The sequence below is a fragment of the Kitasatospora sp. NPDC015121 genome (assembly GCF_055562955.1).
Genome location: NZ_JBVHEH010000014.1, coordinates 169,503 through 225,500, shown reverse-complemented (window position 1 = coordinate 225,500; position 55,998 = coordinate 169,503). Strand labels below are relative to the sequence as shown.

Sequence of the window (55,998 nt, the reverse complement as noted above, 5' to 3'; positions counted from 1 at the left end):
CCTGGCAGGCGCTGGTCGACACCGCACGGGTGCGGGCCGGGGACCGGGTGCTGGTGCACGCCGCCGCCGGCGGGGTCGGGCACCTGGCGGTGCAGATCGCCAAGGCCCGCGGCGCGTACGTGATCGGCACCGCCAGCGCGGGCAAGCACGAGTTCCTGCGCCGGATCGGGGTGGACGAGCCGGTCGACTACCGGGCGGTGGACTTCGCCGAGACCGTCCGCGACGTCGACGTCGTGCTGGACGCCATCGGCGGCGACTACCAGCTGCGCTCGCTGCGCACCCTGCGCCGGGGCGGCCTGCTGGTGTCGATCCGGCCGGTCCCGGTCGATGGCCTGGCCGAGGAGGCGGAGCGGCTCGGCGTGCGGACGGCGCTGCTGCTGGTGGAGGCCGACCAGGAGGGCATGCGGGGCGTCGCCGACCTGGCCGAACGCGGGCTGCTGCGGGCCGAGATCGCCGGGACGTTCGCGCTGGCCGACGCCGCGAAGGCGCACGAGGTGGGCGACGGCGGCCGGGTGACCGGCAAGCTGGTGCTGCTCGCCGACTGATCCCGGCCGGGTCCCCCGGTCGGGAGGCACCGCCGTCCACCGTCCGGCGAGGAGCGGTCCGCACGGTTCCCGCCTCTGGAGTTGGTGCGTTGTTGATCCCCCGTTCGCCCTCGGAGCGTGCTGGACATGTCACTGTAGGTGGGGAGTTCTCTGACGACCTGTCAGAAGACCTGTCGGCCGGCGGGAGGTATGCCGATGGAGTACGGAGCGGCGCGGTTCTGGAGCGGCGTGGTCGGTGTGCTGGCCGCGCTGGCCGTCATAGCCGGGTACCTGCTGGGCGGGGCCCGGCTGGTCTGGGGCGTCTCGGCGGTCGAGGTGCTGGCCGTGATGGTCTGGGTCGGGTACCGGTTCCGCGGCCGGACGCACCGGCGGACGGCGGGCGAAGGGCCCGACGCGGCGCACTGCGAGCGCTGCCGTCGGGCCCGGGAGCGGCTGGAGGTCAAGGCCCAGCCGGTTCGCCACTAGCGAGGGGGAGGGGGTCAGGCGGCGACGGTGTACGCCACCAGCGAGACCCCCACGTACTGCACGATGAACGCGCCCAGGGTGAGGGCGTGGAACACCTCGTGGAAGCCGAACCAGCGCGGTGACGGGTTCGGTCGCTTGAGGCCGTAGACCACGCCGCCGACCGTGTAGAGCACGCCGCCGACGACGATCAGGGTCAGTACGGCCGGCCCGCCCTTGTGCAGGAAGTCCGGCAGGAAGAACACCGCCGCCCAGCCGAGGGCCACGTAGCACGGGGTGTAGAGCCAGCGCGGCGCGCCGACCCAGAACACCCGGAACGCGATCCCGGCCAGCGCGCCGCCCCACACCAGCCACAGCAGCACCTGCTGCCGCGCGCCGTCCAGCAGCAGGATGGTGAACGGGGTGTACGTCCCGGCGATGATCAGGAAGATGTTGGCGTGGTCGAGCCGGCGCAGCACCGCCTCGCCGCGCGGGCCCCAGGTGAAGCGGTGGTAGACCGCGCTCACCCCGAACAGCATCCAGGCGCTCGCCGAGTAGACGACGCAGGCGACCCGTGCCGCCGTCGACTCGGCCAGGCAGATCAACACGATTCCGGCGGCCAGGGCGGCCGGGAACATCCCGGCATGCAGCCAGCCGCGCCACTTGGGCTTCACGAGCTCCAGCACTTCCGCGGTCATGGGCAGCATCTTACGGAACCGTAGGTTACTGGCGCGTAATGAAGTGGCCACTCTCACTTCTGTACGCAATGGACAAGTCGATCTGCGTGATCAAGGTCTCCCCGGGGCATGCGGGGTGCAGCGCGGGGCCACCGAATCAGACATTGCGTAGTAAAAATCTCGTCAATGACGCCATTGTGACGAAGAAGCGGTGCTGACCCGGGGCTACCGTGTAACCACCCTCAACCCCCGCGAAGCCGTCTCCTGGCCGAGATGGTGTGAAACGGAGCGATCGTGTCGCCTCAGATCTCTGCGCTCGCCGAGTCCGCGCCCACCCGCCACCAGCGCCTGGTGGACTGGGTCAACGAGATTGCCGACCTCACCCAGCCGGACCGCGTCGTGTGGTGCGACGGCTCGGAGGAGGAGTACCACCGGCTCGCCGAGCAGCTCGTCGCCCAGGGCACCTTCACCAAGCTCGACGAGAGCAAGCGACCCAACTCCTACTACGCGGCGTCCGACCCGTCCGACGTCGCCCGGGTCGAGGACCGCACCTTCATCTGCTCCGAACGCGAGCAGGACGCCGGCCCGACCAACCACTGGAAGGCCCCCGCCGAGATGCGGGAGATCTTCTCGGGCGAGGACGGCCTGTTCCGCGGCGCGATGCGCGGCCGCACCATGTACGTGGTGCCGTTCTCGATGGGCCCGGTCGGCTCCCCGCTGGCCGCGTACGGCGTCGAGATCACCGACTCCGCGTACGTCGCCGTCTCGATGCGCGTGATGACCCGGATGGGCCGGGCGGTGCTCGACCAGCTCGGCGAGGACGGCGACTTCGTCAAGGCCGTGCACACCGTCGGCGCCCCGCTGGCCGAGGGCGAGGCGGACGTCGCCTGGCCGTGCAACAGCACCAAGTACATCTCGCACTTCCCGGAGACCCGGGAGATCTGGTCCTTCGGCTCCGGCTACGGCGGCAACGCCCTGCTCGGCAAGAAGTGCTACGCGCTGCGGATCGCCTCCACCATGGCCCGCGACGAGGGCTGGCTGGCCGAGCACATGCTGATCCTCAAGCTCACCCCGCCGTCCGGTGAGGTGAAGTACGTCGCCGCCGCGTTCCCGTCCGCCTGCGGCAAGACCAACCTGGCGATGCTCCAGCCGACCGTCCCGGGCTGGAAGGTCGAGACGATCGGCGACGACATCGCCTGGATGCGCTTCGGCGCCGACGGCCGGCTCTACGCGATCAACCCCGAGGCCGGGTTCTTCGGCGTCGCCCCCGGCACCGGCGAGGACACCAACGCCAACGCGATCAAGACCCTCTGGGGCAACACCGTCTTCACCAACGTCGCGCTCACCGACGACGGCGACGTGTGGTGGGAGGGCCTCACCGAGGAGCCGCCCGCGCACCTCACCGACTGGCGCGGCGACGACTGGACGCCCGCGTCCGGCACCCCGGCCGCCCACCCCAACGCGCGGTTCGCCGTCCCCGCCGCGCAGTGCCCGACCATCGCCCCCGAGTGGGAGGACCCGGCCGGCGTCCCGATCTCGGCGATCCTGTTCGGCGGCCGCCGGGCCACCGCCGTCCCGCTGGTCACCGAGTCCTTCGACTGGCAGCACGGCGTCTTCCTCGGCGCCAACATCGCCTCCGAGAAGACCGCCGCCGCCGAGGGCACCGTCGGCGAGCTGCGCCGCGACCCGTTCGCCATGCTGCCGTTCTGCGGCTACAACATGGGCGACTACTTCGCGCACTGGCTGAAGGTCGGCGCCGGGGCGGACGCCGCCAAGCTGCCGAAGATCTACTACGTCAACTGGTTCCGGAAGAACGCCGACGGGCAGTTCGTCTGGCCGGGCTACGGCGAGAACAGCCGCGTCCTGAAGTGGATCGTCGAGCGCCTGGAGGGCACCGCGGCCGGCGTCGAGACGCCGATCGGCGTGCTGCCCGAGGTCGACGGCTTCGACCTGGACGGGCTGGAGCTCTCCGCCGCCGACCGCGAGCTGCTGTTCACGGTCGACAGGGAGATCTGGAAGCAGGAGGCCGCGCTCGTCCCGGCCCACCTGGAGCTGTTCGGCGAGCACACGCCGGCCGAGCTGTGGGAGGAGTACCGGGCGCTGGTGAAGCGCCTCGGCGACTGACCCGCCCGGCGGCGAAACGTTCGCCCCGCGTCCCGGAAGGGGCGCGGGGCGTCGCCGTTCCCACCGGCGGCTACGGCTGCGCGTAGCCGGACAGGAAGTCGCCGATCCGGGTGACCGCGTCCGTGATGTCCTCCGGGCGGGGCAGCGTGACCAGCCGGAAGTGGTCGGGGTCGGGCCAGTTGAAGCCGGTGCCCTGGACGATCAGGATCCGCTGGGAGCGCAGCAGGTCGAGGACCATCTGCGCGTCGTCCTTGATCTTGTAGACCTGCGGGTCGAGCCGCGGGAAGGCGTACAGCGCGCCCTTCGGCTTGACGCAGGAGACACCGGGGATCTCGTTCAGCAGCTTGTACGCGGCGTCCCGGGAGGCGAGCAGCCGGCCGCCGGGCAGGATCAGCTCGCGGATCGACTGCCGGCCGCCGAGCGCCGCCGCGACCGCGTGCTGGGCGGGCATGTTGGCGCACAGCCGCATCGAGGCCAGCACGTTGAGGCCCTCGATGTAGGAGCGGGCCCGGTGCCGGTCCCCGGAGAGCACCATCCAGCCGGAGCGGAAGCCCGCCACCCGGTAGGACTTGGACATGCCGTTGAAGGTGACGCAGAACAGGTCCGGCGCCAGGGTGGCCAGCGGGGTGTGCTCCACGCCGTCGTAGAGGATCTTGTCGTAGATCTCGTCCGCGTAGATCACCAGCCGGTGCCGGCGGGCGAGTTCGGCGATCCCCTCCAGCAGCTCGCGCGGGTAGACCGCGCCGGTGGGGTTGTTGGGGTTGATCACCACGATCGCCCGGGTCCGGTCGGTGATCTTCGCGGCGATGTCGGCGAGGTCCGGGTACCACTCGGCCTGCTCGTCGCAGCGGTAATGCACCGCGGTGCCGCCGGCCAGCGAGACCGAGGCCGTCCACAGCGGGTAGTCCGGCGCCGGGACGAGCACCTCGTCGCCGTCGTCGAGCAGCGCGGTCATCGCGAGCTGGATCAACTCGGAGACGCCGTTGCCGAGGTAGACGTCCTCGACGCCCAGGCCGTGCAGGCCGCGCTCCTCGTAGTGCATGACCACCGCCCGGCGGGCCGACAGCAGGCCCTTCGAATCGCCGTAGCCGTGCGCGGAGTTGAGGTTGCGGAGGATGTCCTGGAGGATCTCGGGCGGCGCCTCGAAGCCGAACGCGGCGGGGTTGCCGGTGTTCAGCTTCAGGATGCGGTGGCCCTGGTCCTCCAGCCGCATCGCCTCGTCGAGCACCGGACCGCGGATGTCGTAGCAGACATTGGCGAGCTTGCTGGACTGGATGACCTGCATACCCGCCTACTTTACGGCCGCGTAACGCCGATCACCGAGTGCTGTTCGCCACCTGGACACGGACGGGCGAACCGCCCCGGGCGGTAGGGTCGCGGCGGACCGACAGCGCAGGACCGACGGCGCGCAGGACCGACCGGGGGAGGGCCGGATGTTCGGGGCAGTGCTCGGAGCCGTACTCGGACTGCTCGCGGGGGTGCCGCTGCGGGCGGCGGTGACGCGCTACGCGGTGCCGCCCGGCGAACCGTGGAGCCGCTGCCTGCCCACCCCGCTCGGCCGCTGCGTCCGGCACGGCGAACGGGTCGGCCCGCCGCCGCTGGCCGTCGAGGCCGTCGCCGCCGCCACCGGCGCCGCGCTGGGCGCCTGGGCCCCCGGCCGCTGGCTGCCGCCGCTGGTCTGGCTGGCGCTGCTGGGCACCGTGCTGGCCTTCGTCGACGCGGCGGTCAAACGGCTCCCGGACGCGCTGACCCTGCCGCTGTTCCTCGGCACCGCCGTGCTCGTCCCGTTCGCCGACCCCGACCCCCGGGTCTGGCTGCGCTGCGCGCTGGCCGCCGCGGCCCTCGGACTGCTCTTCCTGCTGCTGGCGCTCCTCGCCCCGATGGGCCTGGGCGACGCCAAGCTCGCCCCCAGCCTGGGCGCCGTCCTGGCGCTCGGCGGCTGGCGCGCGGTGTACGGGGGCCTCTTCTACGTCTGGGTGCTGGCCGCGCTCTGGGCGGTGGCCCTGCTCGTCACGCGCCGGGCGGGCCGCCGCACCGAGCTGGCCTTCGGCCCGGCGATGCTGCTCGGCACCCTGGCGGCCCTGCTGGCGGCCGCCCACCGCTGACCCCCGGCCCCCGCGGGGGGAACGGACGGGGCCCGCCGTACCCCAGCGGTACGACGGGCCCCTGGTGCGTGCGCCCACCCCACCCTCAAGGAGCGGCGCACTGGTTCCGGGTTACTGCATGTTGTGCGCGAAGGCGCCGACGTTGTTGGAGAAGTCGTTGCCGTTGTTGGCGTCCCAGTTGGTCGACCAGGTCATCGCGCCGCGGATGGTCGGCCACTTGGCCGGCGGGACGAAGCTGCCGCAGTGGTTGCCGGTGGCCAGGCAGTCCAGCGCGTTGTTCACCACGGTGGAGTTGACGTAGCCGCCGCCCGCCGCCTTGGTGGAGGCCGGGACGCCGATGCCGACCTGGTCCGGACGCAGACCGCCCTGGATGTGGGTGCAGACCTGCGCGGTGATGAAGTCGATGGTGCCCTGGGTGTACACCTTGCCGTCGCAGCCGTTCATGCCGCCCGAGTTGTAGAACTGGGTGTTGACGACGGTCAGGATGTCCTTGGTGGCCAGCGCGAGCTGGAAGTACGCACCGGCGGTGGAGTACATGCCGATGGTCTCGGGCGCCATGGTCAGGATGAAGCCGGAGCCGACCTTGGCCTGCAGGGTGTGCAGCGCCTGCGACATGTAGGTCGCGTTGACGCCGTTCTCCAGGTCGACGTCGATGCCGTCGAAGCCGTACTGCTGGATCAGCTTGTAGGCCGAGTCGGAGAACGCGGTCGCGGCGGCGGAGCTGGCGACCGAGATGGCGCCGTTCTGGCCGCCGATGGAGAGGACGACCTTCTTGCCGGCCGCGTGCTTGGCGGCGATGTCGGCCTTGAAGTCGGCGTCGGTGTAGCCGCCGAGCTTGGTGGCCAGCGCCGGGTCCAGGGTGAAGGAGATCCCGCCCTGGGTGGTGGTCGCGTCGGCGAAGGAGACCGCGATGATGTCGTACGCGGACTGCACGTCGCGCAGCTTCTGCACGGTCGAGCCGTTGTCGAAGTTCTGCCAGTAGCCGGTCAGCACGTGCTTCGGCAGGCCGGTGTTGGGCTGCGGGTTGGTGGCCGTGGCGGACGGCGACGGCGAGGAGGACGCCGAGGCGGAGGCCGACGGGGAGGCGCTCTTGGTCGGCGAGGCCGACGCGGAGGGCGAGGCGCTCTTGGTCGGCGAGGCGGAGGCCGACGGCGAGGCCGAGGTGGCGGAGGCCGACGGGGTCGGGGAGGCGGTGCCGCCCGGGCCGATCAGCTGGATGTCGTCCGCGTAGTACGTGGGCTGGCCGTACCAGCCGTGGACGTACAGGGTGACGCTGGTGGTGTTCGCGCCGGTGGTGAAGCTGGTGTTCAGCTGGTTCCAGGCGCTCTGCGCCGACCAGGTGGACGGGTCGGTGCCGCCGGTGCCGCGGGCGCCCAGGTAGACGTACTGGCCCTGGACCCAGCCGTTCAGGGTGTAGGCGGTGTTGGGGAGCACCGAGACGGTCTGGGTGCACTCGGCGGTGTCGCCCGCGCCGGGGGTGGCGGCGAGGGCGCCGGTGCCGGAGTGGACCGGGGTGGAGACCGTGCTGGTGGTGCCCACGCAGTTCCAGCCGGACAGGCCGGAGTCGAAGCCGCCGTTGTTGACCAGGTTGCCGACGGCGGCGTTCGCGCCGCCCGCGGTCAGCGCCAGGCCGGTGCCGGCCAGGGCGATCGCGGTGGCGGTGGCGAGCACCGCGGGCATCTTGTTGCGGCGCCGGTGGGACGGCTGCTGCAGGGTACGGGCCATGACGGGCTCCAGTGCAGGAGTGGGGGTGTGGGAGGCACGCTGGGAAACGTCGGGGAGGAGCCGCCGCGGTGGGGGTCGCGGCGGCTCCGCTGTGGGGGAGGGTCCGCTGTGGTGCTGAGCACACGCTGGACTAGACCATTGGCAAGCGTCAAGACCCGGAATCCGGTTTAGGGGGCGTTTAAGGAATCGGATACCGTTCCGTAGCTTGTCCCGTGCGCGCACTGTGACAAGACCGGTACCTGCGGTTTTGCCCCCGCCAAACCCGGGCGGAGTAGGCTGCCGCAGGGATTTCGCACCCGGAGCAATCAGCACGGAGGGGCCGTTCACGATGGGTCTGCGCGATGTGGTGGAACGGACGCCGGGGCTGCGCACCCTGCTGGACCGGGCCTACCGCCTCTACGGGCGCCGGGTCGAGGTGCACCTGGCCAACACCCCGCACCACATCGGCGTGATCCTGGACGGCAACCGGCGCTGGGCCAAGGCCACCGGCGGCACCACCGCGTACGGCCACCAGCGCGGCGCCGACAAGATCAGCGAGTTCCTGGGCTGGTGCGCGGAGACCGACGTCCAGGTGGTCACCCTGTGGATGCTCTCCACCGACAACCTGGCCCGCCCCGCCGAGGAGCTCGTCCCGCTCCTCGGCATCATCGAGGACACCGTGCGCGGCCTGGCCGAGGCCGGCCGCTGGAAGGTCCACCCGGTCGGCGCGCTCGACCTGCTGCCGGCCAGGACCGCCGGGGTGCTGAAGACCGCCGCCCAGGAGACCGAGCACGTCGACGGGCTGACCGTCAACGTTGCGATCGGGTACGGCGGCCGCCAGGAGATCGCCGACGCCGTCCGCTCGCTGCTCCAGGAGCACGCCGGGCGCGGCACCTCGATCGAGGAGCTGGCCGAGGTCCTGGACGTCGAGCACATCGCCGAGCACCTCTACACCAAGGGCCAGCCCGACCCGGACCTGGTGATCCGCACCTCCGGCGAGCAGCGGCTGTCCGGCTTCCTGCTCTGGCAGTCCGCGCACAGCGAGTTCTACTTCTGCGAGGCCTACTGGCCGGCCTTCCGGAAGGTCGACTTCCTCCGGGCGCTGCGCGACTACCAGCTCCGCAACCGGCGGATGGGGCGCTGACCCCCGGTCAGTCACCTGTACCCCCGGCGCCGGTGGGAAAACGTTCGACCGTGGTGATCCCACTGTTCGCTCCGGCGCGAATGCGGGGCCCCTCGCCTGGGAATACACCCCTCAGACCGTCCCCCCCGGCCAGCGGGGCCGCGGGGACCGGTGGGCCGCGGGTGACGTCGGGTCACCCGCTCTGGAGGGCTAGTGGTCAGTACCAAGAGCCGCCGGACACCTGACCGGCGCACGTACGTCCTCGACACCAGCGTGCTCCTGGCCGACCCCCTGGCCATGACGCGCTTCGAGGAGCACGAAGTGGTCCTCCCGGTCGTCGTGGTGACCGAGTTGGAGGCCAAGCGGCACCACCCGGAGCTGGGCTACTTCGCCCGTCAGGCGCTGCGGCTGCTGGACGACTACCGGGTGCGGCACGGGCGGCTGGACGAGCCGATCCCGGTCGGCGAACTCGGCGGCACGATCCGGGTCGAGCTGAACCACTCCGACACCTCGATCCTCCCGGCCGGCTACCGGGTCGGCGGCGGCGAGGCGGACACCAGGATCCTCGCGGTGGCCCGCAACCTGCAGGCCGAGGGCTACGACGTCACCGTGGTCTCCAAGGACCTGCCGCTGCGGATCAAGGCGAGCTCGGTCGGCCTGCTGGCCGAGGAGTACCGGGCCGAGCTGGCGGTCACCTCCGGCTGGACGGGCATGACCGAACTGCACGTCCCCGCCGACCAGGTCGACGAGCTCTTCGCCGGTCAGGACCACGCGCTGCAGGTCGAGGGGGCCGAGCAGCTCCCCGTCCACACCGGCCTGGTGCTGCACTCCGAACGCGGCCGCGCGCTCGGCCGGGTGGCCCCCGACGGCCGGGTGCGGCTGGTCCGCGGCGACCGCGAGGCGTTCGGCCTGCGCGGCCGCAGCGCCGAGCAGCGGATCGCCCTCGACCTGCTGCTCGACCCGGAGATCGGCATCATCTCGATGGGCGGCCGGGCCGGCACCGGCAAGTCCGCGCTCGCCCTGTGCGCCGGCCTGGAGGCCGTCCTGGAGCGCCGCCAGCACCGCAAGGTGATGGTCTTCCGCCCGCTGTACGCCGTCGGCGGCCAGGAGCTCGGCTACCTGCCCGGCAGCGAGGCCGAGAAGATGGGCCCCTGGGCGCAGGCGGTCTTCGACACCCTCTCCGCCGTCACCACGCCCGACGTGATCGAGGAGGTCATCTCCCGCGGCATGCTGGAGGTGCTGCCGCTCACCCACATCCGCGGCCGCTCGCTGCACGACGCCTTCGTGATCGTGGACGAGGCCCAGTCGCTGGAGCGCAACGTGCTGCTGACGGTGCTCTCCCGGATCGGCCAGAACTCCCGCGTGGTGCTCACCCACGACGTCGCCCAGCGCGACAACCTGCGGGTCGGCCGGTACGACGGGGTGGTCGCCGTGGTCGAGAAGCTGAAGGGCCACCCGCTGTTCGCCCACGTCACGCTCACGCGTTCGGAGCGCTCGCCGATCGCCGCACTGGTGACCGAGATGCTGGAGGACATCCAGCCCTAGGCATAAGCGGACACACCGGGGCAAAGGGGTCTGGCGCATAGCGTCAGGCCCCTTCGCTGTCAGTCGAACTGACGCCGCCTCGACCGTTCGTGCACCGAACCCGCAGGTCGAAAACTTTGTGAGATCCGCCACGGCACAGGGAATTGCGTAGACACGCCCGGGTGCGGCATGGTGTGGGTTCTGTCAGGCCCCGCGCACGGCGATGCACGCCCGCCACCCCAGGTCGGCGAGCGCACAACTGAACACCGCATAGCCGTACGCCGCTCGATCAAACCGCTCCTCCCGGTCCGTCCGGGGGCCGGCCGAGCCCGCGCCTCCCGTGACCAGCGTTCGACGGAGGCCAGTGCCAGGGGCAGATACGCGCCCGTACGGTCACAGGACGGGCGACGCTGGAAGGAAACCATGTGACTCGGATCTCGGTCCGGGGAGTCGCCGTCGTCTCCGCCACCGCGGTGACCGCCGTCGGCGCCGTCGTGGGCGCGGCCTCCGGTAGCGAGGGCAAGGCCGTCCAGACGGTCGACCTCGCGAGCGCCACGCTGCTCGCCGACGCGCCCACCGGTGCGCAGGCCCAGAACGTCAGCGACGGCATCGGCCGCCAGGCCGACGCCCAGCAGGTCTCCGCCGACGCCGCCGCCAAGAAGGCCGCCGAAGAGGCCGCCCGGCAGAAGGCCGCGGCCGACGCCCAGGCCAAGGCCGACGCCGAGAAGGCCGCCAAGGAGGCCGAGGCCAAGCGCGCCAAGGAGGAGGCCAACCGCGCCGCCGCCCGCAGCGTGCTGGCCACCGTCAGCCCCGGCTCCGTCCAGGACATGGCGCTGCAGATCGTCGGCGACGCCAACCAGTTCCAGTGCTTCAGCCAGATCGTGAAGCGCGAGAGCGGCTGGGACTACACCGCCACCAACGCCTCCTCCGGTGCCTACGGCCTGGTCCAGGCGCTGCCCGGCTCGAAGATGGCCTCGGCCGGCGCGGACTGGCGCACCAACCCCGCCACCCAGATCAAGTGGGGCCTGAACTACATGAACAGCCGCTACGGCAGCCCCTGCGGCGCCTGGTCGTTCTGGCAGTCCCACCACTGGTACTAGGCCGCCGCGACGTCGAAGGGCCCCGGTTCCCGCCCAGGGAACCGGGGCCCTTCGCGCTGCCCGGCGGGAGAGCGCGGGCCGCCCCGCCCGGGCGGCGCTGACCAGTGCGCCGCGGGCGGCGGCGGCTCGGTGCGGACGCGGGGGAACGGAGCGGGTCCTGGTTGTCTCCGCTCCCGGCCGGTCCGCCGGCGGAAGGTCCGTTCTGCTCGGACCCCTTCCCCGGTCCGGCCGGGCGAAACCTCCCGATAACCGGTGATTTGCCGGAATCCGCCACCGGGCGGTCCGGGAACCCCCGAGACCCGGCCCCCCGGCGGCGGGTAGCGTTCCTCACCGACGGCCGCGCGACCCGCGGCCGCCAGGGACCGACCACGGGGGAGACCGGGAAGTGACGGAAGAGACGGGCGGTGGCCGCTGGCGCGGCCTCGCCAAGATGGGGGCGGTCGCGGCCGGCCTGTTCGCGGCCGCCGAACGCCGCCGCCGGGCGGCCATCTCCGCCGAGGCGCACGCGCTCGCCACCGAGCAGGCCGTCGAACTCGCCGCCGAACGGGCCGCCCTGCTCACCGCCGAGCAGACCGCCCGCCAACTCGCCGGACACACCGGCGGACCGGCCGACGACCGGGCCGCCCCGCCCGCACCACCGGAAGGAGGGGCCGTGCCCGCCGACGACACCGTCCCCGCCCCGCGCGCCCCGCACGCCTCCGAGCACCAGCTCGGCGGCGTGCCGCTCGGCCGTCCCGCCAACCCGGTCGACGCCGTGCCCTGGAGCCTGCGGGTCGCCGCCGAGTCCACCTGGCGGCTGCTGCTGCTCGGCGTCGCCCTCTACGTGCTCTTCCGGGTCATCGACACGCTCAAGCTGGTCGCCTTCTCCGCGGTCGCCGCGCTGCTCATCTCCGCGCTGCTCGAACCCACCGTCTCCTGGCTGCGCCGGCACGGCGTCCCCCGCTCGCTGGCCGCCATCGTCACCTTCCTGGCCGGCCTGGCCAGCATCGGCCTGGTCGGCTGGTTCGTGTTCTGGCAGGTCTCCAGCAACCTCGACTCGGTCACCACCCAGGTCCAGCGGGGCGTCCGGCAGCTGCGCGACTGGCTGCTCAACGGCCCCTTCCACCTCACCCCGGACCAGCTCAACAACTTCACCAACCAGATCACCACCGCCATCGGCAAGAACTCCGAGGCGCTCACCTCGGCCGGCTTCACCGGCGTCACCATCGCCGTCGAACTGCTCACCGGCGTGGTGCTCACCGCGTTCACCACCTTCTTCCTGCTCTACGACGGCGCCCGGATCTGGAGCTGGGTGCTGCGCGGACTGCCCCGGCACTCCCGCTACGCGATGGCCGGCGCCGGCCCCAAGGCCTGGGCCACCCTCACCGCGTACGTGCGCGGCACCGTCGCCGTCGCCTTCATCGACGCGCTCTGCATCGGCATCGGGATCAGCATGGTCGGCGTGCCGATGGCGATGCCGCTCGCGGTGATCATCTTCCTGGGCGCGTTCGTGCCGCTGGTCGGGGCCCTGGTCACCGGCACCATCGCGGTGCTGATCGCCCTGGTCACCACCGGGGGCGTGGGCAAGGCGCTGGCGGTGCTGGTCATCCTGATCGGCGTCCAGCAGCTGGAGGGCCACATCCTGCAGCCCCTCATCCTCGGCCGGGCCGTCCGGGTCCACCCGCTCGGCGTGGTCCTCGGCGTCGCCGCGGGCTCCATCATCGGCGGCATCCCCGGCGCGATCGTCGCCGTCCCGCTGATCGCCGTCACCAACACCGTCACCGGCCACCTCCGCCAGCGCAACGCGGCCGGCCAACAGGTCTTCCAGGCCATCGAGGCCGCCCGCAAGCAGTGACCCCTCGGGGGCGCGGACGGCGAAAGGTCCGCCCGGGGGACACCTCCTCCCCGGGCGGACCTCCCGCCGTGCGCCGTCGCCTCAGCGAAGCAGCTGCGCCTCCGCGTCCAGCACCGCCGCGACGGCCTGGACGGTCGCCGCGATCTTGATCGCGGCCTGGACGACCTCGCGGTCGACGCCCGCCTTGCGCAGCACGCCCTCGTGCGAGTCGAGGCACTGGCCGCAGCCGTTGATCGCCGAGACGGCGAAGGACCACAGCTCGAAGTCGACCTTGTCGACGCCCGGGTTGCCGATGATGTTCATCCGCAGGCCGGCCCGCATCGTCCCGTACTCCTTGTCGGAGAGCAGGTGCAGCGTCCGGTAGTAGACGTTGTTCATCGCCATGATCGCGGCCGCGCCCTTGGCGGCCTCGTAGGCCTCGGGCTTCAGGTTGGCCTTGGCCTCGGGCTCCAGCTCGCGCAGCACGCTCGCCGAGCCGGTGGCCATCGCGCAGGCCAGGACGGTGCCCCAGAGCTGCTGCCCGGGGAGGTCGGAGTTGCCGATCACCGAGCCGAGGTTGAGCTTGAGGTCCTTGGCGTAGTCCGGCAGGGCGGCCTTGAGTTCGTCGAGCGCCATCGGGTCAGCCGGCCAGCAGGGACTGGGCGTCGAGGGTGTCCTCGCCCTTGTTCCAGTTGCACGGGCACAGCTCGTCGGTCTGCAGGGCGTCGAGGACCCGCAGCACCTCCTTGGGGTTGCGGCCGACGGAGCCGGCGGTCACCATGACGAACTGGATCTCGTTGTTCGGGTCGACGATGAACACCGCGCGCTGGGCGGTGCCGTCCGCGCCCTCGACGCCGCAGGCCCGCATCAGGTCGTGCTTGACGTCGGCCAGCATCGGGAAGGGCAGGTCGCGCAGGTCCTTGTGGTCCTTGCGCCAGGCGTGGTGGACGTACTCCGAGTCGCCGGAGACGCCGAGGATCTGCGCGTCGCGGTCGGCGAACTCCTCGTTCAGCTTGCCGAACGCGGCGATCTCGGTCGGACAGACGAAGGTGAAGTCCATCGGCCAGAAGAACACCACGCGCCACTTGCCCTCGTAGGACTTGTGGTTGACCTCGGCGAAGGCGTTCGCGGCGTCGAGGTCCACGCAGGCGTTGAGTTCGTACTCGGGGAACTTGTCGCCGATCGTCAGCACGTGGCATCTCCAGGGTTGGGACGAGGGGTGTCCGGATTGCGGACACCTCCCAGCCTCGCACATGGTTACTGATCAGTGAAATCGGTTCTGCCGCGCCCCGCGATAGGCAAGTCCGATCAGTGCGGCAGACTGGACGGAGAGCAACCGCACCGGCAGGAAGCACCACCGTGAAGCCCAGCACGCCCCGCACCCCCACCGTCTCCCAGCTGCGGGCCTTCGCCGCGGTCGCCGAGCACCGGCACTTCCGGGAGGCCGCGTCCGCGATCGGCACCAGCCAGTCCGCGCTGTCCGGCGCGGTCGCCGCGCTGGAGGAGTCGCTCGGCGCGCAGCTGGTCGAGCGGACCACCCGCAAGGTCGTGATCACCCCGCTCGGGGAGCGGATCGCCGAGCACTCCCGCCGGGTGCTCAGCGCGCTGCACGCGCTCACCGAGGAGGCCGAGGCCGCCCGCCGCCCGTTCACCGGGCCGCTGCACCTGGGGGTGATCCCGACCGTCGCACCGTACCTGCTGCCCACCGTGCTGCGCCTGGTCCGCGGCTCCTACCCCGACCTCGAACTGCACGTCCACGAGGAGCGCACCCCCTCGCTGCTCGGCGGCCTGGCCGACGGGCGGCTCGACCTGCTGCTGCTCGCCCTGCCCGCCGGCGGGGCGCTGCCGGTGGCCGAGATCCCGCTCTTCGACGAGGACTTCGTGCTGGTGGTGCCGCCCGAGCACCCGCTCTCCGGCCGGGCCGACGTCCCCCGCGACGCGCTGCTCGACCTGGACGTGCTGCTGCTGGAGGAGGGCCACTGCCTGCGCGACCAGGCACTGGAGATCTGCCGCGAGGCCGGCGCCGAACCGGCCGGCGGCAGCACCCGGGCCGCCGGACTCGCCACCCTGGTGCAGCTGGTGGCCGGCGGCCTCGGCGTCACCCTGCTGCCCGCCACCGCGCTCGACGTCGAGACCGGCCGCACCGACCGGCTGTCCGCCGTCCGCTTCGCCCGGCCCGCCCCCGGCCGCCGGATCGGCCTCGCCCACCGCCCCGGCTCCGCCCGCACCGGCGAGTACGCCCGGTTCGCGGCCGCCCTCCGCGAGGCCCTGCGCGACCTGCCGGTCCGACTCGCCGCCCCGCCCGCCGCCCCGGCCTCCGTCCCGCCCGTCGTCCCGGCCACCGGACTCACCGGAATGGGTGAGACCGCCACCTCCCGGCCGAGTTGACGCCGCCTCACGTGCACCCGCCGGCCGGGCGTGTGCGGGCCGGGGCGTGGGCATAAACCCGTCCGAGGGGGTGGTGCCGGTGTACGTGTCGCGGATCAGGGTGTCCGGGGTGAAGTGCTTCGACGGCGCGCGCGAGGTCGACCTGGCGATCCCGCCCGGCCCGGGCTGGACGGTCTTCGCCGGCCCGAACGGCAGCGGCAAGTCCACCCTGCTCCTGGCCCTGGCGATGGCGCTCGGCGCCCTGCCCTCCGGCCCGGCCGCCCGCTGGGGCGCCCGCGGCTGGGTGCGCGCCGACCCCGCGCCGCACTGGCGGGTCGGCGACCCGCAGGGCCCCGCCCGCGCCCGGTACCCGCTGCGCGCCCTCGGCCGCCGCGTCCCGCTGGCCGCCGACCTGCTCACCGAGGTGCTCCCCGCCGGCTGGCGGGTCAGCGACCCGGAACAGCAGCGCGTCACCCGCGCCGGAGTCGACCTCCCGCTCGACGAACTCGGCTCCGGAACCGCCGAGTTGGCCCGCCTGGTCAGCCAGCTCGCGGCCACCCCCGAGACCCCCGGCCCGGTCCTGCTCGACGACGTCGACCTGCACCTGCACCCGCGCTGGCAGCAGCGGATCGGCCCCTGGCTGACCGAGCACTTCCCGCACACCCAGTTCCTGGTCGCCACCCACAGCCCGTACGTCTGCCAGGCCGCCGACCCCGGCGCGCTGGTCCGACTGCCCGGCCCCGAGGAGGACCGCGCCCCCTACCGGCTCGACGAGGAGATCCGGCAGCGGGTGCTCTACGGCAGCGGCGAGGACACCGCGCTCTCCGAACTCTTCGCGCTGCCCAGCGCCTACTCGCCCGCCGCCGAGGCCGAACGCCGGCTGCTGGTCCGGCTGGAGCGCAAGATGTACGCCGGGCAGGCCACCGACGCCGAACTCGCCGCGTACCGCGAACTCGGCGCCAAGCTCAACAGCTCACTGACCGCCCGGGTCGACGAGGTCACCGCCCGGCTGCTCGGCAGGGACGGGTGATCCCGCTCCAGCGGCCGCCCCTGCAAGCCCGGCTGGCCGCCGAACTCGCCCGCGCCACCGATCGGATCCGCACCGAGGGCCCCACCACCGCCACCGGACGCGCCGCCTGGCGCCGCGCCGTCCGCCCCAAGGCCCAACTCCGCCTGATGCTCCGGCAGATGGCCCCCGGCCTGGAACGCTGCATGTACTGCGGCGACAACCTCGGCACCGACATCGACCACTTCGAGCCGATCGCCCAGGCCCCGCTGCGCACCTTCGACTGGCAGAACCACCTGCTGGCCTGCGCGCACTGCAACAGCAACCGCAAGCGCGACCTCTTCCCGCGCGACCCCGCCACCGGCGACGGCCTGCTGGTCGACCCCTGCCGCGAGGACCCGGCCGACCACCTCCGGCTCTACCTGGACTCCGGCGCGTACGACCCGCTGACCGCCCGCGGCCGGGCCACCATCGAGGTGTTCGGCCTCAACCAGCGGCCCGAACTCGTCCGCGGCCGCCGGATGATGTTCGCCGTGGTGAAGGCCCTGCTGCTGGCCCGGCAGGCCGCCGCCACCCCGGCCGAGGCCGCCGAGTACACCGCCGCGCTGCGCGAGATCCACCACGCCGACGTGCTGCGCACCGTCCTCGGCCTGCGCCACCGCCGCCCGCTGGCGCTCGCCGTGCTCGGACCCGAGGTGCTCGGGGCGCTCGACGCGCTCGTCGGCGCCGCCCCCGACGCGGCGGCCTGAGGAGGCGCCCCGGCGCCGCGGCCCCGGCGCCGTCCGGCCGTCCCGCGGCTGCCTAGCGGTCGCGCTCCAGCCGCTGCTCGAACCAGACCACCTTGCCCGCGCCCAGCCGGGTCGCGCCCCAGCGGTCCGCGCACCGGGAGACTATGTGCAGCCCTCGCCCGCGCTCCTCCTCCGGCCCGGCCCGGCGGCTGCGCGGCAGCGCCGGGGAGTCGTCGCCGACCTCGCAGCGCAGCAGCGAGGTCCGCACCAGGCGCAGCGTCACCGGCCGGGTGGCGTGCTGGATCGCGTTGGTGACCAGCTCGCTGACCATCAACTCGCAGTTCTCCGCCAGGTGTTCGAGCCCCCAGCGGCGCAGCGCGTGCCCGGCCAACCGGCGCGCCCGGCCCGGCGTCTCGTGCCGGGGCTGCAGGTGCCAGTGCGCCACGTCCTCGGCCGGGATGCCGTCGAACGCGGCCGCCAGCAGCGCGATGTCGTCCGCCCGGTCGCCCGACGGCAGGATCCGCAGCGCCTCCTGGCACAGCTGCTCGGGGGAGAGCCGGTTCCCGCCGGCCAGCCGGGCCCGCAGCAGCTCCAGGCCGGTGCCCAGCGGGCGGCGCCGGGTCTCCACCAGGCCGTCGGTGAACAGCAGCAGCGCCGAGCCGGGCGGCGCGGGCAGCTCCACCGAGGAGAAGTCCACCCCGCCGACGCCGATCGGCGCGCCCGGCGGCAGGTCCAGCAGCTCGCTGGTGCCGTCCGGGCCGATCAGCACCGGCGGCACGTGCCCGGCGTTGGCGATCCGCACCCGGCCCGCGATCGGGTCGTACACCGCGTACACGCAGGTCGCCAGGTGGTGTTCGCGGCCCAGCCGCTGGGCCTGCTCGTCGAGGTGGTACAGCACCTCGTGCGGCGGCAGGTCCAGGCCCGCCAGGGTCTGCGCCGAGGTGCGCAGCTGGCCCATCACCGCGGCCGAGGTCAGCGAGTGGCCCATCACGTCGCCGGTGATCAGCGCGACCCGGTTGCCGGGCAGCGGGATCGAGTCGTACCAGTCGCCGCCGACCTGCGCGCCGCGCTCGCCCGGCAGGTAGCGGTGCGCCAGCCGGACGCCGTGCGGCTGCGGCAGGTGCGCGGGCAGCATCGAGCGCTGCAACTGGTCGGCGATCTCCCACTCGCGGGTGTAGCGCAGCGCGGTGTCCACCGCCAGGCCGCCGTGGGTGGCCAGGTGCGCGGCGGTCGCCGCGTCGGCCGGGTCGAAGCCCGCCGGGGTGCCGTCCGGCCGCGGGCGGCGGACCAGCAGCAGCATGCCGAGCGCCGCCTGCCGCCCGTGCAGCGGCAGTGCCAGCAGCGCCGCCCCCGCGGGCAGCCGGCCCAGCGCCCGGGCGCCCAGCAGTTCGGCGGCCAGGCCGTCGAGCCGGCCGTCCAGCGCCGCCGCCCCGGCCGGGGGACGGCCGGCCAGCGCGCGCTCCACCGCGCCGCCGGGCAGCACCGGGCGGGCCCCGGCGCGGCGGCCCAGCCGGGTGCCGCAGGTGTGCAGCACCCGCAGCGCCCGGGGCGGCCCGGGGTCGCGCTCGACGTCCGGCAGCGGGTCGCGGACCAGCACCACCAGGGCGTCGGCCAGCGCCGGGACGAGCACCCGGCCCAGGTTGCGCAGGGTGGCCGGCAGGTCCAGCGAGCTGTTGATCAGCCGGGTCGCCCGGTCCAGCGCGGCCAGCCGTTCCGCGAGCCGCCCGGGCGCGCCGGAGGGCGCCCCGTCCGACCGCTCCTCGCCGGGCGGCGGGTGCCGCTGGACGGGAACGGCGGGCGACTGCCCCGCCAGGGGTTCCAGGTGGTCGCGCACGGGCTGCCCGATCTGTGCCGGTGTGGTCTCGGGGGCGGAGGCTGACCCGCGTCAGCCGGTGCGCCGACAGCGCAGGTACAGCTGGGTCTCCGGCGGCTGGGCGGAGCCGGCCGGCGCGTACGACTGGCTGTCCACCGCCTCGACCGCGAAGCCGCTGCCGGCCAGCAGCCCGGCCAGCTCCTCGCGCAGGTAGCCGCTGACCCGGATCTCCTGCTCCAGGAACGGCAGCGGCGCGTCGTCCAGGTCCGCCTCGACCATGCCCAGCGCCAGCAGGCCGCCCGGGCGCAGCAGGCCGCGGATCCGGCCGAGCGTCTCGGCGATCTCGGTGCGGGGCAGCATCAGCAGCGAGAAGAAGGCGGCCGCGGCGTCCAGCGAGCCGTTCCCCTCGGGGCCCAACCCCGGTACGCCCCACAGGGTTCCGGCACTCTCCAGGCCCAGGTCGAGGACGTCCAGGCGGTGGAACTCGGCGGCCGGGACGGCGGCCCGGGCCTGCGCCAGCATGCCCTCCGACAGGTCGACGCCGACCACCCGCAGCCCGCCGTCGGCCAGTTGGCGGGCGGTCGGGTCACCGGCCCCGCAGCCCACGTCCAACACCCGTGCGCCGGGCGGGAGTTCGGCCAGCAGCCAGTCCCCGCAGGCGAGTTGCCCCGCCCTGGCCGGAAACACCTCCTGGTAGCGGCCCCCGATCGCGTCGAACACGGCGGCCTGGCGGGCCCGTTCGGCCCGGCGCGCACCCGCGGCGGACGCCCGGTCGGCGTCGTCGGCGGCTGCGCTCTGTGCGTTGGTCACGATGATCTGGGCACCTCTCCCGCGTCCGTCCCGCCCGGCCCGTGGTGGCCCGCGCAGCACGCCCGACCCTGGCCTTCGAGGATAAACGCGATCACCGCACGGTGGAGTCCGTTTCCGGCCAACTCGTGCGCCGTTGGGCGCTTATCGCCCGCCAGGGGAAGCACACCGGGGCCCGCCAGGTGGTGCGCCAGTGCCCCGCGCGCCGCATGGCGCGACCAGGCCGGTTCCGCGCCAGGCCCGCGACCTGCGCCGATGCCCGGCCGGCGCTCCGTCCGGGGAGCTCCTCGGGCGCCTGTCGTGGGCGTTTATCGAACGTCAATCGCCACCTGTCAGAGTCCTCTCAGCGCCGGGGAAGCGTCAAAGCGTTCCCGCAGCCGGGGGGCTGCGGGGACGCCGACGCTCCGGGGGGACGGGCTTCCGCCAGGGGGGACCAGGGGGGTACCACGGGGGAGCGGAGGCCTACGGCGCGATCGGGGGAGGGGAAGGCTCGGTGTGCCGGGAGTCGATGAGGTCCTGCACCGGTTGGGCCTCGGGCACACCGAGCCGGGTGAACACCGTGAGCGCCTCCTGGAGGCACGCCAGCCCGCGCGAGGGCTGGCCCAGCTCCAGGAGCGCCTCGCCCAGCGCCGCGTTCGCCATGCCCTGGCAGTACGCGGCCTCGATCTCCTGGGCGATCGACAACGACTCCTCCGCGGCCTCCGCCGCCGCCGCGAGCTGACCGTCCGCGAGCAGGCAGGCCGCCAGCCGGGCCAGTGAGTAGCCCTCCCAGATCGGGTGCTGCTGCTGCCGGTACAGCTGGTGCGCCTCCCGCAGGTGCACCGCCGCCTCGCCGGGCGAACCGGTCGCGCGCAGCACCACGCCCAACTGGTAGAGCGTGTCCGCCAGGCACGGCACGTTCCCGGACGACCGGGCCGCCGCCACCGCCGCGCGGGCGGACTCCACCGCCTCCGCGTGCCGGTCCAGGCCGACGTAGGCGCGGGCCATGTTGGCGAGCAGCCGGGCCTCGCTGATCGAGGAGTCCAGGCGGCGGGCCGTCTCCTGGGCCTCCAGGTACACGGGCAGCGCCTCGGCGGGGCGACCGGCCCGGAACAGCGTGATGCCCAAGCCGTTGGCCGTGGCCAGCCGCAGGGCGGTGGGCCGGTCGACCGGCTGGAGCGCCAGGCTCTTCGCCAGGGCCTCCTCGGCCTCGGCGAGTTCGGACGCCACCTGGTGGATGTGGCCGAGCGCGTAGTGCACCTGGGCCCGGGTCTCCGGGTCGTCCTGGGCGCCGGGGCTCGCCGCGGCGGCGTGCAGCACGCTGCGGATGCGCGAGGCCAGCGACGGGTCCTCGACCATGTGGGTCATCCGCTGCAGGATGTCCACGGCGGGGTGCAGCAGTTCCGGCGGGGTCCCGGCCGCCGCCTCGACGCTGCTGAGCAGCAGGGCGACCTCGGAGCGCAGCCAGCCGCGGGCGGCGTCGGTGCCGGAGAACACCTGGCCGGAGGGGCGAGCCGCGTGCAGCGTCTCCATGTACGTGTCGTCGGGTTCGATGACCCGCTCGGCGTCGAGCACGGTGGCGTGCAGCAGGTCGAGCAGCCGCAACAGCGCCTCCTGCTGCCGCTCGACGTCCCCCAGCTTGGCGTTCTGCCGCTGCGCGTACAGGCGCAGCAGGTCGTGGTAGCGGTACCGGCCGGGGGTGAAGCACTCCAGCATGTTGGCCTCGACCAGGGCCTCCGCCAGGTCCTCGGCCTCCCGTTCGGGGGCGCCGAGCAGCGCGGCGACGGCCGCCAGCGGCAGGTCGGGGGAGTCGACCAGGGCGAGCAGCCGGAACGCCCGGGCCTCCTCGGGGCGGAGCTGGGCGTAACCGAGCCCCAGGGTGGTCTCCACGGCGAGGTTGCCGAGCTGGAGCTCCTGGAGCCGGTTGCGCTGGTCCGCTAACCGCCGGGCCAGGTCGGAGACGCTCCAGCGCGGCCGGCTGGCCAGCCGGGCGGCCGCGATCCGGACCGCCAGCGGCAGGAACCCGCAGGAGGTCACCACCTGCAGCGCGGCCTCCGGCTCGGCGCCGACCCGCTCGGCGCCGACGATCGCCGAGAACAGCGCGAGCGCCTCGTCCGGGGTCAGCTCCTCGATGTCGACCAGGTGCGCGCCGGGCAGTTCGGCCAGCCGGGAGCGGCTGGTCACCATCACCGCGTTGCCGGAGACGCCGGGGATCAGCGGGCGCAACTGCCCGGCGTCGCGGGCGTTGTCGAGCAGGATCAGCATCCGCTTGTCGGCCAGCAGCGAGCGGTACAGCGCGGCGCGCTGCTCCAGCGAGTCGGGGGCGTCGGACGCGCCGAGCGCGTGCAGGAAGTCGCCGAGCACCACGGCCGGGTCGGCGGGGGAGGCGCCCGCGCCGCGCAGGTCCACGTACAGCTGCCCGTCCGGGAAGTCCGGCCGCAGCGAGTGGGCCACGTGCACGGCGAGGGTGGTCTTGCCGACGCCGCCGATGCCGGCCAGCGAGGTCACCACGACGGCTTGGCCGGAACCCGCCCTCAGGACGTCCCGGAGTTCGTTGACCAGTTTGCTGCGGCCGCTGAAGTCCGAGACGTCGGCCGGGAGTTGGGCCGGTGGAACGAACGCGGCCGGTTCCTCGGCGGCCTTCGGCGGGGCGGCCGAGGGCGCCAGCAGGTCCGGGTCGCCGGCCAGGATCCGGGCGTGCATCGCGGACAGTCCGCCGCCCGGCTCCACGCCCAGTTCGTCGATCAGCAGCTTCCGGGTGTCCGCGTACACGCCCAGCGACTCGGCCTGCCGGCCGCTGCGGTACAGCGCCAGCATCAGCAGCTCGCGCAGCCGTTCGCGCAGCGGGTACGCGCTGGACAGCGAGTTCAACTCGGCCACCACGTCGGCGTGCAGGCCGATCTCCAGGGCCAGCGCGCAGCGCTCCTCGGCCACCGCGAGCTGCCGCTCGGCCAGCCGGCCGCGCTGGGTCTCGGCGTACGGCCCGGGCACGCCGGGCAGCGGGCGGCCGCGCCACAGGTCGAGCGCGGCGACCAGGGTGTCGTGGGCGGGGCGCAGGCCCCCCGCGGCCCGGGCGGCGGACGCCTCGGCGACCCGCTGCTCGAAGACCGTCGAGTCCAGGGCGTCGGCCGGGATCCGCAGCGCGTAGCCGTCGGTCATCGAGACCAGGACCTCGGAGGGCGTGCGGGCGGCCCGGTTGGGCTCCAGCACCGAGCGCAGCCGGGAGACGTAGGTGCGCAGCGCGGCCACCGCCTGCGGCGGGGTGCGGTCCCCCCAGATGCCGTCCACCAGGTCGTCGGTGGTCACCGGACGGCCCTCGCTGAGCAACAGGGCGACCAGGACGGCCTGTTGCTGCGGCGAGCCGAGCGCCAGCGGCACGCCGCCGCGCCAAGCCTGGACAGGCCCGAGCACTTGGAAACGCAACGCCTCGGCGGAGCGCGTGTCCTGATGCTCCATGTCCTCCCCTGTGGCCGATGAACCGTCTCTTCCCCGCACGTCCCCGGTCGTGTGGGGGCGACAGCTTATGAGGAAGCGCGCAAACGTCCACCAAGCGGATGCGCGGTGCAACGTTTATAAGACATTTAGCGGTCCCTACGATACTGTCCGCGCGCCCAGTGACAGTCGTCCGGGTGATCGAAACCCTCTCAGCTGAAAGGCGGCCCGCCCCATGGCCGACGAGACCACCACCACCGTTCCCGAGGCCGGGCAGACCGCGGCCCCGGTCGAGCACACCGCCACCGTCACCGACCAGGACGCGCTCCAGAACGCCCTCCAGGTGCTGGCCGGGCAGCCGACCGAGTCGCCCGCCGAGGCGCCGGTCGCGCCGAAGGACGACGAGGACTTCGAGCCGCTCGGCACCGTGACCAACTGCCCGTGACCGCTGTCCGCGTCACCAGAACGAGCCCCGACCCTCACCGGCCGGGGCTCGTCCCTTTCCAGCGCGCCGCCGCTACTGCGCCGAGCGCACCCGCAGGTTGGTGATCAGCGGGCCGTCGGTGACCTCGGCGAAGAAGTCGTTGCCCTTGTCGTCCACCACGATGAACGCCGGGAAGTCCTCCACCTCGATCCGCCAGACCGCCTCCATGCCGAGCTCCGGGTACTCCAGCACCTCGACCTTCTTGATGCAGTCCTGCGCGAGCCGGGCCGCCGGACCGCCGATCGAGCCCAGGTAGAAGCCGCCGTGCTCGTTGCACGCCTTGGTGACCTGCTTGGAGCGGTTGCCCTTGGCCAGCATCACCATCGAGCCGCCCGCCGCCTGGAACTGGTCGACGTAGCTGTCCATCCGGCCGGCCGTGGTCGGGCCGAACGAGCCGGACGCGTAGCCCTCGGGGGTCTTCGCCGGGCCCGCGTAGTACACCGGGTGGTCCTTCAGGTACTGCGGCATGCCCTGGCCGGCGTCCAGCCGCTCCTTGATCTTGGCGTGCGCGATGTCGCGGGCGACCACCAGCGTGCCGGTCAGCGAGAGCCGGGTCTTCACCGGGTACTTGGACAGCTCGGCCCGCACCTCGGCCATCGGCCGGTTCAGGTCGATCCGCACCACGTCGTCGTTCAGGTGCTCGTCGGTGGTCTCCGGCAGGTACTTGGCCGGGTCGGTCTCCAACTGCTCCAGGAACACGCCCTCGGCGGTGATCTTGCCGAGCGCCTGGCGGTCCGCCGAGCAGGACACCGCCATCGCGACCGGCAGCGAGGCGCCGTGCCGCGGCAGCCGGATGACGCGCACGTCGTGGCAGAAGTACTTGCCGCCGAACTGCGCGCCGATGCCGATCTTCTGGGTCAGCTCGAAGACCTTCCGCTCCAGCTCCAGGTCGCGGAAGCCGTGCCCGGTCCTCGCGTCGCCGCCGGTCGGCAGCTCGTCCAGGTAGTGGGCGGAGGCGTACTTCGCGGTCTTCAGCGCGAACTCGGCGCTGGTGCCGCCGACCACGATCGCCAGGTGGTACGGCGGACAGGCCGCGGTGCCCAGCGAACGGATCTTCTGCTCCAGGAAGGTGAGCATCGACGCCTCGTTGAGGATCGCCTTGGTCTCCTGGTACAGGTACGACTTGTTGGCCGAGCCGCCGCCCTTCGCCATGAACAGGAACTTGTAGGCGTCCCCGTCGGTGGCGTAGAGCTCGATCTGGGCCGGCAGGTTGTTGCCGGTGTTCCTCTCGTCCCACATGGTCACCGGGGCCATCTGGGAGTACCGCAGGTTCAGCCTGGTGTACGCGTCGAACACGCCGCGGGCGATCGCCGCCTCGTCCCCGCCCTCGGTCAGCACGTTCTGGCCGCGCTTGCCCATCACGATCGCGGTGCCGGTGTCCTGGCACATCGGCAGGATGCCGCCGGCCGAGATGTTGACGTTCTTCAGCAGGTCCAGCGCCACGAAGCGGTCGTTCGGGCTGGCCTCCGGGTCGTCCAGGATCCGGCGCAGCTGCGCCAGGTGCGCCGGGCGCAGGTAGTGCGAGATGTCGTGCATCGCCTCGGCCGTCAGCAGCCGCAGCGCCTCCGGCTCGACCCGCAGGAAGGTGCGGCCGCCGGCCTCGAAGGTCGAGACCCCCTCGGAGGTGAGCTTGCGGTACGGCGTGGTGTCCGTGCCGAGCGGGAGCAGGTCGCGGTAGGCGAACTCTGGGGCCATGGGGAGATCCTTCGGTTCTTTCGGCTTCGTCGACGAGGCACCCTCCAGGTTAGGCGCACCCGCCGGACGCCCCGCGCCCAGGTCGTCCTGCGTGACCGGCGTCACGCCCGTTGCCTCGAACCGCCGTTCGGTTCGGCGCGCGGCTCGCTAGGCTTTGTGACGTGGACAACTCTCCCGAGCCGGACCCGCAGGGCGCGCCGCCCTCCCCGCTGCCGAAGAACGAGCCCGCACCGGCCCCCGCCCGGGCGCCCGGTACCGACCTGGCCGCCGAGCTGCGCGCCTCCGACGCCGACCGCGAACGCGTCGCCGACCTGCTGCGCGACGCGTACGCCGAGGGCCGGCTGACCGTCGACGAGCACGCCGAACGGATCGAGGCCGCCTACGGCGCCCGCACCTTCGGCGAGTTGGAACCCCTCACCCGCGACCTGCCCAGCCATCCCGGGCCGATCCGGCACGACCTTACCAAGCCCCCGCTGGCCGCCCCCGCCGACCCGCGCCCGCTGCCCCCGGCCCGGGTCGAGGCGCCGACCATGCTGGCGGTGTTCGGCGGCGCCGCCCGCAAGGGCCGCTGGCGGGTCGGCTCGCACCTCAAGGCGGTCGCGGTGTTCGGCGGCATCGAGATCGACCTCACCGACGCGGTCTTCGAGTCCCCCGAGGTGGTCATCGAGGCGTACTCGGTGTTCGGCGGCGTCGACATCCGGGTGCCCGAGAACGTCAGCCTGCACGGCAACGGCGCCGGGGTGTTCGGCGGCTTCGAGGTCCGCGAGCAGACCTCCGCCGACCCGCACGCCCCGGTGGTCCGGGTGAAGGGCGCCGCGGTCTTCGGCGGCGTCGAGGCCCGGCCGCGGCGCGGCAAGGCGCTCCGGGACTGGGTCCGCCGGCAGCTCGACGGCTGACCTGCGCGGTTCCCGACGAGGCGTCAACTCGCCCTGCGGCACTCCTCGTTGCGACGAGTGCAGGAGGGCGGTCGATTGCGTGCGGTGTGCATGAATCCGGGGGCGGCGGGGTAGTTCCCCTCGCAATCGTTCCTGTACGGCTGTGACCTACGCGGGTCGGCGACGGCGCCACGGCGAGGGAGCACGGGGCAGTCGGGCAGGAGGCGACACCGTCCCCGAGCCTTGAGCCTGGTCAGGAGTTACCGTGCTGCATCCGATCGAGTCCAGCGCCCCCGCCGCCGCCCGCCGCCCGGCGGCCCAGCCGGACGTGGACGACAGCCCCTGGCACACCTCGGCCGCCTGCCGCAGCGACGAGGCCGGGCTGTTCTTCGCCCCCTCCAAGGAGCCGACGGCCGCCCGGCTCTCCCGCGAGGAGCACGCCAAGCGCGTCTGCGCCCGCTGCCCGGTCCTGCTCGAGTGCCGCGAGCACGCCCTCGCCCAGCCCGAGCCCTACGGCGTCTGGGGCGGTCTCACCGCCGCCGAGCGCCGGGTCGTCCTCACCCGCCGCCGCCGCCGGGACGCGGAGATCCGCGTCCCGGCCCGGATAGCGGGCTGAGACCCGCCGGGGCGGAACCAGGGGCGCGAGGCGGACCGCCGCGCCCCTGCTTCCGGTGCCCCCGGCGCCCGGGCGCCGCGTCCGGCGTCAGTTCGCGCGGTCGAAGTCGATCGCGCTGTACGCCCGCAGCTTGGAGAGCTTGTGGGTGGAGTCGATCCGGCGGATCGTCCCGCTCTTGGAGCGCATGACCAGCGACGAGGTGGTCGCGGTCTCCTGGCGGTAGTGGACGCCGCGCAGCAGCTCGCCGTCGGTGATGCCGGTGGCGACGAAGAACACGTTCTCGCCGCTGACCAGGTCGTCCGTGGTGAGCACCCGGTCGAGGTCGTGGCCGGCGTCCAGCGCCTTCTGCCGCTCGGCCGCGTCCTTGGGCCACAGCCGGCCCTGGATGACGCCGCCCATGCACTTCATCGCGCAGGCGGCGATGATGCCCTCGGGGGTGCCGCCGACGCCCATCAGCAGGTCGACGCCGGTCCCCTCGCGGGCGGCCATGATCGCGCCGGCCACGTCGCCGTCGGAGATGAACTTGATCCGGGCGCCGGCCTCGCGGATCTCCCGGACCAGGTCCTCGTGGCGGGGCCGGTCGAGCACCACGACGGTGACGTCCTCGACGGCGGAGCCCTTCGCCTTGGCGACCCGGCGGATGTTGACCGCGGGCGGGGCGGTGATGTCGACGTAGTCGGCGGCCTCCGGGCCGCAGACCAGCTTGTCCATGTAGAAGACCGCGCTGGGGTCGAACATGGTGCCGCGGTCGGCGACCGCGAGGACCGCGACGGCGTTGTTCATGCCCTTGGCGGTCAGCGTGGTGCCGTCCACCGGGTCGACCGCGACGTCGCACTCGGCGCCGGTGCCGTCGCCGACCCGCTCGCCGTTGTAGAGCATCGGGGCCTCGTCCTTCTCGCCCTCGCCGATGACGACGACGCCGTTCATCGAGACGGTGGAGACGAGGGTGCGCATCGCCTTGACTGCCGCGCCGTCGGCGCCGTTCTTGTCGCCCCGGCCGACCCAGCGACCGGCGGCCATCGCGGCGGCCTCGGTGACCCGGACCAGTTCGAGGGCGAGGTTGCGGTCGGGCGCTTCCGGAGCGACCACCAGTTCGGAGGGGAGGTGGTGCGGGTACTGCGTGGTCATCGTCGTTACCTCTCTGTACGCGACGGCCAGACAGCACCAGGACACGGAGGGCCACCGGTGCTGCGATGAGGGTTGCTGCGATCGTATCGGCAGGTCGGACGGGTGTCTGTGGCGCACTCCTCGTCGGGCCCCGGGGGCCACCGGCGCGCGGCGCCCGCGTAAGCGCCGCCTACCATGGGCGGGTGGCAGGCAACAGCAGCAAGAGGGGCCGGCAGACGGTACGGGACATGGTCCTGTCGATGGCGGCGGTCGGCGTCGTGGTGGTGGTCGCGTACTTCTCGATCCCCACCGCCGACGGCAAGGGCGACGGCGTGCACGCCGTGCCGTACCAGGTCGAACTGGCCTCGGCGAAGCGGGCCGCCCCGTACCCGCTGCTCGGCCCGCGGCAGCTCCCGGACGGCTGGAAGGCCACCTCGGTGAGCTACAGCCCGAACGACAAGGGCCGCGCCGCCTGGCACCTGGGCATGAACACCGCCTCCGGCCAGTACGCGGCGGTCGAGCAGAGCGACGGCGAGCGCACGGACGTGCTGGCCGCGAACGTGCCGGGCGCGAAGCCGGACGGCACCGTCACGGTGGCCGGCCAGGAGTGGGAGCGGGTGCAGGGCGACCGCTACCGGGCGCTGGTCCGCCCGGCCGGCGACACCGGCACCACCGTGCTCACCGGCACCGCCTCGTACGAGGAGCTGGCCCGGCTCGCCGAGAGCCTGGGCTGACGGACGCGGAGACCTCCGCCGGGAACGGCCCGGGAACGGCCGCAGGCCCCCGCCGGGAACGGCGGGGGCCTGCGGGTCGTGCGGGCCGCGGGGGCGGGCCTCAGACGGTGGTGACGACCTCGTCGTAGGCCAGGCGCGGGCCGCGCGGGAACCAGGCGTCCTCGCCCGGCTTGCCGATGTTGACCACGGCCAGCACCGAGTGCTCGCCGTCGCCGAAGAACTCCTTGTTGATGCCCTCGGCGTCGAAGCCGGTCATCGGGCCGGCGGCCAGGCCGGCGGCGCGGACGCCGATGATGAAGTAGGCGGCCTGCAGGGCGCCGTTCAGGGTGGCCGAGGACTCGCGGACCGCGCGCTCGGAGAAGAACATGTCCTTCGCCTGCGGGAAGTGCGGCAGCTGCGCCGGGAGCTCCTCGTGGAACTCGTTGTCGGCGGCCAGGATGGCGACCAGCGGCGCGGTGGCGGTCTTGGCCCGGTTGCCCTCGGCCATGTGCTGCAGCAGGCGGCCGCGGCCCTCCTCGGAGCGGACCAGGACGATCCGCAGCGGCTGCTGGTTGAAGGCGGTCGGGCCGAACTTGACCAGGTCGTAGACGGCCTGGATCTGCTCGTCGCTGACCGGCTCGTCCGAGAAGGTGTTGGCGGTGCGGGCCTCGCGGAAGAGCAGGTCCTGGGCGGCGGCGTCGAGTGCCAGGGTCATGGTCTGTGTCCTACCTCAGAGCTGGTGAACCGGTCGGGGTCGGCGGCCCGGGGGCCGCACACCTGTCCCCAACCATAGATGAAACTTAAACCATTCCCGCAAGTCCGAGTGAGGCGCGTCACACTCGCCGACGGCCGGCGCGTCGCCTCACTCCGCGGCGGGCTCCTCGGCGGCCAGCGCCGCGTCCAGCCGGGCCCGGGCGCCGTCCAACCAGCGCTGGCAGACCCTGGCCAGCCGCTCGCCGCGCTCCCACAGCGCCAGCGACTCCTCCAGCGTCGTCCCGCCGGTCTCCAACCGCCGGACCACCTCCAGCAGTTCGTCCCGCGCCTGCTCGTAGCCGAGCGACTCCTCCGGACCCGCACCCCGCTGACCCTGCTGATCTGCCATGCCGCCCAGGGTAGGCGCTGCCCCCGACAAATCCCGTTGCGCCCCGCCCCCCGGGCCGCCCTACCCTGCCCGGCATGAGCACCCCACGCCCGGCCGTCCCCGCCGACGCGGAGCAACTCGTCGAACTCCGCGCCCTGATGTTCGAAGCGATGCACGGCGAGGCCCGCCCCGGCCCCTGGCAGCGCACCGCCGCCGACCTGCTGACGCTCCGGCTCGCCGAGCCGCACCGCCGCCTGCAGGCCTACGTGACCGACGACCCGGAGCACCCCGGCCGGCTCACCAGCTGCGCCGTCGGCACCCTGGAGCAGCGGCTGCCCGCCCCCGGCCACCCCGAGGGCCTGTTCGGCTTCGTCTTCAACATCTGCACCCGCCCCGAGCACCGGGGCCGCGGCCACGCCCGGGCCTGCACCGAGGCCCTGCTCGCCTGGTTCGACGCGGCCGGCGCCACCCGGGTCGACCTGCACGCCACCGCGGACGGCCAGGCGCTCTACCGCGCCCTCGGCTTCCGGGAGCACTCCACGCCGCTCTCCCGCAGCCGCCCGGCGGCCGGCTGACCCGCCGCCCGGCAGGGCGCGGCGCCCGCGCCCCGGGCCAGCGAGCGCCGCAGGTTCAGCCGGGCCCGGTAGGTCAGGGTCTTCACCGCGCCCACCCGCAGCCCGGTCCGGTCGGCGATCTCCACCGAACTCAGCCCGTCCCAGTAGCGCAGCCGCAGCACCGACCGCTGCCGCTCGTTCAGCACCGCCAGCGCCGCGCCCACCCGCTCCGCCTCGGCCGCCGCGATCACCGACTCCTCCACCCGCACCCCGGAGTCCCGGTCGGCGACCGAGGCCACCGCCGACTCCCGGCGAGTCGAGCGCCGCTTCTCGTGGTCCAGCAGCACGTTGCGGGCGATGGTGAACATCCACGCGCCGAGGTCCGTACCGGTCCAGTGGAAACCGCGGATTCCCGCCATCGCGCGGACGAAGGCGTCCTGGGCCAGGTCCTCGGCCAGCGGACGGCTGCCGGTGCGGCGCAGCAGGAACGCCAGCACCGCGCCGTGGTAGCGCCGGTAGATGTCCGCCCAGGCATCGCGGTCCCCGGACTTCGCGGCCTCGATCAGCGCGGGCGTCACCACCGGTCCGTCCGACGGGGAAACGTCCATGCCAAACCTCCGGAAAGCGCCGGAAAAGGGAAGGCCCGTCACCCTATGACCGGGTTCCGGCGGCAGCAAGCAGTTCGCGGGAATACCGCAGGAAATGCCGGGAATTCCCGTGCGGAGGGGGGCTCGCGGCCGATTCCGCGAGCCGGGGGCGTCAGCCCTCCTCCGGCTCGCCCTCCACCCGCACCCCGAACGAGCCGCCCGCCACCCGGGCCCGCAGCACCTCCCCGTCCGCCGCCTGCGCGGGGGCGGTCAGCACCGTGCCGTCCGCCTTCTGCAGCACCGCGTACCCGCGCTCCAGGGTGGCCAGCGGCGACAGCGCCACCACCCGGGCCAGCGCGTGCCCCAGGTCGCTCTGCGCGTGGTCCAGCCGGAGCCCCAGCACCCGCCGGGCCCGCTCCAGCAGCGCGTCCACCTCCTCGCCGCGGGCCGCCAGCGCCTCGGCGGGCGCCGCCAGCACCGGACGGCTGCGCACCGAGGCCAGCCCCGCCGACTCCCGCTCGACCCGGTTCAGCACGTGCCGCCTGGCCCGGTCCCGCAACTGCCGCACCCGGGCCAGCTCCTCGCCGACGTCCGGCACCACCCGCTTCGCCGCGTCGGTCGGGGTGGACGCCCGGAGGTCCGCGACGAAGTCCAGCAGCGGCTGGTCCGGCTCGTGCCCGATCGCGCTCACCACCGGCGTCCGGGCCGCCGCCACCGTCCGCACCAACTCCTCGTCGGAGAACGGCAGCAGGTCCTCCACGCTGCCGCCGCCGCGCGCCACCACGATCACCTCGACCTCCGGCAGCGCGTCCAACTCCCGCACCGCCGCGCACACCTGGCCCACCGCCTGCGGCCCCTGCACCAGCACGTTGCGCACCTCGAAGCGCACCGCCGGCCAGCGCCGCCGGGCGTTCTCCAGCACGTCCCGCTCGGCCGCCGAACCGCGGCCGGTGACCAGGCCGACGCAGCCCGGCAGGAACGGCAGCGGCTTCTTGCGGGCGTCCTCGAACAGGCCCTCGGCGAACAGCCGCCGCTTCAACTGCTCCAGCCGCGCCAGCAGTTCGCCCAACCCGACCAGCCGCAGCTCGGAGGCCCGGAGCGAGAGCGTGCCGCGCGCCGTGTACCACTCCGGCTTCGCCCGGACGATCACCCGGGCGCCCTCCTGCACCGCGTCCGCGACCTGCTCGAACACCTGCCGGAAGCAGGTCACCGTCAACGAGACGTCCCGCTCCGGGTCGCGCAGCGTCAGGAACACCATCCCGGCCCCCGGCCGCCGGTTCAGCTGGGCGATCTGCCCCTCCACCCACACCTCGCCCAGCCGATCGACCCACCCGCCGATCAACGCCGAGACCTTCCCCACCGGCAGGGGCGCTTCCGGACTGCTCGTGTTGGCCATCCCCCCAAACTAGCCGCCCTCGGCGACACCCCGCCCGCGCTGCGCGAAGACCACCACCAGCCCCGCCGCCAGCCACACCGCGCCGACCAGCTGCGCCGTGCGCGCCGCCTCCACCAGCACCGCCACCAGCACCGCGACGCCCAGCAGCGGCACCACCGCGTGCCGCAGCCAGTCCCGCGAGCCCCCGCGCACCACGTACCAGCCCACCACCGAGGCGTGCAGCAGCACGAACGCGGTGAGCGCGCCGACGTTGACCACCGAAGTGAGCCGGTCGAGCCCGTCGTCCCGGCTCGCCGCCCAGCCGGCCGCGACCAGCGTGACCAGGGCGGCGGTCAGCAGCGCCCGCCGGGGCACCGCCGTCCGCCGGTCCACCGCGCCCAGCGCGCGCGGCAGCCGGCCCTCCCGGCCCATCGCGAACACCAGCCGCCCGGCCGCCGCCTGCCCGGCGAGGGCCGCGAACGCCGCGCCGACCGCCTTGGACGCGGCGACCAGCACGTGCAGCCAGTGCCCGACCGAGGCCTCCACGGTGTCGTAGAACGCCGAGCCCTGCGCCTGCGGGTCGGCCGCCAGCTGCTGCGGCGTCACCGGCTCCAGCACCGCCGCCAGGTAGGTCTGCAGCACGAACAGCACCCCGGCCAGCGCCAGGCACCAGAGCACCGCCCGGGCCACCGCCGCGGACGCGCCGACCGCCTCCTCGACGAACGAGGCGATCGCGTCGAAGCCGAGGTAGGAGAGCACCGCCACCGACACCGCCGACAGCACCGCCGTCAACGAGAACGCGCCGACTCCCCCGAACGGGGAGCCCCAGTCCCGCGCCGCCCCGTCCCGGACCAGCACCACCGCCGCCGCCACCACGAACACCGCCAGCACCACGACCTCCAGCGCCAGCACCGCGAACCCCACCGCCGCCGCCGTCCGCACCCCGGCCAGGTTCAGCGCCGTGGTGACCAGCACCGCCAGCACCGTCCACACCCAGCGCGAGACGCCGGGCACCAGCGAGTTCAGCGCGATCCCGGAGAACAGGTACGCCACCGCCGGGATCAGCAGGTAGTCGAGCATCGCCATCCACCCGGCCACGAACCCCGCCCCCTCGCCCAGCCCGGCCCGCGCGTACGCGAACACCGACCCGGTGCGCGGCACCGCCCGCACCATCTCGGCGTACGACAGCGCGGTGAACCCCATCGCCACCGTCGCCACCAGGTACACCGTCGCCACCGCGCCGTGGCTCTTCGCGTCCAGCACGCCGAACACGCCGACCGGCGCCATCGGGGCGATGAACAGCAGCCCGTACACCATCAGATCCCGCACCCCGAGGGTGCGCCGCAGCTCAGCCGCCCGCGCCTGTGTGCTCACCCTGGCCATTCCACCCGATCCGGTCCGCCCGCCCCCGCCTTGACCGCGCCGACGCGCGTCCGGGCCCGGAGGACTCGCCCGTACGATGGAGCCATGTCGACCACCGCTCAGCGCCGTGTCCTGCTCGCCGCCCCCCGGGGCTACTGCGCGGGCGTCGACCGCGCCGTGATCGCCGTGGAGAAGGCCCTGGAGCAGTACGGGGCACCGATCTACGTCCGCAAGCAGATCGTCCACAACAAGTACGTCGTGCAGACCCTGGAGAAGCAGGGCGCGATCTTCGTCGACGAGACGGAGGAGGTGCCCGAGGGCTCGATCGTGGTGTTCTCCGCCCACGGCGTCGCCCCGTCCGTGCACGACGAGGCCGAGGCCGGCCGGCTCGCCACCATCGACGCCACCTGCCCGCTGGTCACCAAGGTGCACAAGGAGGCCCGCCGGTTCGCCGACGAGGACTACGACATCCTGCTGATCGGCCACGAGGGCCACGAGGAGGTCGTCGGCACCATGGGCGAGGCCCCCGAGCGGATCCACCTGGTGGACGGCGCCGAGGACGTCGCCAACGTCAAGGTCCGCGACGAGTCCAAGCTGGTCTGGCTCTCCCAGACCACCCTCTCGGTCGACGAGACGATGGAGACCGTCGGCGCCCTCAAGGAGCGCTTCCCGCTGCTGGTCTCCCCGCCCAGCGACGACATCTGCTACGCCACCCAGAACCGCCAGGTCGCGGTCAAGCAGCTCGCCCCCGAGGCCGACCTGCTGATCGTGGTCGGCTCCAAGAACTCCTCCAACTCGGTCCGGCTGGTCGAGGTCGGCCTCGAGTACGGCGCCAAGGCCGCCCACCTGGTCGACTTCGCCGAGGAGATCGACCCGGCCTGGTTGGAGGGCGTCACCACGGTCGGCCTGACCAGCGGCGCCTCGGTCCCGGAGATCCTGGTCGACGGCGTGCTCGACCTGCTCGCCGGGCACGGCTTCGAGGACGTCCGGATCGTCAAGACCGCCGAGGAGCACCTCACCTTCTCGCTCCCCAAGGAGCTCCGCCGCGACCTGCGCGCCGAGGCCGCCGGCAAGCTCTGACCGCCCGCCGCCGGTGCCCGGCCCCGGGCACCGGCCGGCCGAACGGCTGCGCCGGCCGCCGTCCCCCCGTAGGTTGGACCGAGGGCCGGCGGGCAGCGGACGCCCCCGGCGGGTACGGGAGGCGACGGCAGTGACGACGGTCTTCGGCGTGGACATCGGCGGCTCGGGCATCAAGGGCGCACCGGTCGACCTGGACAAGGGCGTGCTCGCCCGGGAGCGGCACAAGGTGCTCACCCCGCACCCCTCCGCCCCGGACGCGGTCGTCGACGCGGTGTGCGAGGTCGTCCGGCACTTCGACCACCGGGGGCCGGTCGGACTGACCTTCCCCGGCGTGGTCGTCGACGGGCGCACCATGACCGCCGCCAACGTCGACAGGGGCTGGGTCGGCCTGGACGCCGCCGCCCGCTTCAGCGCGGCCCTCGGCCTGCCCGCCACCGTCCTCAACGACGCCGACGCGGCCGGCCTCGCCGAGACCACCCACGGCGCCGCCCGCGGCCGCCGGGGCGTCGTGCTGGTGCTCACCTTCGGCACCGGCATCGGCAGCGCGCTCTTCAGCGACGGCGTGCTCGTCCCCAACACCGAACTCGGCCACCTCGAACTGCGCGGCAAGGACGCCGAACGCCGCGCCTCCTCCGCCGCCCGGGAACGCCACGACCTCAGCTGGCCGCAGTGGGCCGAGCGGGTCGACGAGTACCTCGACCTGGTCGAGATGCTGTTCTCCCCGCAGCTGGTCGTCATCGGCGGCGGCGTCAGCCGCAAGCACGAGAAGTTCCTGCCGCTCCTCAAGGACCGCCGCGCCGAGGTCGTCCCCGCCGAACTGCGCAACGACGCGGGCATCGTGGGCGCGGCGATGGCCGCGAGCCGCCGGGTCTAGGGCGGGCGCCGGGCGCCGGGCGCCGCCTGGCCGGCCGGGCTCAGCCGGACTGGCGGGCCCGGCGGTGGCGGCGCTGGGCGACGTACCGCGCGGCGACGATCGCGGCCGCCAGGGCGGTGCCGCTGAACAGCCAGCCCGCCCGCAGCGCCAGCCCGCCGGCCAGCGCCACCACCTCGCCGGTCACGCCCTGGGACGGGCCGGGCTGCAGCAGCACCAGCGCCGCCGCGAACGCGATCGGCCCGCAGATCGGCGCCGCCGCCAGGTCCGAGTACCGCACCCGCACGGCCAGCTGGAAGCACACCACCAGATAGCCGAGCCCGAACAGCACCCCGAGCCCGCCGAACAGCAGCCGGTCCGCCCCGGCGAACGCCAGCGACCCGGCCGCCGCCGCGACCCCGGTGCCCACCGCCGTCAGCCGGGCCGGCCGCCCGCTCCCGCCGCGCCGCTGCCGCGCCGCCAGCACCCGCTGCAGCACGCGCTTCACCGCCGGCGGAGCGGACCGGGCGCCGGACGCCGACCGCAACCGCGACTCGGGGGGCCCGCTCTGCCCCGGAACGGCGGCCTCGCCGGCGCCGCGCCCGGGCGGTCGCCTGCTCGGCCCTGGCGGCTGGGTACGGATGCTCTGCTCCACCCGACCAACGTACGGTCTGATCATCGGCACCGTGTGTAATGGCCCCCCACCGAGTTGTCCGTGTCCGGCCGGTGCGCGCCCCCACCGCGCTTCCGACCACCCTCCGCGCGCCCCGTAGACTGGGGGATCGGCCCGCACCGGGCCCACTCGACGCCCTCCAAGCCCCGGGACACCACTCTCCATGTCGCTCACGATCGGAATCGTCGGCCTGCCGAACGTCGGCAAGTCGACCCTGTTCAACGCCCTGACCAAGAACGACGTGCTGGCGGCCAACTACCCGTTCGCCACCATCGAGCCGAACGTCGGCGTCGTCGGGGTCCCCGACCCGCGGCTGGACAAGCTCGCCGAGATCTTCGGCTCGCAGCGCATCCTCCCGGCCACCGTCGACTTCGTCGACATCGCCGGCATCGTCCGCGGCGCCAGCGAGGGCGAGGGCCTGGGCAACAAGTTCCTCGCGAACATCCGCGAGGCCAACGCGATCTGCCAGGTCGTCCGGGCCTTCACCGACCCCGACGTGGTCCACGTCGACGGCAAGGTCTCGCCCAAGGACGACATCGAGACCATCCACACCGAGCTGATCCTCGCCGACCTGCAGACCATCGAGAAGGCGCTGCCCCGGCTGCAGAAGGAGGCCCGGCTCAAGAAGGAGACCGCGGCCGTGCTCGCCGCCGCCGAGGCCGCCCAGGCCGTCCTGGAGACCGGCAAGACCCTCTTCGAGGCCGGCTTCGACACCACCGCCGTCCGCGACCTGCACCTGATGACCTCGAAGCCGTTCCTCTACGTCTTCAACGTCGACGAGGACGCCCTCTCCGACGAGGACTTCAAGGACGCCCAGCGCGCCCTGGTCGCCCCCGCCGAGGCGATCTTCCTCAACGCCAAGATCGAGTCCGAGCTGATCGAGCTCGACGACGACGAGGCCCTCGAACTCCTCCAGTCCATGGGCCAGGACGAGCCCGGCCTCGCCACCCTCGCCCGGGTCGGCTTCGCCACCCTCGGCCTGCAGACCTACCTCACCGCCGGCCCCAAGGAGACCCGCGCCTGGACCATCAGGCGGGGCGCCACCGCCCCCGAGGCCGCCGGTGTCATCCACACCGACTTCCAGAAGGGCTTCATCAAGGCCGAGGTCACCTCCTTCGACGACCTCGTCGCCGCCGGCTCCCTCGCCGAGGCCCGCGCCAAGGGCAAGGCCCGCATCGAGGGCAAGGACTACGTCATGCAGGACGGCGACGTCGTGGAGTTCCGCTTCAACGTCTGACCGCCCGGCCCGGAGGGGCCGTCCCGCCCGGGGCGGCCCCTCCGGCGCGTCCGGCCGCGGAAAACCCGTGGTGCCGGACCCGGCGGGACGGTGATCATGGCCGGCATGGAGACCCGCTTCCTCGCCATCGGCGAGCTCACCGCCACCCCGCCCATCGCCGTCGTGGTCGACGTGATGCGCGCCTTCACCACCGCGGCCTGGGCGTTCGCGCGGGGCGCCGAGCGGATCGTGCTGGCCGGATCGTTGGACGAGGCACTGGAGTTGAAGGAACGTCACCCCGGCTGGGTGGCGCTCAAGGACGGGGCGCCCGCGGCCGGGTTCGACGCCGTGAACTCGCCCGGCCGGATCCGCGACACCGACCTCGCGGGGCGGACCGTCGTCCAGAAGACCACCGCCGGGACGGTCGGCGCGCTCGCCGTGCGGGGCGCCGACCTGGTGCTGTGCGCGAGCTTCGTGGTCGCGGAGGCCACCGCCCGGGCCCTGCACGGCCGCCCGGAGGTCACCTTCGTCGTCACCGGTGAGGACGGGCGCGCCGAGGAGGACCTCGCCTGCGCCCGGTACATCGCCCACCGCGCGGCCGGCGAGACCCCCGACCCCGCCCCCTACCTGCGCCGCGCCGCCGACTCCGGCGCCGCCGCCGACCTGCTCGGCCACGTCCGCAAGGGCGTCCACCCGGACGACGTGGAACTCTGCCTGGAACTCGACCGCTTCCCCTTCGCGATGTCCGCCGCCCCGGAGGACGGCCTCATGGTGCTGCGCCCGTACGCGGGACCAGCCGGTTCAGGTCGATCGTGATCGCGAACGGCACGGGACGGGAGAGGTCCCCCCGGTGGATGCCGGTCGGAAGGTAGCTGCGAGTGGGCCCGTCGAGTTCGTAGACGTGCGCCACGGCGGCCCCGCCCTCGTCCTCGATCAGCCAGTAGTGGGGGATGCCCGCCTCCGCGTACTTGCGGAGCTTCACCGTCCGGTCGCGGTGGGCGGACTCGGGCGAGACGACCTCGGCGACGAGCAGGACGTTCTCCGGATCGTGCCAGGTGCGGTCCGGATCGAACGGCACGGTGACGAGCAGGAGGTCGGGCTCGGGGCGGGTGCGGGAGTCCAGGCGGACGGTCATCTCGCGTTCGACCTCGATGCCGGCGGGCACCTGCGCGGCGAGGGCGTTGGTGAGCGCGGTGACGACGCGACTGTGCCACGACCGCTGGGGGGACATCATGAAGACCAGCGCTCCGTCGATCAGTTCGGTGTGGCGCGGCGCCTCGGGCAGGCGGTCGAGATCCTCCGCGAACCAGCCTTCCGCGCGCGGCGGGCGCATCCAGTCGGGGAGTGAGGTCATGTCCTCAGAGTAGGCGGTAGACAGTGTCTACGCAGGGCTGGTAGACACTGTCCATGGACAGTGAGCACATCCCGCTGCGGGAGCGCCTGGTGGACGCCGGGGTCGAGTTGGTGCTGGCGGAGGGGTCGGGGGCGGTCGGGCTGCGGGAGATCGCGCGGCGGGCCGGGGTGTCGCACGGGGCGCCGAGGCGGTACTTCGCCACGCACCGGGAGTTGCTGTCGGCGGTGGCCCGGCGCGGGTTCGAGGAGCTGGCCGGGCGGTTCGCGCGGGTGCGGGGGGCGGACGCGCGGGAGCGGGTGGCGGGGGCCGCCCGGGCGTACCTGGGGTTCGCGGCCGAGCGGCGCGGGATGTTCGAGCTGATGTTCCGGCACGACCTGCTGGACGGGGACGGCGCGGAGCCGGCCGGGCCGAGGCTGCGGGAGGCGACGGGGCCGCTGTTCGAGGGGCTGGCGCGGCTGGTGGGGGAGTGCACGGGGGACGAGGCGCGGGCGCCGCTGGTGACGGCCGCGCTGTGGGCGAACCTGCACGGGCTGGCGCAGTTGCAGGGCTGGGGGAGCACCGGACTGGTGCTCGGGGAGGGGCGCGAGGAGGAGCTGCTGGAGGCCGTGCTGGCGGCGCACCTCGGGGCGCCGGTGTGAGCCGCCTCGCGCTGCCGGTGAGCGCCGGCGCCGCCATGCTGGTGGCCCTGGACGGCACGGTGCTGCTGATGGCGCAGCCCGGCATGCGGCGCGAACTCGACTGCACGACCGCCCGGTTGCAGTGGACCAGCACCGGCTACCTGGTCGCCGTCGCGGCCCTGCTGGTGCTCGCTGGCCGGCTCGGCGACCGGTACGGGCATCGCCGGACGCTGCTGGTGGGCGTGCTGGGCTTCGGCGCGGCCTCGGCCGGGATCGGGCTGGCACCCACCGTCGGCTGGGTGGTCGGGCTGCGGGTCGCCCAGGGCGTGTTCGGTGCGCTGCTGCAGCCGGGGACGCTCGCGCTGCTGCGGCTGTGCTGCCCGCCCGAACGGCTCGGCCGGGCGGTCGCCGTCCGGACCGGGGCGATCGCGGTCGCGGCGGGCGCGGGCCCGCTGCTCGGCGGGGTGCTGGTGGACGCGTTCGGCTGGCGCGCGGTGTTCTGGATCAACGTCCCGGCCGCCGCCGTGATCGCCGCGATGGTCCTCACCCTCCCGTCCGGGCGGCGGAGTTCGGACGGGAGGCCGCTCGACCCGGCGGGCGCGGCGCTGCTCGCGGCGGCGCTCGCCGTCCTGGTGCACGCGCTCTCCCGGGTGCCCGAGTGCGGCTGGCCCGGGGTGCTGCCCGAACTCGCCTGCGCGGCGGGCCTGTCGGCGGCGCTGGTGGCCCACGAGCGGCGGGCCGCGAACCCGGTGGTGCCGCGCCCGGTGGCCCGGTCGCGGCCGGTCGCGGCCTCCCTGGTGCTGCTGCTGACCGCCTCGGCCGGACTGTTCGGGACGCTGTTCAGCACCACCTTCCGGCTCCAGGACACCCTGCACACCGGCCCGTTGGGGGCGGCGCTGCGGATGCTGCCGCTGACCGCGCTGATGGTGCTCGGCGCTCCGCTGGCCGCACGGGCGCTGCGCGGGCAGGGGCCCCGGCGGACGGCGCTGGCGGGCGTCGCCCTGCTGGTGGCGGGTGTCGCGGGGCTGGCCGGTCCGGGCGGCGGCGGCGCCTCGACGGCGGCCACGGTGGTGGCGTCGGCGCTGCTGGGCGCGGGGTTCGCGGCGGTGATGGTGACGGCGACCGGCACCGTGGTCGGCGACGCCCCGGCGGGGTATGCGGGCGCGGTCGGCGGGTTGAAGCAGACCGCGATGAACATCGGCCCGACCCTGGGCATCGCGGCCGCCGCCGGCACCGGCCCGAACGTCGCGCTGCCCGTGCTGGCCGCCGTGGCCGCCCTCGGCCTGCTGCCCGCCGCCGCCCTCCCGGGGGCGCGACCCGAGCCGCTCGGCGGGCCCGCTGTCGGCGGTGCGTGACACCCTGGCCCGGTGGTGCGGCGGCGGGCCGACTACCCGGCCGCCGACCCGCCTGACCGCCAACTCGCCCCGGGGGAACCGCGCATGGACTTCATCGAGTCGACCGTCGAGGCGGACGGCGAACGCCTGGCCTGCACCGTGATCGAGCCGGACGGCCCGGGCGGCCCGCCCGCCGGGCCCGTCGCACCCACCGTGCTGCTGATGCACGGCGCGGGCAGTGGGGACCGGCAGCGCTGCCTGCCGTTGGGGCGGGAGTTGGCGTCCGCCGGGTGCCGGGCCGTGGTGTTCGACTTCGCCGGGCACGGCGCGAGCACCGGCACGCTCGGGGCGCTCTCGTTGGCCCGCCGGGCCCGGCAGGCCCGGGCGGTGCTCGACCGGCACGCCCCGGCCGGGCCGCTGCTGCTGGTCGGGTTCTCGATGAGCGGCCAGACCGTCGCCGACCTGCTGCGGGTGCCCGAACTCGCCGCCCGCACCACGGCGATCGCCCTCGCCGCGCCCGCCGCCTACGCTCGGGAGGTCCACGAACTCCCGTTCTCAGAGCCAGGGTTCACCAAAGCCCTGCGTCAGCAGGGCAGTTGGCGCAGCAGCACGGCCTTCGAGGTCCTCGCGGCGTTCCCCGGCCGGGCGCTGCTGGTGCTGCCGGAGACGGACGAGGTGATCCCCGCCGAGGTGACGGACGCGCTGGACTCCGCCCTGCGCACCGGCGCCGCGAGCCCCTACACCCGGCTCACCCTGCCGGGCGCCGGCCACCTGCTCGGCCGCCACCTGGGCGCCCGCCCGGCGGAGTGCGCCCGGGTGGCGGCGGCCCTGCTGGCCGGCACCGGAGAGGCCGCCCGGGCCACCTGAGCGCCGGAACTTCTCGGACGCCGGTCAGGGCCTCCGTGCGGTGCGGGGGTCAGGGCACCTCGACCACCAGCGCGCCGTCCGCGCCGCGGCCGATCCGGACGCCGGTCAGGTCGGCCACGTGGTGGTCGGGCCGGTGGGCGGCGGCGCGCGGGCCGACGCCGAGCACCGGCATGCCGGCGGCCCGGCCGGCCGCGATGCCGGCCTCGGAGTCCTCCAGGACCAGGCACTCGGCGGGGGCGACGCCCAGCTCGGCGGCGGCCTTGAGGAAGCCCTCCGGGTCGGGCTTGCTGGCGCCGACGTGCTCGGCGGTGACCAGCAGCGGCGGCAGCGGGACGCCGGCGGCGGCCATCCGGACCCGGGCCAGCCGGTCGTCGGCGGAGGTCACCAGGGCGTGCGGCAGTCCGACCAGCGAGGCCATCAGCCGTGCGGCGCCCGGGACTTCGACCACGCCGTCGGTGTCGGCGGCCTCCTCGTCGAGCATCAGCGCGTTCTCGGCGAGGTTCTGCTCGACCGGGCGGTCGGGCAGCAGCAGGCCCATGGTCAGGTGGCCCTGCCGCCCGTGCGCGACCCGCATCACCTCGTCGCCGTCCAGGCCGTGCCGCTCGGCCCAGCGGCGCCAGCAGCGTTCGACCACGGCGTCGGAGTTGACCAGGGTGCCGTCCATGTCGAGCAGGACGGCCCGGACCGGCGGGGTGAGGACGGGCATCGGGGCTCCTCGGGAGGCCTCGTACGAGTGTTTGTTCCTCAAGCGTACAAAAACTCGTCCGGGCGGGCCGCCTCAGCCGACCAGGTGGGCGTTGACCGCGCGGGCCGCCTCGGCGAGCTCCGGCAGCTCGACCACCTCGACGCCGGCGGCGGTCAGCAGCGCGGTGCCCTCGCAGGCCTCGACGAACAGGGCGGGCTCCCGCCAGGCCACCACCACCCGGGGCACCCCGGCGGCGACCAGCAGGTCCGCGCAGGGGTGCGGGCGGGAGGCGCGCCGGCCGCAGGGCTCCAGGGTGGAGTAGACGGTGGCGGTGCGCAGCCGGGGGTCGCCGGCCGGGAGCCTGCCGAGCGCGGCCTCCTCGGCGTGGTTCACGGCGTCCACCTCGCGGCTGTACCCCTCGGCCAGCACCTCGCCGTCCGCGCCGACGATCACCGCGCCGACCGAGAAGGCGGTCCCGGACGGCGGGCAGCGCTTCGACAGCTCGATCGCGCGGCGCATCCAGGCCAGGTCGGCCGGGTCACTGCTGCTCATCGGGGGACTCCTTCGGGGCGTACCGCAGTAGGACGACGTCCCCCACCGTACGTGCCTCCAGCAGCCGCATCCGCCGGGTCGGGCCGCCGGGGTACGCGGCGGGGGAGAGGAAGCGCGGCGCGTCGGCCTGGCCGACCAGCAGCGGGGCGACGGCCAGCTGCAGCTCGTCGGCCAGGCCCTCGGCCAGGAACCGGGTGTGCACGCCGCCGCCGCCCTCGACCATCAGCCGGCGCACCCCGCGCGCGCCCAGGTCGTCCAGCACCGCGCCGAACGCGACGGTCGACCCCAGGCCGACCACCTCGGTGCCGGGCGCCCCGGCCAGCGCGGCGCCCAGCGCGGGCGCGGCGGCGTCGGTGGTGTAGACGAGCTTGGCGCCGCCGGTATGCCAGAACCGCAGCGCCGGGTCGAGTCGCCCGCTCGCGCTCAGGGTGACCTTCAACGGGTGCGCGGGCCGTCCGGCGGCGATCCGGGCGGCCCGCCGCTCGGGCGAGTTCACCAGCAGCCGGGGGTTGTCGGCGCGCAGCGTCCCGCCGCCGACCAGGACGGCGTCACTGTCGGCCCGCAGCGCGTCGACCCGGTCGAAGTCCGCAGCGTTGGAGAGCAGCAGCCGCTCGGGCGAGGCGTCGTCGAGGTGCCCGTCGATCGACACCGCGGCGCTGAGCAGGACGTGGGGGCGGGGCACGACGGGACTCCACGGGGTCGGCGGACGGCAGCGGCTCCCACCGTACGCCGACCGCCGACCGCCGACCGCCGCCGGTCGGCCCCCCGTCGGGCGGCCTCAGGAGGGCCGGGGCGGCACCGGCAGCGGCAGGGCGGGCAGCCCGTTGATGCTGACGGCGACGTTCTCCTTGCCCTCGCAGTACTCGCTGAACCGGTCCTCGCCCTTGCGGTCGAAGAACTCGGCGAGCAGCGTCCGGTCGGACCGGTACTCCATGAACGGGACGGCGAACCCGCAGGAGTCGCTGACTCGTTCGGCCCGCACCAGGATGATCGCGCGCAGCGCGGTGCCGTCCGCCGAGGGGTCGAAGCGGGCGAGCAGCTCGGCGAACCGCGGGTCGTCCCGGAAGACCGGCTCGCCCCGCCCGTGCACCCGCAGCACGGTCGGCGGACCCTCGAAGGCGCACCACATCAGGATGATCCGCCCGTTCTCCCGCAGGTGGGCGATGGTCTCGGCGTGCGAGCCGCCGAAATCCAGGTAGGCGACGGTCAGTTCGTCGAGCACGGCGAGGGTGCCGGCCCGCCCCTTGGGCGAGATGTTGAGGAAGCCGTCGGCGTCCAGCGGGGCGGTGCCGACGAAGTAGACGGGCTGCTTCTCGATGAACGCGCGCAGCCTGGCGTCGATGCGCTCATAAGTCTTTCCCATGCGGAGGATTCTCCTCCCGGGAGGGTCGGAATGGCGAGGCGATTACTCACCGGTCTTGCCATGCGAGACAGGATTGTCCGAAACCTGGAACGTTTTCCTATGCTGGGCGGACGTCGAGGAACCGCCTTCGAGGGAGAGGGAGTCCCGCCATGCCCGCCTACACGCACGGCCACGCCGCCGCCGTCCTGCGCTCGCACCGCAGCCGCACCGCCGCCAACTCCGCCGCCTACCTGCTGCCCGAACTCCGCCCCGGACAGCGGGTGCTGGACGTCGGCTGCGGCCCGGGCACGATCACCGCGGACCTGGCCGAACTGGTCGGCCCGGACGGCCGGGTGGTCGGCATCGAGCCGGGCGCCGAGGTGCTGGCCGAGGCCGCCGGGCACGCCGCCGGGCGCGGGTTGGCGAACCTGTCCTACGAGGTCGCCGACGTCTACGAACTGCCGTACGCCGACGCCTCGTTCGACGTGGTGCACGCCCACCAGGTGCTGCAGCACCTGCCCGACCCGGTCGCCGCGCTGCGCGAGATGCGCCGGGTGACCGCCCCCGGCGGGGTGATCGCGGTCCGCGACTCGGACTACGCCGCGATGACCTGGTACCCGCAGCCGCCGGAGCTGGACGAGTGGTTGGCGCTGTACCGGAAGGTCGCCCGGATCAACGGCGGCGAGCCCGACGCCGGCCGCCGACTGCTGGCCTGGGCCCGGGCGGCCGGGCTGGCTGCCGACTCCGGCGACAACCTGGTTCCCTCGTCCAGCAGTTGGACCTTCGCCACCGAGGCCGAGCGCGGCTGGTGGTCGGAGAGCTGGGCCGAGCGCACCACCCGCACCAGGCTGGCCGACACCGCCCTGGCCGAGGGCCTGGCCACCCCCGCCGACCTGGACCGGATCGCCGCCGGCTGGGGCCGCTGGGGCGCCGACCCGGATGCCTGGTTCGCCGTACTGCACGGCGAACTCCTGGTTCGCGTAAGCTAGTTGGGCACGCCCCCGCGTTGACGAGACGTTGACCGGCCGCGTACCGCCCGGTAGCACGCACCGTCCGGCCTGGTGCTGGGACGGGCGGTCCGACCCGCCCCCCACCGGGTCGGACCGCTACCGTGTGGGCATGGACGCCGAACGCGGTGCGAGGGCCACCCACCGGGTGATGCGCCAGGACGACAACGGCAACCGCTTCCTGCTCGCCCGAGGCCTCGACCGGTCCCGGGCCGAGGAGTTGGCCGCCGAGTACGAGGCCCGCGGCCACAAGCAGCTCTACTGGGTCGAGGCCGAACACGCCGACGGCCCCGAGCACCCCGACGGCCCCGGGAACCCGGCCTGACCCCGGCCCGCCGCGTACCGTGGCACCCGGCGGCGGCCGCCGCCCCGACACGTGCGCCAAGGAGGCCCCGGTGGGTGTGGAGATCGAGCGGAAGTTCCTCGTCCCGGACGGCGCGGACGTCCCCGCCGGGCGCGAGTTCGAGGTCCGGCAGGGCTACCTGGTGACCGGGCCGGAGGGCGCCGAGGCGCGGGTGCGGCAGCAGGGCGAGGACTGCTCGCTGACGGTCAAGCGCGGTGCCGGGCTGGTCCGCGGCGAGTGGGAGACCCCGCTGAGCACCGAGCAGTTCGCCGCGCTCTGGCCCGCCACCGAGCACGCCCGGATCCACAAGACCCGCCGGATCGTCCCGCTCGGCCCCGACGAGGCCGTGGTCGACACCTTCCACGGCCGGCTCGCCGGACTGCGCACCGTCGAGGTCGAGTTCACCGACGCCGACCGGGCCGCCGCCTTCACCCCGCCGCCCTGGTTCGGCCCCGAGGTCACCGACCGCGCCGACCTCAAGAACCAGCACCTGGCCACCGCCGCCGCCCCGCCGCGCGCCTGACGTAGGGTCGGTGGCTGGCACGACGAGCACGAGGACGGCGATGGCAACCCTGATCGACACGGTGGCGTGGGTCCGGCTGGAGGGCGGCAGGATCCTGTGCGCCCGCCCGCGCGGCAAGGACGCCTTCTACATCCCCGGCGGCAAGCGCGAGGGCGCCGAGACCGACCTGCAGACCCTGGTCCGCGAGGTCGCCGAGGAACTCACCGTCGCCATCCGCCCCGACACCGTCGCCCACGTCGGCACCTACCAGGCCGAGGCCCACGCCCAGGCCCCCGGCACCCAGGTCAGGATGGCCTGCTACGCCGCCGACTACACCGGCACCCTCGCCGCCAGCAGCGAGATCGAGGAGGTCGCCTGGTTCGGCTACGCCGACCGCGACCGCGTCCCCCCGGTCGACCAGGTGCTCTTCGACGACCTGCACCGCGACGGCCTCCTCCACTAGGGCCCGTCTTCACACCCCCGCCTGCCCCGCAACGCCTGGCACGCCCTCTCGCCGCACCGGGCGAAAAGCCAAGTACGTCCAGTACGAGGCCTTCCGCCCGGCACGCCGAGAGCACGCACCAGCCGCCGCAGGGCTGCGACGGGGGTGTGAAGACGGGCCCTAGCACCCCGAGCGCCGGAACTGTCCGTTCTGTACGCCAATCGGACAGACGAGCCGTATGCCGGGATAGCGGTGCGATTCCCTGGGTATGGCAGAGTTCGGCAGCATTCGTCACCATCCGTGAGCCCCTGGCGGCACGGGGTGGCGGCGGCCCGCACCCCGGCGACCCCGCCGGGGGCGTTCCAGCGACGGCCGGAGGCCCCGTAGGTGGCGAAGCCGGGTGACGGCGGGGGAGAGCGGGAGGCGGCCGACCTGCCCGCGCACGGGGCGCGGCGCGGGGCCGCGCCCCCCGGCCGGACCGCCGCCGGGCGGGCGGCCGCGGGCCGCGCCGCCGCCCGGGCGCGGCTGCGCCGGGGGCGGCCCGCCGCACTGCCCGGCAGCGCCCCGACGGCCGGCCCCGCCCCGGCCCCCGGCGAGCCCCGGCCCGGCGGCACCCCGGCCCGCGGCCGCCCCGCCCGGGCCTTCCCCGGCGGGCCGGAGCCGCACCCCGGCGAGGGCCCGGGCGGCCCGACCCCGCTGCACCCCAGCCGCCGCACCGAGGGCGGCAGCCTGCTGGACGTGGTCCGGGTGGCCATCGTCATCCTCGACACCTCCGGCCGGGTGGTGCTGTGGAGCCCCGCCGCCGAGGAGATGCTCGGCTGGCCCAGCGAGGTGCTGGTCGGCCGCGCCGTCGACGAGCTGATCCCCGACCCGGACCAGGTGCGGCGCACCCGCGCCGCGCTCCAGGAGACGCTGCGCCGGGGCTCCTGGCACGGCTTCACCGAGATCGCCGACCGGGACGGCCTGCCCGTCGAGGTGGAGGTCCGGCTCTCGCTGCTGGTCGACGGCGACGGCGCCCCGTACGTGCAGGCCGCGCTCACCGAGGCCGCCGCGCTGCGCGCCGTCGAACGCGACCTCGCCGTCCGGGACGCCCTGTTCGAGCAGTCGCCGCTGGGCATCGCCGTGCTGGACACCGACCTGCGCTACACCGCCGTCAACCGCACCCTCGCCGACATGAACGGCCTGCCCGCCGAGGCGCACATCGGCCGCACCACCGGCGAGACGCTGCCCGAGCGCTCCGCCGACGAGATCACCGCCGTCCAGCGCCAGGTGCTGGCCACCGGCGAGCCCGTCATCGACGTCACGCTGGCCTCCCCGTCCACCGCCCGCTCCGGCTACCGGTCGATCTCCTACAGCCGGATGACCGACCGCTCCGGCCGGGTGCTCGGCATCTCCGGCACCGTGATGGACGTCACCGAGCGCTACCGGGCGGTCGCCAAGGTCGAGGGCGCTCGGCGCCGGCTGTCGCTGCTCAACGAGTTCGGCTCCCGGGTCGGCGACCTGCTGGACGCCTCGATGATCGCCCAGGAGCTGGCCGGCGCGGTCGTCCCCCGGCTCGCCGACTACGCCGGGGTGATCCTGCTGCAGGCCGTCGCGCACGGCGACGACCTGCCCCGGCACGGCCACGACCGGCGCACCTCGCTGCTGCAGCTCGGCGTCGCCGCGATCCAGCAGGGCCCCGCCGTGGAGACCATGCTGCGGCACGGCGCCCGGATCACCTTCGAGGAGGAGTCGGTCTTCGGCCGGGTGCTGCGCAGCGGCGTGCCAGAACTGCTCTCCGGCGGCAACGGCGCCGACGAGCTGTCCTTCGCCGGCGACCCCAAGGTCGAGGCCGCCCGCGAACTCGGCGTGCACTCCCGGCTGGTGGTCCCGCTGCGGGCCCGCGGCATCGTGATCGGCCTGCTGGTGGTCAGCCGGGCCGGCTACCGCGAGGGCTTCGACCGCGACGACCTCGCCTTCACCGTCGAACTCGCCGACCGGGCCGGCAGCTCCCTCGACAACGCCCGCCTCTACGCCCGCGAGCGCACCGCCGCCCTCACCCTGCAGCGCACCCTGCTGCCCCAGCAGGTCCCGCAGCCCACCGGCGTCGAGGTCGCCTACCGGTACGTGCCCGGCTCCAGCGGCACCGAGGTCGGCGGCGACTGGTTCGACGTCATCCCGCTGCCCGACGACCGCACCGCCCTGGTGGTCGGCGACGTGATGGGCCACGGCCTGCGCGCCGCCGCCACGATGGGCCGGCTGCGCACCGCCGTCCGGGTGCTGGCCGCCCTCGACCTCGCCCCCGAGGTCGTCCTGCGGCACGTGCACGAGCTCGCCGACGACCTCGCCCAGGGCCCGGATGAGGCGCTGCTCGCCACCTGCGTCTACGCGGTCTTCGACCCCGCCCGGCGCAGCCTGACCGTCACCAAGGCCGGCCACATCCCGCCGGTCCTGGTGGTCCCCGGCGCCGACGCCGAACCGGCCCGCTCCGGCGGCCCGCTGCCCGGCGGCGCCGGACAGGTGCTCGACCTGCCCTCCGGCGCGCCGCTCGGCGTCGGCGGGGTGCCGTTCGAGTCGATCGAGATGCGGATCCCGGACGGCAGCCTGCTCGCCCTGTGCACCGACGGGCTGGTCGAGTCCCGGGACAAGGACCTGGACGTGGGACTGGGGAGGTTGATCACCGTGCTCGAACAGCCGTACGCCTCGATCCAGCAGGCGTGCGAGGCCGTCCTCGCCACCATGGAGCAGGGCCGCGAGCCCGACGACGTGGCCCTGCTGCTGGCCCGGCTCGGCCGGGGCCGGGCCGAGGAGCCCACCGCCGGCTGGACGCTGCCCGCCGAACCGACCGCCGTCTCCCGGGCCCGCCGGCTGGTCCGCGCCACCCTGGCCGACTGGGACGCCGAAGAGCTCACCGACACCGCCGAACTGCTCGTCAGCGAACTCGTCACCAACGCCGTCCGGTACGCCAGCGCCCCGATCGGCGTCCGGCTGACCCTCGGCGAGCTGCTGCTGGTCGAGATCTCCGACCCGCTGCCCGACCCGCCCCGGGAACGCCACGCCGGGGCCGGCGACGAGGGCGGGCGCGGCCTCGAACTCGTCCGCAGGCTCGCCCTGCGCTGGGGGACCAGGGCCGAGGGACTGGGCAAAGTGGTCTGGTTCGAGCTCGCGAACTCCGGGATCGGACCACCCGATTCGATGTTGTGACGTTGAAGGGCGTGTGCGCCCGTGCCCGAATGATGAATACTCGGACATCGAATACTCGGTCTTCTCGACACCGGATGGGCGCGGGTTGGAGGGGTCGGTCCGTTGAACAGCTTCCCGGCACGGAACGTGACGCACGGCAGCGGCGGCTATGCCGCGGTGCCGGAGCAGCCGGGTGCCCCGACGACCCCCGTCCCGCTGCCGCTCGGCTGGGGACAGGGCGGCTCGGGCACCATCTACGACTACATCCGGGTCGCGACCTTCGCGATCGGACCCGACGGGCGGATCGCCCAGTGGAGCGACCGGGCCGCCGAGTTCTTCGGCGTCCCCGCCGCCGAGGCGGTCGGCGCCGACCCGATCACCGCGTTCGTCCCGCGCGAGCTGTGGCAGCGCGGCCGGGCCCGGCTGGAACGCATCCTGTCCGGCGAGGAGTGGGTCGGCACCGCCCCCTACCGGGACCTGTCGGGCGCCGAGAGCCTCGCCGAGGTCTACGCGATGCCCGCCAGCGCCGACGGCTCCGCCACCTGCCTGGCCGTCGACCTCGGCCGGCTGCGCGCCATCGAGACCGACCTGGCCGCCTCCGAGGCGGTCATCGGCCAGACCCCCACAGGCTTCTTCCTGTTCGACACCGACCTCAAGCTGCAACGCGTCAACGCCGCCTTCGCGGCCGGCGTCGGCCGCAGCCCCGCCGCCCTCCAGGGCCTCGCCCCCGGCGACGTGTTCCGCCCCTCCGACGCCGACCGGCTGCTGCTCGCCCTGCGCAAGGTCCTCACCGGCCAGGAACCCGTCCTCGACCTGCGGCTCTCCGGCCCGGTCCGGACCGCCCGCACCGGCGCCGGCCGCGACGAGGACCAGCGCACCTGGGCCGTCTCGCTGTACCGCCTCACCGCCGCCGGCGGCCGCCCGATCGGCGTGGCCGGGCAGGTCCAGGACGTCACCAGCCGGCACATCGCCGAACGCGAGGCCGCCGGCGTGCGCCGCAGCCTCGCCCTGCTGAACGAGGCCTCCACCCACATCGGCTCCACCCTCGACCTGGAGACCACCGCCAAGGAACTGCTCGACGTGATCGTCCCGCAGTTCTGCGACGTCGCCACCGTCGACCTGTACACCGCGCTGCTCACCGGCGACGCCGCCCCGCTCAGCGCCAACCCGGAGAGCGGCGAACTGCGCCGGGTCGCCGTCTCCAGCGTGGTCGGCAACGCCCCGTCCGTGCTCGGCAGCGAGCGCGGCGGCGTCCGGGTCGCCGAGGCCGGCGGCACGCTCTGCTACCCGCCGCGCTCCCCGCACGCCCGCGCCCTGCGCACCGGCCGCAGCGTCGTCCCGCAGCCCGGGCCCGACCCGCTGCTGCGCTCCACCCTGGTGGTGCCGCTGGTCGCCCGCGACCAGGTGCTCGGCCTGGTGCAGCTCTCCCGGGCGATCGGCAGCGAGCCGTTCGACGCCCGCGAGGTCGCGATCGCCGAGGAACTGGTCGCCCGCGCCGCCGTCTGCGTCGACAACGCCCGGCTCTACCGCCGCGAGCACGAGCGCGCCCTGATCCTGCAGCGCAGCCTGCTGCCCCCCGGCAACCCGGCCGCCTCCGGCCTGGAGATCGCCCGCCGCTACCTGCCCAGCAACAACAACACCGAGGTCGGCGGCGACTGGTTCGACGTCATCCCGCTCCCCGGCAGCCGCACCGCGCTGGTGATCGGCGACGTGATGGGCCGCGGCCTGCGCGCCGCCGTCGCGATGGGCCAGCTGCGCACCGCCGTCCGCACCCTGGCGATGCTCGACCTCGACCCCGAAGAGGTGCTCTCCGCCCTCGACGAGATCGCCCGCGGCCTCGGCAACGACGAGGACCCGGAGCGCTCCAACGCCGAGGTCTACCTCGCCACCTGCGTGTACGCCGTCTACGACGCGGTCAAGCAGCGCTGCACCTTCGCCAACGCCGGGCACCTCCCGCCCGTCCTGCTCGCCCCCGGCCAGGGCGCCCGCACCATCACCGTGCCGCCCGGCCTGCCGCTCGGCGTCGGCGGCGAGCCGTTCGAGGAGGTCACCGTCGACCTGCCGGAGGGCGCCGTGCTGGCCCTCTACACCGACGGCCTGGTGGAGTCCCGCAAGCACCAGCTCGACGAGGGCATCGACGCCTTCCGGGCCGCGCTGGCGGCCGGCTCCGAGCGGATCGAGGAACTCTGCGACCAGGTGCTGGACGAACTCAACCCGCACCACGGCGAGGACGACATCGCCCTGCTGATGGCCAAGGTCAAGGGCCTGCCCAAGGGCTCGGTCGGCGACTGGCGGCTGCCGCCCGAGCCGACCTCGGTCGCCAAGGCCCGCGAAGCCGCCTGCGGCTGGCTGCTGGAACGCGGCCTGGACGACCTGGTCGACACCTCCGAACTGCTGGTCAGCGAGCTGGTCACCAACGCGCTGCGGCACGGCCGCGGCGAGATCCGGCTGCGGCTGCTGCGCGACAAGACCATGGTCTGCGAGGTCTGGGACGACGCCTACGCGCAGCCGCGCCAGCGCCGCGCCCAGGAGACCGACGAGGGCGGCCGCGGCCTCCAGCTGGTCTCCCTGCTGGCCGAGCGCTGGGGCAGCCGCCGCACCCCCAAGGGCAAGATCGTCTGGTTCGAGCTCTCGCTCTAGCCCGCCGGGCCCTCCACCACCGCGGCCGCGGCCCGGCGCTCCACCAGGGCGATCCGGGCCAGGCCGGGGTAGAGCGCCCGGGCCCGGTCCAGCGCCTGCCGGGCCTGCCCGGCCCGCCCGGCGGCGAACAGGGCCGCCGCCAGCGAGCACTCCGCGCCGGCCGCCGACAGCGGGTCCGCCGGCGCTCCCAGGGCCTGCCGGGCCGTCCTCACGGCGGCCTCCCGCTCCCCGCGCAGCCGCAGCAGGTCGGCCCGGGCCCCGGTGCGCCGCAGCCGGTTGCCGAAGGAGGACTCGAGCTCCGCCAGCCGCGGCAGGTACGCGGTGGGCGGCAGCAGCCCGGCCTCCGCCGCGCACACCAGGGCCTCGGCGCGCACCAGCACGGCGGTCCAGCGCAGGGCCGCGACCTCCTCGGGGACGGTGATCCGCCCGGCCCGCTCCAGGGCCGCGGCCCACTCGCCGGCGGCCAGCAGCGCCCGCACCCGCAGCGCGTCGTCGGAGACGGTGCCGCTCTCCGGTTCGGCGGCCAGCACGGCCACCGCCTCGGCGACCCGCCCCTCCGTCAACGCCCGGACGGCCGTCCGGTACCCGGGGGAGCCGTAGGCCTCGGCCAGCGCCGAGGGGGAGGCGGTGGGCAGCCGGAGCACCACCCAGCCCGGGCAGCCCGGGACGGAGGACTGGACGCCCACCTCGAACAGCGGCAGCATCGCCGCGCCCAGGCCGAACACCTGCCAGCCGCCCCGGCACGCCGCCAGCAGCCATCCGCCCAGCGCCAGCGCCGGGAGGTACGCGGCCGTCACCGCGGCCCAGGTCCGCGGGCGCGGTACGGGGGTGAGCCGGTAGGCGCCGGCCCCCACCGGCAGCGGCACCGCCCGCAGCGCCAGCGGGACCGCACCGATCCGCCGGACCCGGGTCACCCGGCCGAGGCCCAGCGCGTACAGGGTCGGCACCAGCCCGGCCGGGCGGGCGAGCAGGGCGAGGCAGCCGTGGGAGAGCAGGTTGCCGGCGGCGACGCCGCCGTACAGCGCCGGCAGCACGACGTGCAGCGGGGGGAACTCGACCCCGGCGAGCAGCGGGGTGCAGGCCACGAGCGCGGCGAACACCGCGAGGCGGACCGGGAAACGGGTCTTCTTCTTCACCGGCGTAGCTTCCCGTTCCCGTGGTGCGTACGGGAAGGACCGGGACGCGATGGTGATCTCCACCGCCCCGACGCCGCCCGTTTCGGCTCCATTGGGCCCTTCCCCGTACGATGGGGAGAAGCCGGGGCATGTGCCGTGCCCGGTGGGTGGACCGGTGAATGCTGACGCGGGCCGGGCACCGTGACCCACGATTCCGGGAGAATCAGCGCCGCATGCCCACGCGCAACGACATTCGTAACGTCGCCATCGTCGCCCACGTCGACCACGGCAAGACCACTCTGGTCGACGCCATGCTGAAGCAGGCCGGCGCCTTCGCCGCCCACCAGCAGCTCGACGACCGGATGATGGACTCGAACGACCTGGAGCGCGAGAAGGGCATCACCATTCTCGCGAAGAACACCGCGGTCAAGTACCACCCCAAGGACGGTGGCGCGCCGATCACCATCAACATCATCGACACCCCCGGCCACGCCGACTTCGGTGGCGAGGTCGAGCGCGGCCTGTCGATGGTGGACGCGGTCGTCCTGCTGGTCGACGCCTCCGAGGGCCCGCTGCCGCAGACCCGCTTCGTGCTGCGCAAGGCGCTCACGGCCCGGCTGCCCGTCATCCTGTGCATCAACAAGACCGACCGTCCGGACGCCCGGATCGACGAGGTCATCAACGAGACCTACGACCTGTTCCTGGACCTGGACGCGGACGAGGACCAGATCGAGTTCCCGATCGTCTTCGCCTGCGCCCGCGACGGCGTGGCCTCGCTGACCAAGCCGGAGAACGGCACCGTGCCGGCCGACTCCGACAACCTGGAGCCGTTCTTCTCCACCATCCTGGAGCACGTCCCGGCCCCGGTCTACGACGAGGACGCCCCGCTGCAGGCGCACGTCACCAACCTGGACGCCGACAACTTCCTCGGCCGCATCGCGCTGCTCCGGGTCGAGCAGGGCGAGCTGCGCAAGGGCCAGACGGTGGCCTGGATCAAGCGCGACGGCTCGATCCAGAACGTCCGGATCTCCGAGCTGCTGATGACCGAGGCGCTCACCCGCAAGCCCGCCGAGGTGGCCGGCCCCGGTGACATCTGCGCGGTGGCCGGCATCGGCGACATCATGATCGGCGAGACCCTCGCCGACACCGAGAACCCGATCGCGCTGCCGCTGATCACCGTCGACGAGCCCGCCATCTCGATGACCATCGGCACCAACACCTCGCCGCTGGTCGGCAAGGGCGGCTCCGGCAAGGGCGCCGACGCCAAGTCGGCCGGCAAGGTCGACCGCAAGGTGACGGCCCGCCAGGTGAAGGACCGCCTGGACCGCGAGCTGATCGGCAACGTCTCGCTCCGCGTGCTGGAGACCGAGCGCCCGGACGCCTGGGAGGTGCAGGGCCGCGGCGAGCTGGCGCTGGCCATCCTGATCGAGACCATGCGCCGCGAGGGCTTCGAGCTGACCGTCGGCAAGCCGCAGGTGGTCACCCGCGAGGTCAACGGCAAGACCCACGAGCCGGTCGAGCGCCTCACCGTGGACGTCCCCGAGGAGCACATGGGCGCCGTCACGCAGCTCATGGGCATCCGCAAGGGCCGGATGGACAACATGTCCAACCACGGCTCGGGCTGGGTCCGGATGGAGTTCGTGGTGCCGTCCCGCGGCCTGATCGGCTTCCGTACCGAGTTCCTCACCAACACCCGCGGCACCGGCATCGCGCACTCGATCCACGAGGGCTACGAGCCGTGGTTCGGCAACCTGACCACCCGCAACAACGGCTCCCTGGTCGCCGACCGCTCCGGCGTGGTCACCGCCTTCGCGATGACCAACCTGCAGGAGCGCGGCGTGCTGTTCACCGACCCCGGCACCGAGGTGTACGAGGGCATGATCGTCGGCGAGAACTCGCGCGCCGACGACATGGACGTGAACATCACCAAGGAGAAGAAGCTCACCAACATGCGCTCCTCCAACGCGGACGTGGCCGAGTCCATCGTGCCGCCGCGCAAGCTCTCGCTGGAGCAGTCGCTGGAGTTCTGCCGCGAGGACGAGTGCATCGAGGTGACCCCGGAGACCGTGCGCATCCGCAAGGTCGTCCTGGACGCCAAGGAGCGCGGCCGCACCGCCTCGCGCGCCAAGAAGGGCTGACAACCCGGCACCCCGTTCGGCCGGCCGGCCGGCGTCCTCACGGACGCCGGCCGGCCGCGTTTTCGGTGACGTTGCGTCACGGCGCTCCGGACGCCGGACGTTCGTTAATCGGACGTCACTGATCGTCATCCGTGACGACTGTCCGTTTCGCCCGTGTCTGTGTATGTCTGGTATGTCCGTTTTCCGGGATTCATCCGGCGTTCATGTGACCAAATTGAAATCCGGAATGGTCATTTCCGTATCCGTGGGTGACCGATAGTGGGTGCAGTCGAGCTCGGGTCGAGGCTCCTGCGCAGGGGTGCGCGCCAGGCCGCGAGCGATCTGCAACACGATTTCAGGAGG

At 74.0% G+C, this 55,998-nt stretch carries 52 protein-coding genes (1 of these 52 cut by a window edge); 30 read left to right on the top strand and 22 right to left on the bottom strand.

Translation table 11 applies throughout. The annotated features are described in order from the left end of the window. Positions 1-545, top strand: the 3' portion of a protein-coding gene (locus ACZ3J7_RS22560; RefSeq protein ID WP_465623965.1) for an NADP-dependent oxidoreductase. 460 nt of this gene lie to the left of the window's left edge; 545 of the gene's 1,005 nt are visible here — the last part of the coding sequence; the start codon falls outside the window, past its left edge; it ends in the stop codon at positions 543-545. A gap of 195 nt (positions 546-740) precedes the next feature. Then, a complete protein-coding gene (locus tag ACZ3J7_RS22555) occupies positions 741-1,010 on the top strand; it encodes a hypothetical protein (protein WP_465623963.1) in 270 nt (89 codons plus the stop codon). A 14-nt stretch (positions 1,011-1,024) separates the two neighbouring features. On the opposite strand, the gene trhA is transcribed toward ACZ3J7_RS22555, so the two are convergent. Next, on the bottom strand, positions 1,025-1,693 hold the full coding sequence (gene trhA, locus ACZ3J7_RS22550; protein ID WP_465623961.1) for a PAQR family membrane homeostasis protein TrhA: 669 nt from the start codon (positions 1,691-1,693) through the stop codon (positions 1,025-1,027). Between the two features lie 264 nt (positions 1,694-1,957). Here trhA and ACZ3J7_RS22545 point away from each other — a divergent pair, with 264 nt between their 5' ends. After that, the gene (locus tag ACZ3J7_RS22545; RefSeq protein ID WP_465623959.1) at positions 1,958-3,787 is read left to right on the top strand and encodes a phosphoenolpyruvate carboxykinase (GTP); all 1,830 of its coding nucleotides are present in this window, start codon (positions 1,958-1,960) and stop codon (positions 3,785-3,787) included. 70 nt (positions 3,788-3,857) lie between these two features. Here ACZ3J7_RS22545 and ACZ3J7_RS22540 read toward each other — a convergent pair whose 3' ends face one another. Then, on the bottom strand, positions 3,858-5,072 hold the full coding sequence (locus ACZ3J7_RS22540) for a pyridoxal phosphate-dependent aminotransferase (RefSeq protein WP_465623957.1): 1,215 nt from the start codon (positions 5,070-5,072) through the stop codon (positions 3,858-3,860). Positions 5,073-5,220: 148 nt separating this feature from the next. On the opposite strand from ACZ3J7_RS22540, the gene ACZ3J7_RS22535 reads away from it, so the two are divergent. After that, positions 5,221-5,892 carry a prepilin peptidase gene (locus ACZ3J7_RS22535; RefSeq protein ID WP_465623955.1) on the top strand — a complete coding sequence of 224 codons (672 nt, stop codon included), beginning with the start codon at positions 5,221-5,223 and terminating at the stop codon, positions 5,890-5,892. A gap of 111 nt (positions 5,893-6,003) precedes the next feature. Here ACZ3J7_RS22535 and ACZ3J7_RS22530 read toward each other — a convergent pair whose 3' ends face one another. Continuing rightward, positions 6,004-7,617, bottom strand: coding sequence for a chitinase (locus tag ACZ3J7_RS22530; RefSeq protein WP_465623951.1), 1,614 nt, complete (start codon positions 7,615-7,617; stop codon positions 6,004-6,006). A gap of 328 nt (positions 7,618-7,945) precedes the next feature. On the opposite strand from ACZ3J7_RS22530, the gene ACZ3J7_RS22525 reads away from it, so the two are divergent. The 4 genes from ACZ3J7_RS22525 (at position 7,946) to ACZ3J7_RS22510 (ending at position 13,177) form a co-directional block, all read left to right on the top strand. After that, the gene (locus tag ACZ3J7_RS22525) at positions 7,946-8,740 is read left to right on the top strand and encodes an isoprenyl transferase (protein ID WP_465623949.1); all 795 of its coding nucleotides are present in this window, start codon (positions 7,946-7,948) and stop codon (positions 8,738-8,740) included. Positions 8,741-8,932: 192 nt separating this feature from the next. Beyond that, entirely contained in the window at positions 8,933-10,264 is a 1,332-nt protein-coding gene (locus ACZ3J7_RS22520) for a PhoH family protein (RefSeq protein WP_465623947.1), read from the top strand. 404 nt (positions 10,265-10,668) lie between these two features. Further along, positions 10,669-11,343, top strand: a complete 675-nt coding sequence (locus tag ACZ3J7_RS22515) for an aggregation-promoting factor C-terminal-like domain-containing protein (protein WP_465623945.1) — start codon at positions 10,669-10,671, stop codon at positions 11,341-11,343. A gap of 385 nt (positions 11,344-11,728) precedes the next feature. Continuing rightward, the gene (locus tag ACZ3J7_RS22510) at positions 11,729-13,177 is read left to right on the top strand and encodes an AI-2E family transporter (RefSeq protein WP_465623941.1); all 1,449 of its coding nucleotides are present in this window, start codon (positions 11,729-11,731) and stop codon (positions 13,175-13,177) included. Positions 13,178-13,258: 81 nt separating this feature from the next. Here the strand turns inward: ACZ3J7_RS22510 and ACZ3J7_RS22505 are convergent, their stop codons facing one another. Continuing rightward, a complete protein-coding gene (locus tag ACZ3J7_RS22505) occupies positions 13,259-13,792 on the bottom strand; it encodes an alkyl hydroperoxide reductase (RefSeq protein WP_465623937.1) in 534 nt (177 codons plus the stop codon). A 4-nt stretch (positions 13,793-13,796) separates the two neighbouring features. Beyond that, positions 13,797-14,348, bottom strand: coding sequence for a peroxiredoxin (locus tag ACZ3J7_RS22500; protein WP_465623933.1), 552 nt, complete (start codon positions 14,346-14,348; stop codon positions 13,797-13,799). Positions 14,349-14,515: 167 nt separating this feature from the next. On the opposite strand from ACZ3J7_RS22500, the gene ACZ3J7_RS22495 reads away from it, so the two are divergent. Genes ACZ3J7_RS22495 through ACZ3J7_RS22485 form a run of 3 tightly spaced genes read left to right on the top strand, consistent with a single transcriptional unit; the run spans position 14,516 to position 17,278 of the window. Continuing rightward, on the top strand, positions 14,516-15,544 hold the full coding sequence (locus ACZ3J7_RS22495; RefSeq protein ID WP_465623931.1) for a LysR substrate-binding domain-containing protein: 1,029 nt from the start codon (positions 14,516-14,518) through the stop codon (positions 15,542-15,544). A gap of 46 nt (positions 15,545-15,590) precedes the next feature. Beyond that, complete coding sequence (locus ACZ3J7_RS22490) at positions 15,591-16,553, top strand: AAA family ATPase (protein ID WP_465623929.1); 963 nt, start codon at positions 15,591-15,593, stop codon at positions 16,551-16,553. Continuing rightward, a complete protein-coding gene (locus ACZ3J7_RS22485) occupies positions 16,550-17,278 on the top strand; it encodes an HNH endonuclease (RefSeq protein ID WP_465623925.1) in 729 nt (242 codons plus the stop codon). The genes ACZ3J7_RS22490 and ACZ3J7_RS22485 overlap by 4 nt, the downstream gene beginning before the upstream one ends. Before the next feature lie 52 nt (positions 17,279-17,330). On the opposite strand, the gene ACZ3J7_RS22480 is transcribed toward ACZ3J7_RS22485, so the two are convergent. The 3 genes from ACZ3J7_RS22480 to ACZ3J7_RS22470 all read right to left on the bottom strand — a co-directional run bounded on the left by ACZ3J7_RS22480 (position 17,331) and on the right by ACZ3J7_RS22470 (position 23,312). After that, the gene (locus ACZ3J7_RS22480; RefSeq protein WP_465623922.1) at positions 17,331-19,091 is read right to left on the bottom strand and encodes an ATP-binding SpoIIE family protein phosphatase; all 1,761 of its coding nucleotides are present in this window, start codon (positions 19,089-19,091) and stop codon (positions 17,331-17,333) included. A 51-nt stretch (positions 19,092-19,142) separates the two neighbouring features. After that, entirely contained in the window at positions 19,143-19,880 is a 738-nt protein-coding gene (locus ACZ3J7_RS22475) for a class I SAM-dependent methyltransferase (protein ID WP_465623919.1), read from the bottom strand. A 459-nt stretch (positions 19,881-20,339) separates the two neighbouring features. Further along, the gene (locus ACZ3J7_RS22470; RefSeq protein WP_465623914.1) at positions 20,340-23,312 is read right to left on the bottom strand and encodes an AfsR/SARP family transcriptional regulator; all 2,973 of its coding nucleotides are present in this window, start codon (positions 23,310-23,312) and stop codon (positions 20,340-20,342) included. A 211-nt stretch (positions 23,313-23,523) separates the two neighbouring features. Here ACZ3J7_RS22470 and ACZ3J7_RS22465 point away from each other — a divergent pair, with 211 nt between their 5' ends. Beyond that, a complete protein-coding gene (locus tag ACZ3J7_RS22465) occupies positions 23,524-23,733 on the top strand; it encodes a hypothetical protein (RefSeq protein ID WP_465623912.1) in 210 nt (69 codons plus the stop codon). A gap of 72 nt (positions 23,734-23,805) precedes the next feature. Here ACZ3J7_RS22465 and ACZ3J7_RS22460 read toward each other — a convergent pair whose 3' ends face one another. Further along, positions 23,806-25,467 (bottom strand): fumarate hydratase, encoded by a 1,662-nt coding sequence (locus ACZ3J7_RS22460; RefSeq protein ID WP_465623909.1) that lies wholly within the window; start codon positions 25,465-25,467, stop codon positions 23,806-23,808. A 161-nt stretch (positions 25,468-25,628) separates the two neighbouring features. Between ACZ3J7_RS22460 and ACZ3J7_RS22455 the strand changes: the two genes are divergently transcribed. Further along, complete coding sequence (locus tag ACZ3J7_RS22455; RefSeq protein ID WP_465623906.1) at positions 25,629-26,363, top strand: DUF1707 SHOCT-like domain-containing protein; 735 nt, start codon at positions 25,629-25,631, stop codon at positions 26,361-26,363. A gap of 244 nt (positions 26,364-26,607) precedes the next feature. Then, positions 26,608-26,958 (top strand): WhiB family transcriptional regulator, encoded by a 351-nt coding sequence (locus ACZ3J7_RS22450; RefSeq protein WP_465623904.1) that lies wholly within the window; start codon positions 26,608-26,610, stop codon positions 26,956-26,958. Between the two features lie 87 nt (positions 26,959-27,045). Here the strand turns inward: ACZ3J7_RS22450 and glpX are convergent, their stop codons facing one another. Then, positions 27,046-28,086 carry a class II fructose-bisphosphatase gene (gene glpX, locus ACZ3J7_RS22445; protein ID WP_465623900.1) on the bottom strand — a complete coding sequence of 347 codons (1,041 nt, stop codon included), beginning with the start codon at positions 28,084-28,086 and terminating at the stop codon, positions 27,046-27,048. A gap of 182 nt (positions 28,087-28,268) precedes the next feature. On the opposite strand from glpX, the gene ACZ3J7_RS22440 reads away from it, so the two are divergent. Next, positions 28,269-28,799: a DUF4245 domain-containing protein gene (locus tag ACZ3J7_RS22440; RefSeq protein ID WP_465623897.1), complete on the top strand. Its 531-nt coding sequence runs from the start codon at positions 28,269-28,271 to the stop codon at positions 28,797-28,799. 100 nt (positions 28,800-28,899) lie between these two features. Here ACZ3J7_RS22440 and ACZ3J7_RS22435 read toward each other — a convergent pair whose 3' ends face one another. After that, the gene (locus tag ACZ3J7_RS22435) at positions 28,900-29,493 is read right to left on the bottom strand and encodes a malonic semialdehyde reductase (RefSeq protein WP_465623894.1); all 594 of its coding nucleotides are present in this window, start codon (positions 29,491-29,493) and stop codon (positions 28,900-28,902) included. Between the two features lie 147 nt (positions 29,494-29,640). Beyond that, positions 29,641-29,880 (bottom strand): exodeoxyribonuclease VII small subunit, encoded by a 240-nt coding sequence (locus ACZ3J7_RS22430; RefSeq protein ID WP_465623892.1) that lies wholly within the window; start codon positions 29,878-29,880, stop codon positions 29,641-29,643. 74 nt (positions 29,881-29,954) lie between these two features. Here ACZ3J7_RS22430 and ACZ3J7_RS22425 point away from each other — a divergent pair, with 74 nt between their 5' ends. Beyond that, positions 29,955-30,434, top strand: coding sequence for a GNAT family N-acetyltransferase (locus ACZ3J7_RS22425; protein ID WP_465623890.1), 480 nt, complete (start codon positions 29,955-29,957; stop codon positions 30,432-30,434). Here the strand turns inward: ACZ3J7_RS22425 and ACZ3J7_RS22420 are convergent. The 3 genes from ACZ3J7_RS22420 to ACZ3J7_RS22410 all read right to left on the bottom strand — a co-directional run bounded on the left by ACZ3J7_RS22420 (position 30,368) and on the right by ACZ3J7_RS22410 (position 33,758). Continuing rightward, entirely contained in the window at positions 30,368-31,021 is a 654-nt protein-coding gene (locus ACZ3J7_RS22420; RefSeq protein WP_465623887.1) for an RNA polymerase sigma factor, read from the bottom strand. The genes ACZ3J7_RS22425 and ACZ3J7_RS22420 overlap by 67 nt on opposite strands. A 151-nt stretch (positions 31,022-31,172) precedes the next feature. Next, positions 31,173-32,396 (bottom strand): exodeoxyribonuclease VII large subunit, encoded by a 1,224-nt coding sequence (gene xseA, locus ACZ3J7_RS22415; protein WP_465623884.1) that lies wholly within the window; start codon positions 32,394-32,396, stop codon positions 31,173-31,175. 9 nt (positions 32,397-32,405) lie between these two features. Next, on the bottom strand, positions 32,406-33,758 hold the full coding sequence (locus ACZ3J7_RS22410) for an APC family permease (protein WP_465623882.1): 1,353 nt from the start codon (positions 33,756-33,758) through the stop codon (positions 32,406-32,408). 84 nt (positions 33,759-33,842) lie between these two features. Between ACZ3J7_RS22410 and ACZ3J7_RS22405 the strand changes: the two genes are divergently transcribed. Both ACZ3J7_RS22405 and ppgK read left to right on the top strand, forming a co-directional pair. Continuing rightward, positions 33,843-34,817 (top strand): 4-hydroxy-3-methylbut-2-enyl diphosphate reductase, encoded by a 975-nt coding sequence (locus tag ACZ3J7_RS22405; protein WP_465623880.1) that lies wholly within the window; start codon positions 33,843-33,845, stop codon positions 34,815-34,817. A 130-nt stretch (positions 34,818-34,947) separates the two neighbouring features. Further along, positions 34,948-35,691: a polyphosphate--glucose phosphotransferase gene (gene ppgK / locus ACZ3J7_RS22400; protein WP_465623878.1), complete on the top strand. Its 744-nt coding sequence runs from the start codon at positions 34,948-34,950 to the stop codon at positions 35,689-35,691. Between the two features lie 40 nt (positions 35,692-35,731). Here the strand turns inward: ppgK and ACZ3J7_RS22395 are convergent, their stop codons facing one another. Next, complete coding sequence (locus ACZ3J7_RS22395; protein ID WP_465623874.1) at positions 35,732-36,175, bottom strand: DUF6542 domain-containing protein; 444 nt, start codon at positions 36,173-36,175, stop codon at positions 35,732-35,734. A gap of 328 nt (positions 36,176-36,503) precedes the next feature. Here ACZ3J7_RS22395 and ychF point away from each other — a divergent pair, with 328 nt between their 5' ends. Then, positions 36,504-37,577 carry a redox-regulated ATPase YchF gene (gene ychF / locus ACZ3J7_RS22390; RefSeq protein ID WP_465623871.1) on the top strand — a complete coding sequence of 358 codons (1,074 nt, stop codon included), beginning with the start codon at positions 36,504-36,506 and terminating at the stop codon, positions 37,575-37,577. Between the two features lie 105 nt (positions 37,578-37,682). Continuing rightward, entirely contained in the window at positions 37,683-38,372 is a 690-nt protein-coding gene (locus ACZ3J7_RS22385; RefSeq protein ID WP_465623867.1) for a 2-phosphosulfolactate phosphatase, read from the top strand. Here the strand turns inward: ACZ3J7_RS22385 and ACZ3J7_RS22380 are convergent. Next, positions 38,323-38,910, bottom strand: a complete 588-nt coding sequence (locus ACZ3J7_RS22380) for a Uma2 family endonuclease (protein WP_465623863.1) — start codon at positions 38,908-38,910, stop codon at positions 38,323-38,325. The two genes, ACZ3J7_RS22385 and ACZ3J7_RS22380, sit on opposite strands and share 50 nt — an antisense overlap. Positions 38,911-38,963: 53 nt before the next feature. Here ACZ3J7_RS22380 and ACZ3J7_RS22375 point away from each other — a divergent pair, with 53 nt between their 5' ends. The 3 genes from ACZ3J7_RS22375 to ACZ3J7_RS22365 all read left to right on the top strand — a co-directional run bounded on the left by ACZ3J7_RS22375 (position 38,964) and on the right by ACZ3J7_RS22365 (position 41,728). After that, positions 38,964-39,548: a TetR/AcrR family transcriptional regulator gene (locus ACZ3J7_RS22375; RefSeq protein ID WP_465623861.1), complete on the top strand. Its 585-nt coding sequence runs from the start codon at positions 38,964-38,966 to the stop codon at positions 39,546-39,548. Then, positions 39,545-40,882 (top strand): MFS transporter, encoded by a 1,338-nt coding sequence (locus ACZ3J7_RS22370; RefSeq protein WP_465623857.1) that lies wholly within the window; start codon positions 39,545-39,547, stop codon positions 40,880-40,882. Before ACZ3J7_RS22375 ends, ACZ3J7_RS22370 begins: the two co-directional genes overlap by 4 nt. 84 nt (positions 40,883-40,966) lie before the next feature. Continuing rightward, positions 40,967-41,728, top strand: a complete 762-nt coding sequence (locus ACZ3J7_RS22365; protein WP_465623854.1) for an alpha/beta fold hydrolase — start codon at positions 40,967-40,969, stop codon at positions 41,726-41,728. A gap of 49 nt (positions 41,729-41,777) precedes the next feature. On the opposite strand, the gene ACZ3J7_RS22360 is transcribed toward ACZ3J7_RS22365, so the two are convergent. From ACZ3J7_RS22360 to ACZ3J7_RS22345, 4 genes are all read right to left on the bottom strand, one after another. Beyond that, positions 41,778-42,434 (bottom strand): HAD-IA family hydrolase, encoded by a 657-nt coding sequence (locus ACZ3J7_RS22360; RefSeq protein WP_465623851.1) that lies wholly within the window; start codon positions 42,432-42,434, stop codon positions 41,778-41,780. A 72-nt stretch (positions 42,435-42,506) separates the two neighbouring features. After that, positions 42,507-42,965 (bottom strand): deaminase, encoded by a 459-nt coding sequence (locus ACZ3J7_RS22355; RefSeq protein WP_465623847.1) that lies wholly within the window; start codon positions 42,963-42,965, stop codon positions 42,507-42,509. After that, complete coding sequence (locus ACZ3J7_RS22350) at positions 42,952-43,647, bottom strand: RibD family protein (protein WP_465623844.1); 696 nt, start codon at positions 43,645-43,647, stop codon at positions 42,952-42,954. Before ACZ3J7_RS22350 ends, ACZ3J7_RS22355 begins: the two co-directional genes overlap by 14 nt. A gap of 96 nt (positions 43,648-43,743) precedes the next feature. Continuing rightward, positions 43,744-44,328 carry a pyridoxamine 5'-phosphate oxidase family protein gene (locus ACZ3J7_RS22345; protein ID WP_465623841.1) on the bottom strand — a complete coding sequence of 195 codons (585 nt, stop codon included), beginning with the start codon at positions 44,326-44,328 and terminating at the stop codon, positions 43,744-43,746. Between the two features lie 149 nt (positions 44,329-44,477). Here ACZ3J7_RS22345 and ACZ3J7_RS22340 point away from each other — a divergent pair, with 149 nt between their 5' ends. The 6 genes from ACZ3J7_RS22340 (at position 44,478) to ACZ3J7_RS22315 (ending at position 52,403) form a co-directional block, all read left to right on the top strand. Then, entirely contained in the window at positions 44,478-45,296 is an 819-nt protein-coding gene (locus ACZ3J7_RS22340) for a methyltransferase domain-containing protein (protein WP_465623839.1), read from the top strand. A gap of 130 nt (positions 45,297-45,426) precedes the next feature. Continuing rightward, positions 45,427-45,639 carry an SPOR domain-containing protein gene (locus ACZ3J7_RS22335; RefSeq protein WP_465623837.1) on the top strand — a complete coding sequence of 71 codons (213 nt, stop codon included), beginning with the start codon at positions 45,427-45,429 and terminating at the stop codon, positions 45,637-45,639. Positions 45,640-45,709: 70 nt separating this feature from the next. Further along, positions 45,710-46,180 carry a CYTH domain-containing protein gene (locus ACZ3J7_RS22330; protein WP_465623835.1) on the top strand — a complete coding sequence of 157 codons (471 nt, stop codon included), beginning with the start codon at positions 45,710-45,712 and terminating at the stop codon, positions 46,178-46,180. A gap of 40 nt (positions 46,181-46,220) precedes the next feature. Beyond that, entirely contained in the window at positions 46,221-46,622 is a 402-nt protein-coding gene (locus ACZ3J7_RS22325; protein ID WP_465623832.1) for an NUDIX hydrolase, read from the top strand. A gap of 366 nt (positions 46,623-46,988) precedes the next feature. Next, complete coding sequence (locus ACZ3J7_RS22320; RefSeq protein ID WP_465623828.1) at positions 46,989-49,784, top strand: SpoIIE family protein phosphatase; 2,796 nt, start codon at positions 46,989-46,991, stop codon at positions 49,782-49,784. A gap of 156 nt (positions 49,785-49,940) precedes the next feature. Continuing rightward, positions 49,941-52,403 (top strand): SpoIIE family protein phosphatase, encoded by a 2,463-nt coding sequence (locus ACZ3J7_RS22315; RefSeq protein WP_465624113.1) that lies wholly within the window; start codon positions 49,941-49,943, stop codon positions 52,401-52,403. On the opposite strand, the gene ACZ3J7_RS22310 is transcribed toward ACZ3J7_RS22315, so the two are convergent. Beyond that, positions 52,400-53,539: a hypothetical protein gene (locus tag ACZ3J7_RS22310; protein WP_465623825.1), complete on the bottom strand. Its 1,140-nt coding sequence runs from the start codon at positions 53,537-53,539 to the stop codon at positions 52,400-52,402. The two genes, ACZ3J7_RS22315 and ACZ3J7_RS22310, sit on opposite strands and share 4 nt — an antisense overlap. A gap of 212 nt (positions 53,540-53,751) precedes the next feature. Here ACZ3J7_RS22310 and typA point away from each other — a divergent pair, with 212 nt between their 5' ends. After that, positions 53,752-55,656 (top strand): translational GTPase TypA, encoded by a 1,905-nt coding sequence (gene typA / locus ACZ3J7_RS22305; RefSeq protein ID WP_465623821.1) that lies wholly within the window; start codon positions 53,752-53,754, stop codon positions 55,654-55,656. Positions 55,657-55,998: the final 342 nt, after the last annotated feature.

Excerpts from the sequence above, each read along its gene's own strand:
- typA (WP_465623821.1), top strand. The coding sequence starts at position 53,752 with ATGCCCACGCGCAACGACATTCGTAACGTCGCCATCGTCGCCCACGTC.
- ACZ3J7_RS22460 (WP_465623909.1), bottom strand. The coding sequence starts at position 25,467 with ATGGCCCCAGAGTTCGCCTACCGCGACCTGCTCCCGCTCGGCACGGAC.
- xseA (WP_465623884.1), bottom strand. The coding sequence starts at position 32,396 with ATGGCCAACACGAGCAGTCCGGAAGCGCCCCTGCCGGTGGGGAAGGTC.
- ACZ3J7_RS22345 (WP_465623841.1), bottom strand. The coding sequence starts at position 44,328 with ATGGGAAAGACTTATGAGCGCATCGACGCCAGGCTGCGCGCGTTCATC.
- ACZ3J7_RS22375 (WP_465623861.1), top strand. The coding sequence starts at position 38,964 with ATGGACAGTGAGCACATCCCGCTGCGGGAGCGCCTGGTGGACGCCGGG.
- ACZ3J7_RS22465 (WP_465623912.1), top strand. The coding sequence starts at position 23,524 with ATGGCCGACGAGACCACCACCACCGTTCCCGAGGCCGGGCAGACCGCG.
- ACZ3J7_RS22355 (WP_465623847.1), bottom strand. The coding sequence starts at position 42,965 with ATGAGCAGCAGTGACCCGGCCGACCTGGCCTGGATGCGCCGCGCGATC.
- trhA (WP_465623961.1), bottom strand. The coding sequence starts at position 1,693 with ATGCTGCCCATGACCGCGGAAGTGCTGGAGCTCGTGAAGCCCAAGTGG.
- ACZ3J7_RS22410 (WP_465623882.1), bottom strand. The coding sequence starts at position 33,758 with ATGGCCAGGGTGAGCACACAGGCGCGGGCGGCTGAGCTGCGGCGCACC.
- ACZ3J7_RS22430 (WP_465623892.1), bottom strand. The coding sequence starts at position 29,880 with ATGGCAGATCAGCAGGGTCAGCGGGGTGCGGGTCCGGAGGAGTCGCTC.
- ACZ3J7_RS22385 (WP_465623867.1), top strand. The coding sequence starts at position 37,683 with ATGGAGACCCGCTTCCTCGCCATCGGCGAGCTCACCGCCACCCCGCCC.
- ACZ3J7_RS22530 (WP_465623951.1), bottom strand. The coding sequence starts at position 7,617 with ATGGCCCGTACCCTGCAGCAGCCGTCCCACCGGCGCCGCAACAAGATG.
- ACZ3J7_RS22540 (WP_465623957.1), bottom strand. The coding sequence starts at position 5,072 with ATGCAGGTCATCCAGTCCAGCAAGCTCGCCAATGTCTGCTACGACATC.
- ACZ3J7_RS22505 (WP_465623937.1), bottom strand. The coding sequence starts at position 13,792 with ATGGCGCTCGACGAACTCAAGGCCGCCCTGCCGGACTACGCCAAGGAC.
- ACZ3J7_RS22420 (WP_465623887.1), bottom strand. The coding sequence starts at position 31,021 with ATGGACGTTTCCCCGTCGGACGGACCGGTGGTGACGCCCGCGCTGATC.
- ACZ3J7_RS22405 (WP_465623880.1), top strand. The coding sequence starts at position 33,843 with ATGTCGACCACCGCTCAGCGCCGTGTCCTGCTCGCCGCCCCCCGGGGC.
- ACZ3J7_RS22325 (WP_465623832.1), top strand. The coding sequence starts at position 46,221 with ATGGCAACCCTGATCGACACGGTGGCGTGGGTCCGGCTGGAGGGCGGC.
- ACZ3J7_RS22340 (WP_465623839.1), top strand. The coding sequence starts at position 44,478 with ATGCCCGCCTACACGCACGGCCACGCCGCCGCCGTCCTGCGCTCGCAC.
- ACZ3J7_RS22360 (WP_465623851.1), bottom strand. The coding sequence starts at position 42,434 with ATGCCCGTCCTCACCCCGCCGGTCCGGGCCGTCCTGCTCGACATGGAC.
- ACZ3J7_RS22335 (WP_465623837.1), top strand. The coding sequence starts at position 45,427 with ATGGACGCCGAACGCGGTGCGAGGGCCACCCACCGGGTGATGCGCCAG.
- ACZ3J7_RS22470 (WP_465623914.1), bottom strand. The coding sequence starts at position 23,312 with ATGGAGCATCAGGACACGCGCTCCGCCGAGGCGTTGCGTTTCCAAGTG.
- glpX (WP_465623900.1), bottom strand. The coding sequence starts at position 28,086 with ATGACCACGCAGTACCCGCACCACCTCCCCTCCGAACTGGTGGTCGCT.
- ACZ3J7_RS22380 (WP_465623863.1), bottom strand. The coding sequence starts at position 38,910 with ATGACCTCACTCCCCGACTGGATGCGCCCGCCGCGCGCGGAAGGCTGG.
- ACZ3J7_RS22525 (WP_465623949.1), top strand. The coding sequence starts at position 7,946 with ATGGGTCTGCGCGATGTGGTGGAACGGACGCCGGGGCTGCGCACCCTG.
- ACZ3J7_RS22535 (WP_465623955.1), top strand. The coding sequence starts at position 5,221 with ATGTTCGGGGCAGTGCTCGGAGCCGTACTCGGACTGCTCGCGGGGGTG.
- ychF (WP_465623871.1), top strand. The coding sequence starts at position 36,504 with ATGTCGCTCACGATCGGAATCGTCGGCCTGCCGAACGTCGGCAAGTCG.
- ACZ3J7_RS22425 (WP_465623890.1), top strand. The coding sequence starts at position 29,955 with ATGAGCACCCCACGCCCGGCCGTCCCCGCCGACGCGGAGCAACTCGTC.
- ACZ3J7_RS22555 (WP_465623963.1), top strand. The coding sequence starts at position 741 with ATGGAGTACGGAGCGGCGCGGTTCTGGAGCGGCGTGGTCGGTGTGCTG.
- ACZ3J7_RS22435 (WP_465623894.1), bottom strand. The coding sequence starts at position 29,493 with ATGACCCTGGCACTCGACGCCGCCGCCCAGGACCTGCTCTTCCGCGAG.
- ACZ3J7_RS22365 (WP_465623854.1), top strand. The coding sequence starts at position 40,967 with ATGGACTTCATCGAGTCGACCGTCGAGGCGGACGGCGAACGCCTGGCC.